Source organism: Rathayibacter sp. AY1D5 (assembly GCF_002932515.1).
Lineage (GTDB): Bacteria > Actinomycetota > Actinomycetes > Actinomycetales > Microbacteriaceae > Rathayibacter.
Genome location: NZ_PSVU01000003.1, coordinates 1 through 54,452, shown reverse-complemented (window position 1 = coordinate 54,452; position 54,452 = coordinate 1). Strand labels below are relative to the sequence as shown.

Below are 54,452 nucleotides of genomic sequence, written 5' to 3'. Positions count from 1 at the left end.
CCCGCCGCCACCCCGGGAGTCCGCGCCGGGCGTGATCGTCCGTGACCGCGGAGCGGGCCGCCCGACGAAGCGCGACCGGCGCGACATCGTGCGGCTCCGCGGATTCTGACCGCGCGACCCGGCAGCGGCCTCAGGGGGCGAGCGTGCGCAGGCGCTCCAGGAGCCCCTCCGCCGCCTCGTCGAGGAACCGCTGCTGCAGCTCGTCGCCGACCTGGACGAGGGCGATGTCGGTGAACCCCGCCTCGATGTAGGGCACGAAGCTCTGGGCGAGCTCGTCGAGGTCGGGGCCGCAGGCGATCTGCTCGGCGACGTCCTCCGGGCGCACGAACTGGCTCGCTCCGGCGAAGCCGGCGGGGGTCGGCAGATCGGAGTTGACCGCCCAGCCGCCGGCGAACCAGCGGAACTGCTCGTGGGCCAGCGCCACTCCCTGCTCCTTGTCCGGCGCCCAGCAGATCGGGATCTGGCCGATCGTGCGCGAGGGGGCGGCGTCCGCACCGCGGACCGCGGACCACTGCGAGATCAGCTCGGCGTCGGGCTCGGTCGTGATGAGGTGGTCGCCGATCGGCGCGAAGCGGGCGATCGACTTCTCCCCCGAGACCGCCAGGCCGATCTCGACCGGCGTGTCCGGCAGGTCCCAGATGCGGGCGGAGTCGACGCGGAAGTACTCGCCCTCCCAGGTCACCAGCTCGCCGGTGTGCAGCTCGCGGATGAGGTGGACGGCCTCCTCGAGCATGTCCTGGCGCACGGCGACCGAGGGCCAGCCCTCGCCGACGACGTGCTCGTTGAGGTTCTCGCCCGAGCCGAGGCCGAGCGTGAAGCGGTCGTCGGAGAGGATCGCGAGCGTCGCGGCCTTCTGCGCCACCACGGCCGGGTGGTAGCGGATGGTCGGCGCGGTGACGTAGGTCGTGAGGTCGATGGTCGACGTGGCCTGCGCGACCGCTCCGAGCAGCGTCCAGGCGTAGGAGGCGTGCCCCTGCTCGGTCAGCCACGGCGAGTAGTGGTCGCTCGAGACCGCGAACTCGAAGCCGAGCCTCTCGGCGTCGACCGCGTAGCCCACCAGCTGCTTGGGTCCGCTCTGCTCGGTCATCAGGGTGTATCCGAATCGCACCATGGTCCGTCCTCGTTCCGCTCGTCGTGGGATGCCCGGGGGCACGTCCCATGGTGGGCGGGGCGCCGGATGCGCGCTAACCCCTTGCCCCGGTCGCGAGCGGCGGCTAGCGCGGCGTCAGACGAAGCGGATGCGGTTCTGCACGCGGGTGCGGACCTCGAACGACTCGCCGTACCCGCCGAGCCGCGGGTCGTCCGTGCCGGAGCGCAGCAGCTGCGGCAGCAGCGAGCGGCGGATGACGACGGCGCCCTGGTGCCTGCCGCGCTCGACCTGCTCGAACGGCTGCTCCAGCGCCTCGTCCGGCACGACCACGACGCTCGTCGAGAAGCGGACGCCCAGCTCGCGGCCGAGACGGCGCGCGGCCTTCGCGAGCGAGGCGATCGGCTTCTCGTCCTCGGCGATCCCGGGGCCCTCGAGCTCGCCCTTCCTCAGGCGGACCGGGTCGCCCCAGTCGGCGGAGGTCAGCGCGAGCAGGCCGGCCGGCCCGAGCACGAGGTGGTCGATCTTGAGCCCGCCGTCGCCGACCGCGACGTCGTTCCAGATCGTGTAGGCGATGCCGAGCGCGCCGACGAGCGCGGCCGTCGCCTCCTCGGCCTGAGCCTTCGCGAGCCAGGAGCGGACCTCGCGAGGAGCGGAGCGGACGATCGCCGGGTCGAAGGGGTCCTCGGTCTCGACGCCGCGGCCGAGCCACTCGCGCACCAGGCGCAGGTAGTACTCGCGCGCCGCGCCTCCCGGGTGACCGTAGGAGCGGGCGCGCACGGCCGAGGCGGTCTGCGGGCGCGGTGAGCCGGTGTACGGCGACTGCGGGGAGGACCTCCCGGGGGCGGGAGCGCCTCGGTCGTAGTCGCCGCGGGCGGAGGCGCTGCCGATCCGCTCCCAGGCGAGCTGCACCGCGTGGAACGACGCGGCGTCGCCTCCCGTGTCCGGATGGGTCTCGCGGAGGCGGAGCCGGTACGCCCGGCGGAGCTCGTCGTCGGACGCGGTGGCGGCGACGCCCAGCACCTCGTAGGGGGTGCGGGCGGCGTGGCTGTCGGGCATGTGCTTCCGGGAGGGTCGGGGCGGGGGGTTCCGAGTGTATCGACGCGGGCCGGGCGCCCGGTGGGAGCGCGCACCGCGTCGGCTCGGAACGCGCCGAGCGCCCAGCGGGGGAACGGGCGCCCGGCGGGGGTCAGTGCGCGAGCAGCTCGCGCACCCGCGGGATGACCTGCGTGCCGTAGAGCTCGATGTTGCGCATGATCGCCGGGTGCGGCAGCGTCCCGGCGCTGTACTTGAGGTCGAAGCGGTCGATGCCCAGGGCCTCGACCGTTCGCGCGATCTTCCGGGCGACCGTCTCGGGCGAGCCGAGGTGGATGGCGCCGTCGGGGCCGGCCTCCTCCTCGAAGCGCTCGCGGGTCATCGGGGACCAGCCGCGCTCGCGGCCGATGGCGTCCATCATCGCCTTGTGGTGCGGGAAGTACAGCTCGCGCGCCTCCTCGTCGGTGTCGGCGACGAAGCCGGGCGAGTGCACGGCGACCGGGAGGCGGGGCTGCTCGAGCTGGTCGAGCGCGCGGCCGAAGAGGTCGACGTAGGGGCGGAAGCGGGCCGGCGAGCCGCCGATGATCGCCAGGACGAGCGGGAAGCCGTACCGGGCGGCGCGGACGACCGACTCGGGGCTGCCGCCGACGCCGATCCAGGTGCGGAGGGTGCCGTTGTCGAGGGTCGGGTAGACGCTCTGCTCGGTGAGCGCGGGGCGGGTCGTGCCCTGCCAGGTGACCGGGCCGCCCTGGATCAGGGCGTGGAAGAGGTCGAGCTTCTCCTCGAAGAGGACCTCGTACTGCGCGAGGTCGTAGCCGAAGAGCGGGAAGGACTCGGTGAAGGAGCCGCGGCCGAGGATGACCTCGGCCCGGCCGCCGGAGAGTCCGTCGAGGGTGGCGAAGCGCTGGTAGACGCGCACCGGGTCGTCCGAGGAGAGGACCGTCACGGCGGAGCCGAGGTGGATGCGCTCGGTGCGGGCCGCGATGGCGGCGAGCACGACATCCGGTGCGCTCACGGCGAAGTCGGCGCGGTGGTGCTCGCCGATCCCGAAGAAGTCGATGCCGACCCGGTCGGCCAGGACTCCCTCCTCGACCACGTCGCGGAGGACCTGGCCGTGCGGCAGCGGGGCGCCGTCGGGGCCGGCGGTGACGTCGCCGAACGTGTCGACGCCGAACTTGACTTCATGCATACTCATGGACTTCTGCAACCTCCGGGGGTCGACGGCTATTCCTGCGGGCGGGGTCCGACGTCCCCGGGCAGGAGCGCGTCGGAAGAGACGATCCCCGCCTCGAGCGCCGGCTCGCGGTAGGCGCGCCCGAGCGAGGCGACGGTGTCGTGCGCGTTCAGGCCGCTCGGGTTCGGCAGCACCCAGAGCGGCGCGCCCGCCACGTCCTCCTCCTGCCTGCCCTGCACCGCCCTGCGGCGTCCGAACGCGATCCGGTAGGCGGTGATGCCGACGACCGCGACGGCCCGGGGCCGCACCCGCTCCACGGTGGCGACCAGCCGCTGAGCGCCCTCGCGCAGCTCCTCCGCGGTCAGCTCGTCGGCGCGGGCGGTCGCCCGGGAGGCGAGATTGGTGATGCCGACGCCGCGGGAGACGAGCTCCGCGCGGTCCGCGGCGCTCATCCCCTCGGACACGCGCGGCGCGCGCTCGAGGATCCCGGCCGCGACGAGCGCCGGGTAGAAGCGGTTGCCGGGGTGGGCGAAGTGCGCGCCGGTGGCGGCGGTCCACAGTCCCGGGTTGATGCCGACGAAGAGGAGCCGGACGTCGTCACCCAGCAGGTCCTCGACGGTGCGGTCCTGGAACGCTGCGAGCTCGGCGCGGGTGAACGGCATGCGACCATCCTGCCGCGGCGCAAGTCCTCTCGGCACGGGGTCGCCGGTGCCAGCATGGAGGCATGACGAACGCATCCCAGGACCACCCGATCCAGCACGGCAGCGACGACGCGCAGCTCGACGAGAAGCTGCGCGGCGTGCTGCTGCAGGTCGCCGGCGACGCCGAGCTGCGACCGGAGGAGGACGTCGAGACCCTGCTGCGCCAGCGCCTGCGCGACACGCGGATCTCGATCTCGGACGAGGCGATCCCGGGGCTCGCCAAGCGCATCCCCGGCCTCATGCAGCGCGGGGGCGGCGACGTGAACCCCGGGGCGCACTAGCCCCGAGGGACGGACGCGGGCCGAGCGGCCGCTCGGACCCGCGCCTGCCCGCGCTACTCGGGGACCGCCGGGCCCTTGCGGTGGTGGTCGAACACCAGGCTCGTGCGCGTCGAGGCCACCGCCGGGTTCGCCGAGAGGTTCGAGACCACGAAGTCCCGCACGTCGCTGGAGTCGCGGACCGCGACGTGGATGATGAAGTCCTCCGAGCCGCCGAGGAAGAACACCTGCACCACCTCGGGCAGCGCGCGGATCTCCTCCGCGAAGCGCGTGATCGCCTGGCGCTGGCCGACGCGGATGCTGACGCTGATCAGCGCCTGCAGGGTCAGGCCGAGCGCCGCCGGGTCGAGCTCGGCGGTGAAGCCGGTGATGACGCCGCGCTCGACGAGGCCCCGGACGCGTGCGACGCAGGTCGACGGGGCGATGCCGGCGCGCTCGGCGAGCCGGCTGTTGGGCGTCCGCGCGTCGGCGCGGAGGAGGCGCACCAGGGTCCGATCGACCGGATCCAGGTCGTCGAGGTCGTGCAGATCCTTCGGTGGCATGCGCCCGCTCCCTCACTCCGCCGACGAACCTTCGGCCCGTGCGGTGACTTCCGACCGATCCTGCGGAGTTCCTCCGCTCCGGGCACGATCTTCGCACGATGGGGGCAGAGCCGGTGCAGGATCGGCGCCCACCGCCCGCCCCGCGGGCCGCAGCGAAGGAGCCGCCGTGCGCGTCGGGATCCCCACCGAGATCAAGAACAACGAGAACCGGGTCGCCGCCACTCCGGCCGGCGTCCACGAGCTGGTGCGCCGCGGCCACGAGGTCCTCGTCGAGGCCGGCGCGGGCCTGGGCTCGCGCGTGTCGGACGACGACTTCCGCCGCGCCGGCGCCCTCGTCGTCGACGGGCCCGACGAGGTCTGGGGCGAGTCCGAGCTGGTCCTCAAGGTCAAGGAGCCGATCGAGGCCGAGTACCCGCGGATGCACCGCGACCAGGTGCTCTTCACCTACCTCCACCTCGCCGCCTCCCGCCCGTGCACCGATGCGCTGCTCGCGGCGGGGACGACCTCCATCGCCTACGAGACGGTCCAGCTGGACGACCGGCGGCTGCCGCTGCTCTCGCCGATGAGCGAGGTCGCCGGGCGCCTGTCGATCACGGTCGGCGCCTACCACCTCATGAGTGCCGTCGGCGGACGGGGCACGCTGCTCGGCGGGGTCCCCGGCACTCCGAAGGCGAAGGTCGTCGTGATCGGCGGCGGCACGGCCGGCGAGCACGCCGCGGCGAACGCCCTCGGCATGGGGGCCGACGTCACGATCGTCGACCTCTCGCTCCCCCGCCTCGCGCAGCTCGAGAACCGCTTCCAGGGCGCGATCCAGACCCGCGCCTCCTCGGCCTACGAGATCGCCGCGCAGCTGGCCGACGCCGACCTCGTGATCGGATCCGTCCTCATCCCGGGCGCCAAGGCGCCCAAGCTGGTGACCGACGAGATGGTCGCCACGATGAAGCCGGGCTCGGTGCTGGTCGACATCGCGATCGACCAGGGCGGCTGCTTCGAGGGCTCGCGTCCGACCACGCACGACGACCCGGTGTTCCCCGTGCACCGGAGCGTCTACTACTGCGTCGCGAACATGCCCGGCGCCGTCCCCGAGACCTCGACCCGCGCGCTCACCAACGCGACGCTCCCCTACGCGCTCGCGCTGGCCGACCGCGGGTGGCGGGCCGCCCTGGCCGCCGACCCGGCGCTCGCCCGCGGCCTGAGCACCCACGACGGCCGGGTGACGAACACCGCCGTCGCCGCGGCCTTCGACCTCCCGGCCGTGCCGGTGGAGTCGCTGCTGCTCTAGGCGCCCGCGGGCGCGAGGCCGAGCCCCCCGAGGATCTCGGCGATCTCCTCCTCCGGAGCGCCGCCCACGTCGACCGTGACGTGGAGCTCGTCGTCACCGAGGGGCTCGAGCGCCTCGAACTGCGAGTCGAGCAGCGTGGTCGGCATGAAGTGGCCGACCCGCGAGGCGAGCCGCCCGGCGATCCGGTCCCTCGATCCCGCGAGGTGCGCGAAGACGAGGTCGTCGCGGCGGAGGACGTCGCGGTAGCGGCGGCGCAGGGCCGAGCAGGTCACGACGACCGAGCCGCCCGCGGCGATCCGCTGGTCCACCACGCGGGCGATCTCGGCCAGCCAGGGCGCCCGGTCCTCGTCGGTCAGCGGGATGCCGGCGTGCATCTTGTCGACATTCGCCTGCGGGTGCAGGTCGTCCCCCTCGAGGAACTCCCAGCCCAGTCGGCGCGCCAGGAGCGACGCGACGGTCGACTTGCCGCTGCCGGAGACGCCCATGACGACGACGGCGCGGACGGGGACGGTGGGAAGAGCGGTCATCAGATACCTCCTACGAAGAGACCGATCAGGAGGACCCCGGCGAGCCCGGTCACCGAGACCAGGCACTCCATCACGGTCCAGGTCTTGAGCGTCTGGCCGATGCTGAGCCCGAGGTACTCCTTCACCAGCCAGAACCCGGCGTCGTTGACGTGCGACAGGAACACCGAGCCGGCGCCGATCGCGAGCACCATGAGGGCGACCATCGGCCCGTCCATGGTCTCGGTCAGCGGCTGGAGGATCCCTGCGGCGGTCACGGTGGCGACGGTCGCGGAGCCGGTGGCGACGCGGATCACGACGGCCACGAGCCAGGCGAGCAGCAGCGCCGAGGCGCCGCTCCCCTCCGCGAGCTGGGCGACCACCCCGCCGATCCCGGTGTCGACGAGGACCTGCTTGAAACCGCCGCCCGCGCCGACGATGAGCAGGATGCCCGCGATCGGCGGCAGCGAGCTCGAGAGCGAGGCCTGCAGCTCGGTGCGGTTCATCCGGCCGCCGCGGCCGAGCAGGACCAGACCGGCCAGGAGCGCGGTCCCCAGCGCGATGGTCGGCGTGCCGAGGAAGTCGAGGGCGCCCTTCCAGGCGTCCGTGGAGCCCGGGGCCGCGATGTCGGCGATCGCCTTGCCCAGCATCAGCACGACCGGCAGCAGGATGCTCGCGACGGCGGCGGCGAAGCCCGGGCGGTGCTCGCGCGTCTCGCCCGCGCCCTCGCCGAAGAGCGGCGGCGTCTCCACCGGCGCCCAGCGGGCGGCGACCCGGCCGAAGAGCGGGCCGGCGACGACGACGGTGGGGATCGCGACCAGGACGCCGAACGCGAGGGTCACGCCGAGGTTCGCGCCGAGCGCGTCGATCGCGACCAGCGGTCCGGGGTGGGGCGGGACGAGGCCGTGCATCACCGAGAGGCCGGCGAGCGTCGGGATCGCCACCTTCATCAGCGGCAGACCGCTCCGGCGGGCGACCAGGATCACGACCGGGATCAGCAGCACGAGCCCGACCTCGAAGAACATCGGCAGCCCGATCAGCGCGCCGACGAAGCCCATCATCCACGGCAGCGCGCGAGTGCTCGAGCGGGCGATGAGGGTGTCCACGATGCGGTCCGCGCCGCCCGAGTCGGCGAGGAGCTTGCCGTACATCGCGCCGAGGCCGATGAGGATGCCGACGCCGCCCATGGTGTTGCCGAACCCCAGCGCGAAGCTGGCGACCGCGTCCGCCGCCGCCAGCCCCGCGATCAGGCCCGTCGTCAGCGCTCCGATCAGCAGGGAGACGAAGGGGTGCAGCTTCAGCCAGGTGATCAGCACGACGATCACGCCGATGCCGACGACGGCGGCGAGGATCAGCTGCCCCTGCCCGGCGGTGGTGGCGGGGGCGTCCCCGGCGGCGGCGCGGAGGGCGGGGAGGAGGGTCGGTGTCATGAGCGTCCTTGGTCGAGCCGACGGCCAGCGGCCGGCTTTTGTCCGACATAACCTGCGTGTGTCCCGATCATGCCCGAAGATCGGCCGGGGCGCGACTCCGGCGATGGCAGGATGACCGCATGCCCGCGCCGACGCCCTCGCTGCACCACTCGGTGCTGGACGAGCTCGGCTCGCAGATCGTGCGCGGCGAGCTCGCGCCGGGCACCACCTTCAGCGCCGACGAGCGTGCGGAGCGGCGCGGGGTCTCCCGCTCGGTGATGCGGGAGGCGGTGCGCGTCCTCGAGACGCTCGGGCTCGTGACGTCCCGCCGCCGCGCGGGGACGCGGGTCCAGCCTCCGGAGTGCTGGAACGCCCTGGACACGCGGGTCGTCGCATGGGGACTGGACGGCCCGGACCGGCGGCGCCAGCTGCACCAGCTCAGCGAGCTCCGCCTCGGGGTGGAGCCGCTCGCCGCCCGGCTCGCCGCGGCGAACGCGACCGAGGAGCAGCGGCGGGCGCTCACGGAGGCGGGCGACGCCCTCTCCACCCACTCCCGCGCAGCCGACCAGTCCGCCTACCTCGCCGCCGACACCGCCTTCCACCGCTCCCTCCTGGCCGCGTCCGGCAACCGGATGCTCGCGCAGCTGGGCGATCTGGTCGCCGAGGTCCTCGCCGGCCGCACCCGCAATGCGCTCATGCCGCGCGAGGCCGACTCCACCGCGGTGCGGCTGCACCGGGCGGTGGCCGCCGCCGTCGCCTCGGGCGACGCGGACGCTGCGGAGGCCGCGATGCGGGCGATCGTCGAGGAGTCGGACCGGGCGGTGCAGGAGAGCTGACGGGGTTGCACGCCCGCAGCGCCGCGCGCACAGTGGAGCGCATGGTCGAGGGATACACGTCCGCGCAGGTGCGGGCCGCCGAGGCTCCGCACCTGGCCCGGCGGGAGCCGCTGATGCAGCGCGCCGCCGACGGCCTCGCCCGCGAGCTGCGTCTCGTGCTCGCCGGGCGCTCCGACCGCTCCCGTCCGGCCTCGGTGCTCGTCCTGGTCGGTCCGGGCGACAACGGCGGTGACGCGCTCTACGCGGCCGCCGAGCTCTCCTCCTCCGGAACCGACGTCGTCCTCGTCCTCACGGCCGAGCGGGTGCACCGCCGGGGCCTCGCCGTGGCGCTCGACGAGGGCTGCGGGCAGGTGCCGGCCGACGACGCGCCCGGCCTCGCCGCGGCGGTGGCGCGGGCGAATGTCCTGGTCGACGGGATCCTCGGCATCGGAGCGACGGAGCCCGCGCTGCGGGGGCGGCCGCGCGTCGTCGTCGAGGCGGTGCTCGACGCGCTGGAGCGGCGGGCCGAGCGCCCGGTGGTCGTCGCGGTCGACCTGCCGAGCGGCATCCATCCCGACGACGGGTCGGTCCCCGATCCCACCGTGCTGCGCGCCGATGTGACGGTCGCCTTCGGCGCGATCAAGGCCGGTCTGCTGCTGCCTCCGGGCGACTCCTACGCGGGCCGTCTGCGCCTGGTCGACATCGGCCTCGGCCCGGACCTGGCCGGAGTGGAGCCCGCGGTCCGCGAGTGAGTGAGCGGCTCAGGAGGGAGCGAGGAGGTGCGCCTTCTCGGGGTGCTGCTCGAACCACTGCCCGACGTACCAGCACATCGGCACGACGCTCCGCCCGCCGGCGGCCTCGATGTCGTCGACGGCGAAGGAGACCAGCTCTCCTGCGAGCCCGCGGCCTCGGAAGGGCGGGGTCGTGAAGGAGCGGACGAGGGAGACGCTGCCGGGCGCCTCGCGGTAGTCGAGGACGCCCACCAAGGCGCCGTCGAGGTGGAGCTCGTAGCGCGACGCGTCGTCCGCCCGGCGGAAGTCCTTGGCCATGCCTCCAGAGTAGGACGGCCCGGACGGATCAGGCCTCGTCGCCGAGCATCTCGCCGTCGACGTAGAGCCAGCGACCGTCCTCGCGCAGGAAGCGGCTGCGCTCGTGCACGAGGCCTGGGCCGGCGGGCGAGCGGTAGGAGGCGCGGAACTCGACCAGGCCCTCCTCGTCGCCCTCCCCGCCGAACGAGGTGTCGACGATCTGGAGCCGGCGCCACTGGAGGTCGGGATCGAGGTCGATGCGGCGCGGCCGGGTCGAGGGGTGCCAGCTCGCGAGCAGGTAGGGAGCGCTGCCGAGGACGTTCGCGCTGTAGCGGCTGCGCATCAGGCGCTCCGCCGTCGGCGAGGGCTCCTCGCCGAGGTGGGCGGGGCGGCAGCAGTCGGCGTAGTGGCGGCGGCTTCCGCAGGGGCAGGAGTCGGCGGGGTGCATCCGGCCAGTGTGGCAGGCGATGCGGCGCCCCCGGCCCGGCGCGGCTCCGGCGAGCGCCGCGACTCCCCGGGCCGTCCAGGTGTGCATCCCCTCCACATCCGCTCCGCCGCCTTGAGGGTGCCGCCGGATCCCGGCAACGTGGCCCCCTCATCGACCACGGACGGAAGGAACGACCCGATGCTCACGCTCACCGACAACGCCAGCACCGTCGTCAAGACCATCACCGGGCAGACCGAGACCCCCGTCGAGGGAGGCCTGCGCATCAGCGGCACCGATCTCGACGCCCGCAACTTCGCTGTCGCGGTCGCCGCGGCCCCCGAGACGACGGACGCCGTCGTGGAGCAGGACGGAGCGCGCGTGTTCCTCGACGTCGCCGCCTCCGTCGCTCTCGGCGACAAGGTCCTCGACGCGCAGGTGGACGAGGGCGGCTCCGTCAGCTTCGGGATCGCTCCCCAGGACTGACCCCGTCGACATCGGAGGCCGCCTCCACCGCAGTGCGGGAGGGCGGCCTCCGTCGTCCCAGGATCAGGAGAGGATGTCGCGGGTGGTGAAGCGGCCGATCGCGAGGGACCCGAACACGGCGACGTAGGCGAGCTGGAGCAGCGCGTTCTCGCCGAAGGAGCTCCACGCGATCGGGTCGCGCAGGAGGTCGGCGAAGTCGAACCACCGGTCGGTCAGCAGGAACGGGTGGAGGGCGTCCAGCTGCGAGAGCGAGCCGACGATCTGCGCCGCGATGGAGACGACGACGGTGGCCGCCATGGCGCCGACCGGCACATCGGTCAGCGTCGAGATGAAGAGGCCGATCGCCGAGAGCCCGACCAGCGAGAGCGCCGCGTACACGGCGATCGCCAGGGCCCGGCCGATCGCGTCGGCGAGCGGGACGGTGCTGCCGGAGAGCAGCGTCACCGGTCCCGCCGGGAAGAGCGCCAGGCCGATCAGGATCCCGACCACCATGACGGTGAGTGCTGCGGCGAGGCAGAAGGCGAGGGAGGCGGCGAACTTCACCGCGAGCAGCCGCACGCGGCCGACGGGGCTGACCAGCAGGTAGCGCAGCGTCCCGAGCGAGGCCTCGCCCGCGATCGCGTCGCCGGCGACGACCCCGACCGTGAGCGGGAGGAACAGCGGGACGGCGACCGTGATGGCCGCGAAGCCGGTGAAGAGGCCGTTGCCGGCGATCGCGCCCACGAAGGAGGGCCCGCCTCCGTCGCCGCCCGAGAGCCGCACCGCGACGGCGAGCAGGATCGGGATGGCGGCCAGGGCCGCGAGCAGCGCCCAGGTGCGGCGCCGGCGGAAGAGCAGGGCGAGCTCGGAGGCGAGCAGGGACCCGATCCCTGCTCGGCGGACGGTCGCGTCAGCGCTCGACATCGAAGCCCTCCCCGGTCAGCTCGACGAAGCGCTCCTCGAGCGAGGGGCGGCGGACGGCGAACCCGCGGACGCGGACGTCGGCCCGCACGAGGTCGGCCACCAGCGTCTCGGCCGCGAGCCCGGGCGGCAGAGCGGCGACGACCAGCGGCGGATCGGCGGGGTGCGGGCCCGGCGCGGTGCGCGGCTCCAGACCCCGGGTGTGCAGGGCCACGATCGCGCGCTCGCGGTCGGGCGTCAGCAGCTCGACCGAGGCGGCGTCCCCGCGCAGCTCGTCGAGCCCGCCCTGGGCGACGAGGCGCCCGGTACGCATGACGGCGGCGTGGGTGCAGAGCTGCTCGATCTCGGCGAGGAGGTGGCTGGAGACGAGGACGGTCGTGCCGTCCTGGTTCAGTCCGCGCACGAGAGCGCGGACCTCGCGGGTGCCCTGCGGATCGAGGCCGTTCGTGGGCTCGTCCAGCACGATCAGGTCGCGCGGCGAGAGCAGGGCGACCGCGATGCCGAGCCGCTGCTTCATGCCCAGGGAGTAGGAGCCGACCTTCTTGCGCGCCGCGGCCGAGAGACCGACGCGGGCGAGGGCCTCCTTCGCACGGGTGTCGCGGGTGCGGGACGAGGTGCCCGCCTCCGCGGCGTCGAAGCGCCGGAGGTTGGCCGCTCCGGAGAGGAACGGGTAGAAGCCCGGCCCCTCGACCAGCGCCCCCACCCGGGGCAGGACCTCGGCCGCGCGCCGGGGCATGGCCTGCCCGAGGACGGTGATGCTGCCCGCGGTCGGCGCGGCGAGGGCGAGCAGCATCCGGATCGTCGTGGTCTTGCCCGAGCCGTTCGGGCCGAGGAAGCCGAAGACGGCGCCGCGGGGAACGGCGAGGTCGAGACCGGAGACCGCCTCCTGGCGCCCGAAGCGTTTGGTGAGGCCCCGCGTCTCGACTGCGAGCTCGCCCGCCGTCACCGAGCGGAGGCCGCGTCGCGGAGCGTCTCGGCCGGGACCGCTCCGGCGAGGACGCGTCCGTCGTCGGTGACGAGGACGGTCAGCAGGGCGGAGGAGAGGATGCGGCCGCCGTCGACCGGCGTGGTGACAGCGTCGAGCGAGGAGAGCGCGTCGGCGTCACCGGCGGGCAGCTCGACGACGCTCGTCCAGCCGGAGCCCGTGGTGACGACGTCGGAGTGCTCGGCCGTGCCCGCGGCGGGCGCGTCGGAGGAGTCCGCCGCGTCGTCGACCGGAGCGGCCTGCTCCGTCACCTCGGCGCCGGCCGGGGGCGTGAAGGAGAAGAGGGACGCGTCGGGCGTCGAGAAGTCGATGCTCGTGTACGCGACGCTGAACGCGGGCGCGGTGCCCCCGCGGGCGGTCACGGCTACCCCGAGCGGGAGGCCCGTCTCGCCGTCGACCGAGACGGTCACGGAGCCCACGAGGGTGCCGCCGTCGCGGGGCGTGAGCACGAGCTCGTACGCGTCGCGCCCGGCGACGCTGACGTCCGAGCCGACCGCGACCGTGGTCGTCGGGTCGATCGCGGCGAGCAGCTGCTCGGCGGCGGACGACGGCGTGACGACCTGATCGCCCGGCGAGGCCTCGGGGGCTCCGCCCGCGGGAGGCACGAGGTGGGTGGCGGTGTTCGCGCTCGAGTCGTAGATCCAGACTCCGTCGGTCGTCGAGGCGACGACGTCGCGCTCGGCCAGCCGGTCGAGCACCTGGAGGCGCGCGCCCTTCTCGGCGTCGACGTACACGCGCGCCTGGTGCGAGCCCGTGGCGAGCTCGACGAGGGAGTCGGCAGGGTCGGCGGACGCCGAGCCGGCCGAGCCGCCGAGCGCCGAGAGGTCGGGCAGGCCGAGGTCCGAGGTCTGCCGGATCTCGCCGGAGAACGCCGTGGTGTCGCTCTCGGCGACGAAGGCGAGGAGGTCGGCGGCGGACTTCTCGGGGAGGTCTCCCGCGGCGCTCGCCGAGAGGGGGAGGGCGACGGCCGCGGCGACGACGACCGCGGGGACGACGGCGACGGGCGTCCAGCGCTTCCAGTCAATGCTCATGCCGGGAACGCTACGCCTCGAACCTCCGCGGCGGGCCCGGAACGTCCCGGTCCACAGCCTTCCGGAAGGGGGTGCGGCCGGGGATCGCGGCCGGGATGATCAGGGCATGGACCTCCCGTTCGCGCTCCCCGTCGCCCCGATGCTCGCCAAGGCCGTTCCTGCGGTGCCGGAGCAGACCGCCATCGCGGGCGGATACTCCTACGAGCCGAAGTGGGACGGGTTCCGCGCGATCGTCTCGGTCTCCGGCGGCGAGTGCGAGATCGGGAGCCGCGGCTCCAAGCCGCTGACCCGGTACTTCCCCGAGCTCGTCGAGGCCTTCCTCCGGCTGCTCCCCGACGGCTGCGTGCTCGACGGCGAGATCGTCCTGGCGACCGGCGAGCCGGGTGCCCAGCGGCTCGACTGGGACCTGCTCTCGCAGCGCATCCATCCGGCCGCGAGCCGCGTGAGGATGCTGGCGGAGACCACCCCGGCGATGCTCGTCGCCTTCGACCTGCTCGCCGTGGACGGGCGCAGCATGCTCGAGGAGCCGTACTCGGCGCGGCGGGAGGCGCTCGCCGCGGTGATGGCCGGCGTCCCGCATCCGCTGCACCTCGGCCGCGCCACCGACGACGAGGCCCTGGCGCGCGACTGGCTGGAGCGCTTCGAGGGCGCAGGACTGGACGGCGTCGTGGCGAAGCCCCTGGCCGCGCCCTACTCCCCCGGGAAGCGCGCCGTGCTCAAGGTCAAGCACCACCGCACGGCCGACGTGATCGCGATCGGGTACCGCGAGCACGCCTCCAAGCCGGGCGTGGGCTCGATCCTGCTCGGCCTGCACGGCGACGACGGAGAGGTCCGCCAGGTCGGCGGGGCCTCGGCCTTCAGCGACGAGCGTCGCGTGCAGCTGCTGGAGGAGCTCGCACCCGCGGTCGAGCGCGACGCGGGGGGAGCGCCGGTGCGCGGCGAGGGCGAGCGGAGCCGGTTCTCGAGCGGCCGCGACACCTCCTTCGTGCGTCTGCGTCCCGAGCTCGTGCTCGAGGTCCGCTACGACCAGCGCGAGGGCGACCGCTTCCGGCACACCGTGCAGTTCGAGCGCTGGCGCCCGGACCGCGACGCCGCCTCCTGCACCATGGAGCAGCTGGAGCAGCCGACCGCGTACGACCTCGGCGACGTCCTCGGCTAGGCCTTCTTCGCGCGGCTGGGCTGCACGCGGGGCGGCTCGCCCGGCATCTTGGGGAAGTCGGGCGGGAACGGCAGCTCGCCGAGGCCGGCGGCGACATCGCGCTCCCACCAGCCGAGCAGGGCGTCGAGGTGACCGGGGGCGTCGTGCATCCGGGCCCACGGATCACCGCGCTCGGCGAGGCGCGCCGGGACCGTGCGGATCGTGAAGGCCCGCGGGTCGACGCCGTCGAGCTCGTCCCAGTCCAGCGGAGTGGAGACGGGAGCGTGCGCGAGCGGCCGCGGGCTGTAGGCACCGGCGATCGTCCGGTCGCGGTTGGCCTGGTTGAAGTCGACGAAGATCCGCTCGCCGCGCTCCTCCTTCCACCACGCCGTCGTGACCTTCTCGGGCATCCGCCGCTCCAGCTCGCGCGCCGCGGCGATCACCGCGTGGCGGACGTCGAGGAACTCGTGCTCGGCGACGATCGGCGCGAAGACGTGCAGGCCGCGGTTGCCGGACGTCTTCACGAACGGGTCGAGGCCGGCCTCCCGCAGGACCTCCCGCAGCGCGTGCGCGGCGACGACCGCGTCGGCGACGTCGGTGCCGGGCTGCGGGTCGAGGTCGATCCGGAGCTGGTCGGGCAGGTCGGGCGCATCGGCGCGGGACGCCCACGGGTGGAAGACGACGGTGTTCATCTGCGCCGCCCAGACGGCGGCCGCGGGCTCGTCGATCACGAGCTGCGGATGCACCCGCCCGCTCGGGTACGTCACCGGGACGGACCGGACGTACTCGGGCGCGCCCTTGGGCGGGTTCTTCGAGAAGAACTGCTCGCCCTCGATCCCGGAGGAGAACCGCTGCAGCGAGACGGGGCGGCCGCCGTTCGCCGCGACGAACGGCTCGCCGACGGCGATCAGGTACTCCGCGACCTCGCGCTTGGTGATGCCCGGCTCCGGGAAGAGCACGCGCTCGGGGCTCGAGATCCGCACCTCCCGGTCGCCGTGCGGTCCGGGGACGGTGAGGACGACGGCGTCGCTGCTGGGCATCTGCTGAGGCTAGCCCGCGGCGCCGCCCGGCGACAGGGGTCCGCCGGGGCGCCGCCGCAGCCGGATCGGGCCCTTCGCCCGCGAGGGGTCGACGACCTGTCCGCCCTGCACGATGTCGATCTCGCCCCGGTCGACCAGGCGGCGCGCGGCCCGGCGCACGGGCTCCATCAGCGGCCGCCACTCCTCGCCGCCGACCCGGCGCGCGACCTCGGATGGGCACGCCGTCGACGACGCCGCTCGCGCGAGCAGGACGGTGCGGATCTCCTCCTCGAGGCGCGCCTCCTCCGGTCCGACTCCGCGACGGCGGCAGGCGTCCGAGCAGTAGCGGACGTCCTCCCAGTCCCGTGCCCACTTCGCGCGCCACTCGATCTCGCGACCGCAGGAGGCGCAGGTCTTGCTCTCGGGGTGCGCGGTGGACGTGCGCTGACGGTGGGCCATGCCCTCGAGTCTGCGCGCAGACCGCGGCCGCGGCGACGGGTTGCGCTGAGGGCGAGCGACGGGTGCGCGGGCTCCGGCGCCGAGGACGGGCACCCGATGCGGCGTGATCGGGAACAGGGAGCGGCGGATCGGCGTTCCCCGAGGTGGCGGCGTCATACTCCGCAATAGGGCGGCCCTCCCCCGGTCGGTGCGCCAGTCTGGAGGAGCCGTGCTGCGGCGCGACGGCGGGCCACCACCCCGTGCCGCACCCTCGATCGATCAGGAGTCTCCGATGAGCCGCGAGAACCTCGCCACCACCCCGGACCGCGAGCCGGAGCACCGCGCCTTCGCCGGACTATCCCCGGAGGACTTCAAGCTCGCGTTCCGCAACCACGCCGCCGGAGTCGCGCTGATCACCGCCGACCCGGGCACCGGCCCGGTCGCCCTGACCGCGACCTCCGTCTTCTCGGTGAGCGCCGAGCCGCCGCTGTTCGTCTTCTCGCTCTCGTCCGCCTCGTCCAGCTCTCCGGCCATCCAGGCGTCCGAGACGCTGGTCGTGCACCTGCTCGGGGCGGAGCAGCTCGACCTGGCGCGTCTGGGCTCGACCAGCGGCATCGACCGCTTCGCCGACACGTCGCTCTGGTCGCGGCTGCCCACGGGCGAGCCGTTCTTCCCGGGCGCCGCCGCCTGGATCCGCGGCACGGTGATCAACCGCATGGAGGCGGGATCGTCCACGATCGTCGCCGTGCACGCCCTCGAGGCCCACGTGCCCGAGGACTCCGAGACCACGGCGCCGCTCGTCTACCACAACCGCACCTGGCACCACCTCGGCGAGCACTCGCGCCTGAGCTGAGCTCCGCGCGCGATCCGAAGAAGGCGCTTCAGTCCTCCGACCCGGTCGCCACCGTCCGGCCCGGCGTGCTCGACCACTGCGACCAGGAGCCCGGGTAGAGCGCCGGCGCGAAGCCCGCGAGAGTGAGCGCGACGACGTCGACCGCGGCCGAGACGCCGCTGCCGCAGTACACGCCGACGGGGGCGTGCTCCCGCACGCCGAGCGCCTCGAATCCGGCGCGCAGGTCGGAGGCGGGCCGGAACCGCCCCTCGGAGTCGAGCGCCGCGGACGCGGGAGCGTTCCGAGCGCCGGGGATGTGGCCCGCCCGCGGGTCGATCGGCTCGACCTCGCCGCGGTACCGCTCAGGGGCGCGGGCGTCGAGCAGGACGCCCGCCGAGGGCAGCGCCGCCGCCTCGTCGATGTCCAGCACCGGGAGCCGACCATAGGCCAGCTCGACGTCGCCCCGCTCGCGCGGGACGTCGCCCGTCTCGAGCTCCCGCCCCGAGCGGATCCAGCCGGCGAGCGACCCGTCGAGCAGGCGGACGTCCTCCACTCCCGTCGCCCGCAGCAGCCACCAGGCCCGTGCGGCCGGGACGCTCTGCGCGTCGTCGTACACGACGACGGACCGGCCCCGGCGGAGCCCCCAGCCGCGCGCCGCCTCCTGCAGCACCTCGATCGGAGGCAGCGGGTGGCGCCCCTCCTCCGGCTCGCCGTGGGCGGCCAGCTCGTGATCGAGGTCGACGTGCACCGCGCCGGGCAGGTGGCCCGCGAGGTACTCCGGGCGGCCGTCGGGCCGGTCGAGGCGCCAGCGCACGTCGAGGACGAGCGGCGGCTCAGTGGAGGCCATCAGCTCGGCGAGCTCGTCAGGGGTGACCAGCAGGCTCTCGCGGCTGGAGGGGGTCGTCGGGGTCATGGCGTCCTTCCGATCCGCGTCGTCGGCGGAGTCCTGCCCCAGCATGCCGGGTCGCCCGGCGGCGCGGGAGCTCGCGCGGCAGCGGAGCATCAGTGCGCAAGGCGCCTTGTCGATGGTCGTCCGCCGGAGAGCCCCTCGCGCAGGCGGGTCGTGTTCACCACTCGAGACCCGCGGGCGCGGCCCGGAGGCCTGCAGGGGACCGCTCGGGCCTGAGAGAGGAGGGCGAGGCTCTCGACGTCGGAGGACCGCCGAAGGCCCGCCCCTCCGGCAGGGGCGGACCTTCGCTGCCTTCAGTTGGACTCGCAGGCGAACCCGTCGTCGTCCCTGTCGAGCTCTGCGACATCGCCGTAGTACGGGTAGTACAGGTCGAAGTACCGCTGAGCTGAGGCCTGGTCCGGGAAGTCGTCGCAGTTCACAGCGTCGCCGGGATAAGCAGGTCGTCCCGGGCCGGGCGCCGGCGCCGGCGCCGCGGCCTGCGTGCTCGCCCAGAGTGCGCGGCCCTGCGGCGAGTAGATCACCAGGTTGCCGTCGTTCTGCATGACCATCCGGGAGCCCGGGCTGCCCGCTGTGCCGGACTGCCAGCGCGCTCCGCCGGAGCCCGCGTAGACCACGGCGTTGCCGTCGGACTGCATCTCGAGCCGGTTGCCGCCTCCGGACGTGCCGGCCGCCCAGCGGGCCGAGCCGCGCGAGTACACGACGAGGTTGCCGTCGCCCTGCATGACCGCCTCGCTCCCTCCGTCTGAGGAGCGCAGCAGCTGTCCGGACGTGAGCCGGCTCCCGGAGGAGAGGGTGTCCCGGACGGCGGGCGCGGGCGGCGCCGGAGGGGTGTCGCTCGCCCACAGCGCGCGGCCCGAGGCGGAGTAGACGACCAGGTTGCCGTCGTTCTGCATCTGCAGGCGGGATCCCGGGTTGCCCGCCGTACCCGAGGCCCAGAGGGGTCGGCCCGAGGCGGAGGTGACCACGGCGTTGCCGTCGGACTGCATCGAGAGCGTCTCGCCCTCGCCCTGGGTGCCGGCGCCCCAGCGGACGTCCCCCCGCGAGTAGACCGCGAGATTGCCGTCGCCCTGCAGGGAGGCGCGCGACCGGCCGTCCGGCGAGGTGAGCTGCTGTCCCCGGCTGAGCCGCGAGCCGGAGGAGAGGACGTCGCGGATCTCGGGCGCGCGCGAGGTCGAGCTCGCCCAGAGCGGCCGTCCGGAGGCGGCGGTGATCACCAGGTTGCCGTCGTTCTGCATCCGCATCCGCGCGCCCGGGTTCCCGGGCGTTCCCGCCTGCCAGCGCACGCCGGACCCGGGGGCCGAGACCACCGCGTTCCCGTCGGTCTGCATCGCGAGGCGGTTGCCCGCTCCGGAGGTGACGGAGCTCCAGCGCGGCGATCCGTCCACGTAGACGACGAGATTGCCGTCGCTCTGCATCACGGCGCGCGAGCGGCCGTCCGAGGCGGTCAGCTGCTGTCCCGGAGAGAGCTCGCGCCCGCTGTCGAGGACGTCGGCGATCGGCTCCGGCTCGGGCTCCTGCTCGTCGGCCGAGGACCAGGCCGTGTCCCCGTTCGGGCGGACGAGCACGAGCTGCCCGTCGTCCTGGATGAGGGCGAGCGCGCCGGTCTCTCCCGCGGTTCCGGACGCCCAGACGGGCGTGCCGGAGCCGGTCACGACGACGAGGTTGCCGTCCTCCTGCATCCGCACCGTGGTCGCACCGGTGCCCTGGGTCCTGGTGCTCCAGACGGGGCGGCGCCCGGCGTCGTAGATCACGGCGTTGCCGTCCGCCTGCATCTCGAAGCTCGCGGAGTCTCCGTTCGAGAAGATGCGCTCTCCCGCGTCGAGCGAGTCGCCGCCGAGGAGGGCGTTCGTGTAGGTCTGCGATCCGCGCGCCTCTGCGGGCGGAGTCTCCCCCGGGACGAAGGCGGTCGGAGTCTCGGCGACGGCCTGCGTCGCGAGGGCGGACGGCGCCAGAGCGGCGGAACCGCCCGCGGCGAGCAGGCAGGCGAGGGTCATCGCCGCGAGGCGATGAGGAGGTCGTGGCACGGAGAGCCCTTTCGGAGTCGGCGGCGGCGGAAGCCGGGGTCGAGCGGAGCCTGGCACGCGCTCGCCACGGCCGTCCATCGGGGCCGCGCGGAACTACTCAGCCGGAGCGGGCGATCCGCGCCGGCTGCGCGGGCGCCGCCTCCGGACCACGGAGCCTCCGGCCGGCTCGCGCGCCCCGGTCGGGGTTGTCGGCGATCGACGCGGATCGACGGAGGACGTGCTCCCACGGCCGGAGCGCACCCCGCGCCGGCGCCCCGGGAGGCGGCTCGGACCTCCCGCGGCACGGAGGAGGTCCCCGTTCCTCCTAAAATCGGAGTCATGTCGAAAGTGTTGAGCAGTCTGCCCGTGGGCGAGCGTGTCGGAATCGCATTCTCGGGAGGCCTCGACACATCCGTCGCCGTCGCCTGGATGCGCGAGAAGGGCGCGGTGCCCTGCACGTACACGGCCGACATCGGCCAGTACGACGAGCCCGACATCGAGAGCGTCCCGTCCCGCGCGGCCCAGTACGGCGCCGAGATCTCGCGCCTCGTCGACGCGAAGAGCGCGCTGGTCGAGGAGGGGCTCGTCGCCCTGCAGTGCGGCGCCTTCCACATCCGCTCCGGCGGCAAGACCTACTTCAACACCACCCCCCTCGGCCGCGCCGTGACCGGCACCCTCCTCGTCCGCGCCATGCGCGAGGACGGCGTCGACATCTGGGGCGACGGCTCGACCTACAAGGGCAACGACATCGAGCGGTTCTACCGCTACGGCCTGCTCGCCAACCCCCGCCTGCGCATCTACAAGCCCTGGCTCGACGTGCAGTTCGTCAACGAGCTCGGCGGCCGCACCGAGATGTCGGAGTGGCTGGTCGCCCGCGGCTTCCCCTACCGCGACGCCACCGAGAAGGCCTACTCGACCGACGCCAACATCTGGGGCGCCACCCACGAGGCCAAGCGCCTCGAGGAGCTCTCCAGCGGCCTCGAGCTCGTCGAGCCGATCATGGGTGTCGCGTCGTGGCGCGACGAGGTCGAGATCGCCTCCGAGGTCGTCTCGGTGCGCTTCGAGGCCGGCCGCCCCGTCGCGCTGAACGGCGTCGAGTTCTCGGACGCCGTCGCGCTCGTGCTCGAGGCGAACGCGATCGGCGGACGCCACGGGCTCGGCGTCTCGGACCAGATCGAGAACCGGATCATCGAGGCCAAGAGCCGCGGCATCTACGAGGCCCCCGGCATGGCGCTGCTGCACATCGCCTACGAGCGCCTGCTGAACGCGATCCACAACGAGGACACCGTCGCCCAGTACCACTCGGAGGGCCGCCGTCTCGGCCGCCTGATGTACGAGGGCCGCTGGCTCGACCCGCAGTCGCTGATGCTGCGCGAGTCCATCCAGCGCTGGGTCGGCTCGGCCGTCTCCGGGGAGGTCACCCTGCGCCTGCGCCGCGGCGACGACTACACGATCCTCGACACGACCGGCCCCGCGCTGAGCTACCACCCCGACAAGCTCTCGATGGAGCGGGTCGGCGACGCCGCCTTCGGCCCCGAGGACCGCATCGGGCAGCTCACGATGCGCAACCTCGACATCGCCGACTCCCGCTCGCGGCTCGAGCAGTACGCGGCCGCCGGCCTCGTCGGCGGTCCGACCGCCGAGCTCGTCGGCGAGCTCGAGATCGGCGAGGCCGATGCGATCACCGAGGGCGGCGGGTCCGCAGCGGCCGACGCGCTGGGACGCGCCACCGACCTGGCCTCGGAGGGTGCGGCGTTCGACGCCGGAACCGACTGACCCCGCCCGTCCGACGCCCCCGCGCGTCCGTCCCACCGGGACGCGAGGCGCACGGGGGCGTCGTGCTGTGCGGGCCGACCCGGCGCGCCGGCTGCGAGGGCGGGCCCGGCGCGAGAGCGGTGCTCCCGCGTTCGTCGCGCCGGCCGTCAGGGCGCGGAGGATCGGACGAGCGCGAGCGCGGCGTCCACGGTGGCGAGCGACTGCGCCGGATCGACGCGGGCCAGCACGAGCGCGGCCACCAGGAGCGACACGAGGACGTCCGCCTGAGCCGACGCCCACGCCTGCGCGTCGGGCCAGCGGGCCAGCGCTCCGGCGCGCAGTGCGCCCAGCAGCTCGGCCCGGTAGTCGGCGATCACCTCGCGCACGGCGTCGTCGCGCGCGATCGGCGCGCCCGCGGCGTTGAGCAGCAGGCAGCCGCTCCTCGCGGAGAGCGTGCGGGAGTCGGCGAGCGCCGCCCGCAGCCCGGTGAAGTACTCCTCGAGCGCCGTCGGCGACGCCCCTCCCGGATCGACGAGCGGGGCGAGCCGGGGCCGCACCACCTCGTCGAGGTAGCTCTGCACGGCAGCGTCGAAGAGCCCGCGCTTGCTGCCGAAGGCGTGGTAGAGGCTGGAGCGGCGCAGTCCGGTCGCGGACTCCAGGTCCGGGAGCGACGCCTCCTCGAAGCCGCTCTCCCAGAAGACGGCGCGGGCGGCGCGGACGACCTGCTCGGTGTCGAAGCCCTGCGTGCGACCCACGGTGCTCCTCCTGATGCGTGACAGCTGCGGCGCCGCACTGGCGCGGACCGCTCGCTCCAGTATATTGTGGACTGGTCGTTACACAATCGGTGCGGAGCCCTCCGCATCACGACCATCGCCTGGAGGCCCGCCTTGATCGTTCTCGGACTGGTGCTCGCCGCTCTCGCCGCGGCGCTGCACGTCTACATCTTCGTGCTCGAGTCGGTCCTCTGGACGACCTCGCGCGCCCGATCGACGTTCGGCACGACCGCCGGCGAGGCGGAGGCGACGAAGGAAATGGCCTACAACCAGGGCTTCTACAACCTCTTCCTCGCCGTCGTCACCGTGGCGGGCATCGTCGCCGTCGCGATCGGCGCCACCGCCGTCGGCGCGGCCCTCGTGTTCGCCGGCGCCGGATCGATGGTCGCCGCAGCACTCGTCCTGCTCCTCTCCGCTCCGACCAAGCGCCGCGCCGCGCTGACCCAGATGACCCCGGGTCTGCTCGCGGTGATCGCTCTCGCCGTCGGCCTCGCACTCTGATCCCCTCCGCTCCACCACCACGAAAGGTCCTATGAGCACCGTCACCAGCACCCAGATCCAGCTCGTCCGCCGCCCCGACGGCTGGCCCGTCGCCGAGGACTTCCGGACCGCGACCGTCGAGTACGGCGATCCGGCCGCGGGCGAGATCCGCGTCGAGAACGCCTTCCTCTCGGTCGACCCCTACATGCGCGGCCGCATGAACGACGTGAAGAGCTACACCCCGCCCTTCGCCCTCGGCGAGACCATGACCGGCGGTGCCGTCGGCCGGGTGACCGTCTCCGACGACCCCGCGTTCCCCGTCGGCAGCGCGGTCCTGCACCAGCTCGGCTGGCGCGACGTCGTGCAGGCCGAATCGTCGCAGTTCCGCGTCGTCCCCGAGATCCCCGGAGTGCCGCTCTCGCTCCGCCTCGGCATCCTCGGGATGACCGGACTCACCGCGTACGTCGGGCTTACCGCCATCGCGGGCATGAAGGAGGGCGACACCGTCTTCGTCTCGGGCGCCGCGGGAGCCGTCGGCTCGGCCGCCGGCCAGATCGCGCGCCTCCTCGGAGCCGAGCGGGTCGTCGGATCCGCGGGTTCGGCCGAGAAGGTCGCCCTGCTGACCGAGAAGTACGGCTACGACGCCGCCTTCGACTACCACTCCGGCCCGGTCCGCGAGCAGCTGGCCGAGGCCGCGCCCGACGGGATCGACGTGTACTTCGACAACGTCGGCGGCGACCACCTCGAGGCGGCCCTCGACGCCTTCCGCGACGGCGGCCGCGCGGCGCTCTGCGGAGCGATCGCCGGCTACAACAGCACCGAGAAGACGCCCGGCCCCGACAACATGGCGAACATCATCACCCGAGGTCTCACGCTGCGCGGATTCACGCTGTCCGGCTACCTCGACCACGCGCCGGAGTTCAACCGGCTGATGGCCGGCTGGTTCGCCGACGGAGAGATCGCCTACGACGAGACCGTCGTCGACGGCATCGACCACGCCGTGGACGCGTTCCTCTCGATGATGCGCGGCGGCAACACCGGGAAGATGGTCGTCCGCGTCTAGCGCCGACCCCGGTGCGGCGGGCGCGAGGAGGGGGCACCTCCGGACGCCCGCCGCACCCGTCCTGCGCCTCCCTGTCCGGGATCTCCGAGCATGCTCGCGGATCCGCGGGGCCGTTCGGTCCGGGCGGTGGCAGACTGCGGACATGAGCACGTTCTCGCACCGGACCGGCGCCTCCGCGCTGGCAGCAGCAGCACTCGTCCTCGTCCTCTCCGGCTGCGCGGGCAGCGGCGGAGCCCCGTCCGCGCGGACGTCGCTGCCGACGCCGACCAGGACCCCGACGTCTTCGCCGACTCCCGCTCCGACGCCGACTCCCACCGTGACCGTGACGGTCACGGCGACCCCCGAGCCCTCGTCGACCGGTTCTCCCGCCGCGGATCCGGCGGCGGCGCGCTGCACGGGCTCCGACCTGACGATGGAGTACCGCCCCGACCCCGACGCGTCGGGTGCCGGGAACAGCGCCTTCGACCTCGTGCTCACCAGCACCTCCTCCTCGGACTGCGCTCTCGCGGGCATCCCCGGCGTCTACGCGACCGACGCCGACGGGAACCGGATCAGCGCGGTCGCTGACGCGTCCGGCCCGAACCCCGATGCTCCCGTGATCCTCGTCCCCGGCGCCCGGGCGGACGTCCGGGTCGCCTGGCACTCCCCCGGCGCCTACGGCTGCGCGGTCGGGACCTCCGCGTACCTCGTCGCCGAGGTCCTCGACGCCCCGGACGGCGCGGTCCGCGCCCCCGCCGAGCTCCAGGTGTGCACCGACGGCACCGTGATGATGGACGCGTCCGCCTACACGCTGCTCTGAGCCCTCGCCGAGCGCGCACGCCTCCTGCGCGGCCCGCTCACCGGGCGCGACCCCTTGACCGGGCGCGGCGCAGCCGGGACCCTCGCACTACACGTCCCCACCCCACCCCGGAGGTCACCATGAAGGTCGGCTCACTCGTTCTCCGTCTCGCCGTCGGCGGGCTCTTCGTCGGACACGGTCTGCAGAAGCTGCGGGGCTCGTTCGACGGCCCCGGCCTCGACGGCACCGAGCAGATGATGTCGAGCCTGGAGATGCACCCGGCCCGGCGCAACGCCGTCGCCGCAGCGGTGACCGAGACGGCCGGAGGCGCCGCTCTCGCCCTCGGCGCCGCGACTCCGCTCGCCGCCGCCGGACTCGTCGCCACGATGGTCACCGCCGTGCGCAAGGTGCACTGGAGCAACGGCCTGTGGAACGCGGGCGGCGGGTGGGAGTACAACGCCGTCCTCGTCGCGGCGACGGCCGCGATCGTCGCGGACGGCCCCGGCGCGCTCTCGTTCGACGCCCTGATCGGCAAGCGCAAGTGGGGAGCCGGCTGGGCGCTGTTCGCCCTGATCGGCGGAGCGGCTGCGTCGACCGCCCTGATCGAGGCCGGCCGACGCGCCTCGCCGGTCGGAGCGGGCACCTCCGGCTCCGACGACGGCGGGTCGGACGACGACGGCGCCGACTCGACCGCCTCGTAGCCCCGCTCCCCGCACTGTGCGGGCGCGGTAGCGTCGGAGGCGTGATCGAGACACGCGCCTCCGACCCCGACCGCCCCGAGACCGACGCGCTCGCCCTCTGGCTCGCGGCGGTCGAGCGCCTCGACGCTCAGGACGACCCGGACGGCGTCGTCGAGCGGATGCGCGTCCTCGCAGCCCGCTACCCGGGACACGACGGAGTCGCCGCTTTCGAGCTGGGCGGCGCCCTCGACAGCGCGGGACACGAGGCGGAGGCGGCGGTCGAGTACGAGCGCGCCCTCGCAGCCGGCCTGGATGACGAGCGGCGGGCGCGGTTGACGATCCAGTACGCCTCGACCCTCCGGAACCTCGGCCGCACCGATGAGGCGATCGACCTCCTCGCCGGCGCCGCTGCGCACCCCGCGGTGGGCTCCGCGCGGGAGGTGTTCCTCGCGCTCGCCCTGCACAGCGCGGGGCGCGTCGACGAGGCCCTGCGGATCGCGCTGGAGGCGCTGGCTCCGGTGCTCCCCCGGTACCAGCGCTCCGTCCGCGCCTACGCCGCCGCCCTCACCGACCCCGAGCAGTAGCGCGGACGGCTCCTCCGCCCGGAGGCTCGGCGCGGCGAGCGCCGAGGCCTCCGGGGCGACGGCGCCGACTCAGTCCTCGAGCAGGATCGCGTCGATCTGCCCCATCGCCTGGCGGAGTCCCTCCTCCATGCCCATCTGGACCATCTGCTCGAGCTGCTCGACCGACTCGAAACGGCTGCTGAGGACCATCCGCGTGCGCCCCGGCTCGATCTCGTCGAGGGTGACCGTGGCCCGGGTGATCCCCAGCGCGTCGACCGGGTCGCTGCGCTCGTCGGCGAAGCCGTCCTCGAACTCGAACCGCGTCGGCTCCTCCACCCGGGTCACGCGCCACCAGCCGCGCGCCTGCTCGCCGTCCGGTCCCGTCATGACGTAGGCGCTCCGTCCGCCCTCGACCGGCTCGTGCCGCTCGAAGGTCGCCGGCCAGGTCGGCGGCCCCCACCAGCGCTCGAGGCGGCGCGGATCCGTCCAGAGGAGCCAGACGCGCTCGATCCCCGCGTCGAACTCGGCGGTCACCGTCAGGGTCAGTTCCTCGATGTCCTTCACGGACTGCAGCACGCTCATCGCGCCTCTCCCTCCAGCAGATCCCGCGCGCCGGTCGGCTCGCGGGTGTCACTCCTCGTCGAGGAGGTCCGACATGCGGTCGATCCTCCCCGCCCACAGCTGCTCGTAGGCGTCGAGCAGGCGCGACGCCCGCCGCACTGCGGCGACCTCGCCCTGCACCAGCTGCTCCCGCCCCCTCCTCCGCTTGCGGACGAGTGCCGCCCGCTCGAGGACGGCCACGTGCTTCTGCACCGCCGCGAACGACATCTCGTAGCGCGCCGCGAGTGCGGAGACGGACTGCTCGCCGACCAGCACCCGGGCGACGATGTCGCGGCGGGTGCTGTCGGCCAGCGCCCGGAAGAGCAGGTCGATGTCGGCGTCCATTCGTACAACCATGTGGTTGCACATTAGGGCCGTCCCCTCCCCCGCGCAAGAGCATCCGTCTCCGGGGCGAGCGCACCGACCGGCGCCCGACCTCAGGCGCTCGCGGCATCGAGGGCCTCGGCAGCGGCCGCGAGCACCCAGTCCGGCAGGGGGCGGGCCGCGAACAGCGAGGCGTAGAGCCGGGCCATCGAGTCGTCGGGGTCGAGCCGCAGCGCCTCGTCGAGGTGGAGCCCCGCGAGGCTCGAGACTCCCCTCGCCCACCAGCACCACGCGAGAACGGTGAGCACGGAGGAGCGCGCCTCCTCCGGCGCCAGCGCGGCGGCGCGGGCGAGGAGCCCGGTCGCCCGCGCCAGACGGCCGCGCTCCGGAGCACGCCCGCTACCGAGCAGCAGGGCCGACAGCTCGAGGTCGTGGTCGTCGTCCGTTCCGGCGCGGGCGTCGCCCACCGCGCCGGGCGGCACTCCCACTCCTGCCTGCGGGCTCCGCGCGATCTGCACGGTCACCCGGTCGCGGAGGGGCGGCGACTGCAGGGTCCGCACGATCAGTCCTTCGCGGCGGACGTCCCGCGGTCCGCTGAGCCAGCGCTCGACGAGCCGTTTTGTGTCGCCGACCAGGGGCGGCCGGCGGAGCACCTCCGCGACGAGCGCGCGATCCTCCTCGGCGACCGGCGGCAGCACGGAGAGCGCGTCGATGTCCAGTGGCTCGTCGGCCACCGCTCGGGCGAGGACGCCGGTCTCGCTCCGCTCGATCTCGAGGAGCGGACGTGGCCTGCGGCACTCCTCGGCGTCCGTGTAGCGCCCCCATCCGTCGGCGGCGATGCAGGCCACGGCGATGATGTCCAGGCGCGTGCGCTCCAGGCGCCGGAGCACCGCGTGGCCGAGGTCGAGATGCGGGATCCCCCGCTCCTCGGCGTAGCCCGCACGGGTGCAGACCACCACCAGCACACCGGTGGCCCGCGGCGTCGTCTCCATCATGGCCGCGCAGCCGCCCGCCAGCGCCTCCGCCTCCATCCCGCGCAGCGTCTCCGGGAGCGGGATCCGGAAGCCTCCCCCGGCGCGCGTGCCGAGGAACGGCACCACCACGACGGACTCCTCCGGTCGGATGCCGATGATGGAGGGGACGGCCGCCAGGAGGTCCTGGATCGCGCTCGCCCGCAGGACTTCGGGATCGCGGCGGCGGGACGGAGGAGCAGGGGTTCGCTGTGTGGATGTCATGTCCGACACCCTGCTCGCGTCGCCGGCGGCGCGAGATCCCGCCGGCCCGGACCGGGGAGAACCGGAGCGGATCGGCGCCTGTGGAGGAGCGCCCGGGTCCGGCGGCTCAGCCGGCCGCGGGAGCCCGCAGCACCTTCGCCATCGGCCGTCCCTTCGCGATCTCGTCGATCAGCTTGTCGAGGTACCGGATGCGCTGCATCAGCGGATCCTCGATCGTCTCGACCCGCACGCCGCAGATCACCCCCGTGATCGCCGAGGCCTCCGGAGGCAGGCGCACCGCCGCGAAGAACTCCTCGAAGGTCGTCCTGCTCTCGAGGTGCCGGGCCAGCTCCTCGTCCGAGAAGCCGGTGAGCCAGCGGACCGCCTCGTCGACCTCCTCCCTCGTCCGGCCCTTGCGCTCCGCCTTCGCCACGTAGAGGGGGTGCACGTCGGCGAACGCCACGGAGAAGATCCTGCTCATGGCCGGGAAGCGTACTCGCGCGACGCCCGGCGCGGCAGAGGCGCCCGCCCCGCTATCCTCCCCAGTGGCCCTCGCGCCTCCACCCCGCAGCCCACAGAGAGAACCACCGTGAGCCTCCTCCGCACCAAGTCCGTCGAGCAGTCGATCGCCGACACCGATGAGCCCGAGTACAAGCTCAAGAAGTCGCTGACCGCGCTCGATCTCACGGTCTTCGGCGTCGGAGTCGTCATCGGCGCCGGCATCTTCACCCTCACCGGCCGCGCCGCCCACGACATCGCCGGACCGGCGATCGTCCTGAGCTTCGTCGTCGCCGCCTTCGCCTGCGCCCTCGCGGCCATGTGCTACGCCGAGTTCGCCTCCACGGTCCCGGTGTCGGGCTCCGCCTACACCTTCTCCTACGCCTCCCTCGGCGAGCTCTTCGCCTGGATCATCGGCTGGGACCTGATCCTCGAGCTGTTCCTCGGAGCGAGCGTGGTCGCGCAGGGGTGGAGCGCGTACCTCGGGTCGCTGCTGCAGCAGCTGGGAGTGACCCTCCCGCCGGCGCTCACCTACGGCGGCGTGGTCGACGTGCCGGCGATCCTGCTCGTCCTCGTGCTCGGCGCGCTGATGACCTTCGGGATCAAGGAATCGCTGCGCGTCAACCTGGTGCTCGTCGCGATCAAGCTGTTCATCGTCCTGTTCGTCATCATCGCGGGCCTGCAGTTCGTGAACACCGCCAATTACACCCCGTTCGTCCCCGCCGCCGAGCCCTCGCCGTCCGCGTCCGGTCTGACCCAGCCGCTGCTCCAGTTCCTCTCGGGCATCGAGCCGGCCACGTTCGGGGTCGGCGGCATCATCGCCGGCGCCTCCCTGGTGTTCTTCGCCTACATCGGGTTCGACGTCGTCGCGACGACCGCGGAGGAGACCCGCCGCCCCCAGCGCGACCTGCCCATCGGCATCATCGCCTCGCTGATCATCTGCACGGTCCTGTACTGCGCCGTCGCCCTCGTCGTGACCGGCATGGTCCCCTACCGCGAGCTCGACCCGTCGGCCGCGCTCGCCAACGCGTTCGCCTACCACGGGCAGACCTGGATGGCGACGGTCATCTCGGCCGGCGCCGTCGCCGGTCTGACCACCGTCGTGCTGACGCTGCTGATCGGAGCGACGCGCATCATCTTCGCGATGGCGCGCGACGGACTCCTCCCCCGGCGCCTGGCCACCGTCCACCCGCGCCTGCGCACGCCGTGGTTCACCTCCGTGGTCGTGACCATCGTCGTCGCGCTGCTCGCCGGGCTCACTCCGATCGGCGTGCTCGAGGAGATGGTCAACATCGGCACGCTCTCGGCGTTCGTGCTGGTCTCGGTCGGCGTCGTGGTGCTGCGCCGCAAGCGGCCCGACCTGAAGCGCGGCTTCCGGGTCCCGCTGAACCCGTGGCTCCCGCTGCTCTCGGCCCTGATCTGCACCTACCTGATGCTCAACCTCTCGATCGAGACCTGGCTGCGCTTCCTGATCTGGCTGGCCGTGGGCTTCGCGATCTACTTCGCCTACTCGCGCAGCCACGCGAAGATCGGCACGCAGCCCTAGGGGGCCAGGCCCACCTTCGGCCTGGCCCAGGAGCGTCCGCGCGTGTCCTTGAGGATGTCGTACTCCACCTCGACGTGCGGCTCGATCGCGCTGTACTTGTCGTTCGGGGCGCCGATCACGAGCTGGAAGCCGAGACCGCGCCACGCACCGATCGCCCGCTTGGTGAAGTGGGCGTCGGCCTTGATCAGCGCCTCGTCCATGAAGACCGGGGCGTACCGGGGGCGGTCTGCTCCCGCGTCGCCGAGCTGGTAGCGCAGCGCCGCGCCGACGATGAAGGCGATCAGCTCCTGCGACTCCCCGCCGGACTTCTCGCCGATGTGGTCGTACAGCGCCACATGCGCTCGGGTGACGGCGTCCACGCGCTCGGCGCTGACCCGGACGTGGTTGCGGACGTCGACGAGGTCGCCGAAGTCGGGCGCGGTGCGCCGCAGCCGCTGGATGAGCCGGGACATCCGCCGGTAGACCTGCTCGCGCTCCTCCTCCGCGGACACGGCCTGGATCTGCGCGCGCACCTCGCGGAGCTCGCGGCGGAAGCGACGGCGCACCTCCGACTGGTTCTCGCGCGTCGTGATCTGCAGGCGGTGGCCGTCGTCGTAGAACGGCAGATCCTGCATGATCACGTTGATCGGCTCGATCCGCTCGCGGATCTCCCGCAGCGAGCGGCCGAGCGTGGAGTCGAAGCTCGTGAGGTCGTTGCCGGAGAGCGTGAGCAGGCTGTCGCGCCACTCGGTCTCGAGCCGGTGCAGGCCGCTGGTCTCGAGGGCGTCGAGCAGCCGCTCGAAGTCGCCCGCGGACGCCTCGGGGTCCGCGAGCAGGTTGGGGTTCGGCCAGCGGTCGAGGAAGCCGGTCATGATCCGGCCGGCGCTCTCGCGCTGCTGCTCGTGCGACTCGGCCGCGGAGCGGCGGTCCTCCGCCAGTCGCTGCGCTGCCGTGGCGAGCGCTGCGTCGAAGCGGACCAGGACGTCCGAGGCGCTGCCGGACGCCGCGGCCTCGGTCAGCGTGAACCGAGCGTCCAGGAAGGCGCGCTGGTCGTCGTCGAGCTCGCGTCCTGCGCGCTCCGCCGCATCGAGAACCGCCTGGCTCGCGTCGACGTCGTCGACCACGACGGCCCACTCCGCCTCGATCCGCTCGCGTTCCACACCGGCGCGCGCGATCTCCTGGCGGAGGCGCTCGAGGCGGCCGCGCAGCCCGTCGATCTGCTCCTGCAGGCCGGCGAGCTCGGGGTTCGCCTCCGCCGCCTCGGCGCCGACCGCCTCCCAGCGCTCCTGCTCGGCGAGCAGCGACTCGACGTCGACCGTCTCCCAGCTCACCAGCGCGAGGCGGGCGTGGCGCGTCATCCGGTCGTCGAGCGCATCGAGGGCCTCCTCCGCCGCCGACGCCGCCGAGACGGCCGCCGCGCTGCGGGCCCGGGCCGCCTCGACCAGGGCGTTCAGCTCGCGGAGACGACCGGTGTTGGAGAAGCCGAGGACGTTCGCGGCGCCGTGGCCGCCGTGCGCACCGCGCTGCCCCTGCGAGAGCTGACCGGCGAGGGTCAGGGCGAGCCGGTGGCGTCCGAGCTCCGCAGCGCTGTCGACGCACACGTAGCCGAAGCGGTCCTCGAGCCGGTCCTGCAGCCAGCCGGTGAAGGCGGTGGCGCGGTAGTCGAGGCGCCCGGGGAGCGTCTGCGGGTCGAGGCCCCGCACCTCCTCGAGCCCGGTCTCCACGCCCTCGTAGCGGAGCCGGACCGGGAGCCGGAGGGAGTCGATGGCGCGGCGGAAGCGGTCGAGGTGGGCGGAGTCGATCATCAGCGTCGTCGCGAAGCCGCCGAGGGCGAGCGTGAACGCCTCGCGCCAGGGCTCGAACTCGGCACGCACCTCGACCAGCTCGCCGACGAAGGGCAGGTCGTCGGCGGTGAGGCCGGCTGCCTCCGCGATCCGCTCCCGCGCCTCGTGCAGAGGCCGGGGGATGCTGTCCCGACGGTCCGAGGCCGAGCGCTGCTCCGCCTCGAGCTCGGCGAGCTCGCGCGCCGCGGCCTTCCGCTCGGCGACCGCGTCCGACCAGGCCGCACGGGTGCTGCGCTTGGCGTCGGCCGCGCTCGCCGCCCGGGCGAGCACCGCCTCGAACCGCTCGCGGGTGGTCTCCGGCTCGCCGAGAGCGCGCAGGTCCTCCTCGAGCCGGGCGCGGTTCTCGCGCGCCGCGCCCAGCCGCCGCTCCACCTCGCGGAGCTCGCGCTGGGCCGTCTCGAGGCGGTCGCCGCCGGAGGCCCGCAGCACCTCGGCGAGCCCGTCCCGCTCCGACTCCGCCGCCTCGGCGAGGGCCCGCTTCTCGCGGAGCACGGCGTCGACGGCGCGGGTGCGCTCGCGCAGCTCGGCCTCGACGTCGCGCAGCAGGCCGAGGCGCTGCTCAGCGCGCCACAGGGCCGCCGGCGACACCGGGGCGTCGAACTCCCCGAGCGCGTCGATGAGGCGCACGCGCTCCGCGGACGCGGCGATGCGCAGACGCAGGCCCCGCAACGGCTCGAGTGCCGCGACCTGCTGGCGCGCGGTGAGCATCCGCTGCCGGGTGCTCTCGAGCTCGTCGAAGTGGGCGACGACCGCGTCGGCGGAGGCCAGGGTCTCGGGCTCCTCGAGCACGAGCCGCTTGTAGAGGTCGTCGACGGTCGTGATCTGCTGACCGGCCTGGATGCGGGCGAGCAGGCTCATCGCCTTCGATCCGGCTCCCGCCGCTCCGATGCCGAGCACCGCGTGCAGACGCGCCGAGAACTCGCGATCGGTGCCGAGCGGATCCAGGCCCGCCGCGCGCAGCGACGCGTCGGAGAAGCGGTGCGCCGCCGCCCGGTCGAGCGCGGCGACGTCGACCGGGCCCTCGGCGCTCGCGCGGATCCGCACGGTCTCCTCGAGCACCCGGGAGCCGGCCGGGACGTACCAGGCGCGGACCGCGCTGAAGCGCGAGCCGTCGTGGTCGACCCAGGTCATCGCGACGGCGGTCCAGGTGTCGACTCCGTCGCCGCGCAGGACGCGCATGGTCGTGCCCTCGTCCGTGCGCGACTCGTCGAGCTTGCCGCGCGCGTAGGAGAGGATGTTGCGCTGGTCCTCGCCGCGCGGACGGCCCGTCACTCCGCCGTTCGAGGCGCCGTTGAACGGCGTGGTGTGCGGCATCATCAGGGCGATGTAGGCGTCCATCAGCGTGGACTTGCCGGAGCCGGAGCCGCCGCAGAGCAGTGTGGCCCCCGGCGAGAAGCGGACCCGGTGCGCGCCGTCGTAGCCGCCCCAGTTGACCAGCTGCAGGTCCTCGGCGAGCCACTGCTGACCGCGGGAGGCGGCGGGGATCAGGCCGAAGAGGGTGTCGAGCATCGTCATCGGGGGTCGTCCTCCGGGTCGGGGGTGTCGTCGTCGGTCGGCTCGTCGTCCAGCGGCTCGTCGTCCGCGACATCGGCTCCGGGCAGGACGCCGTCCGTGGGCGGGTCCGCGTCCTCGTCGAGGCCGTCGCCCTCGAGCGCGTCGTCGTCCGCCTGCTCCGCGTCGTCCGAGCCGGGCTCCTCGGCGAGCGCCGCGTCTGCGACCACCGAGGAAGCGGCCTCGCCCGCCCGCCCGCGCAGCCAGTCGCTCAGCTCCCGCAGCTTCGGCGCGCTCAGCACGATCTCCACGATCGGGCTGATCCGGTACCGCCCTGCGGACTCCTCGTCGACGATGCCGTCGCGGCCGAGCCGCTCCAGCGCCTTGCGGACCATGCGCTGCCGGCGGGCGGTGTCGCGCTCGGCGTCGGCGAAGTAGCTGAGCACCGTCTGCTCGACCTCCTCGACGTCCACGCGCGCCGACGCCTCGCCGGCCGCCGACTCCCGCTGATGGACCGTGCGCAGGTGCACCAGCACCAGCGTCTCGGCGCGGGTGTAGGGGAGGTCGCGCAGCAGCACCGGCATCTCCACCTCGTCGGAGCGCACCTGCTGCTTGTAGGCGACCCCGCGCTCGTGGTCGACGACGAGCCGCACGAACAGGTCGTTCAGCCGCGACTCGATCAGCTGCCGGTGCTCCTGGAGCACGGCCCACTGCTCGCGGTGGCGGTCGGCGAGGAGGAAGCGGCGCTGCAGCACGTGCACGAGCACCCGGCGCACCTCGGTGTCGAGGACGCCGCGGTCGCCGGGGAAGAGCTCGTCGGGGTCCTCCTCCATCGACACGGGCGCGATGAACGGATCGGCGGCGGGCCCGTCGGTCGCCAGGGTGTCACTCATCGTCGGTCTCCTCCTCGGTGCGGGCGGTCACGGATCCGAAGGCGAAGCGGCGCACGGTCCCGTCGGGTCGGCGCGTGCTCACGACGGAGTAGCCCTCGCGGTCGACGAGGCCCGTCCGGTGCGCGATCTCGAGCAGCCCGAGCAGGTCGACGGGCCGTCGCGTGTCCTCCGGAGCCGCGCTGAACGCGTCCGCCAGATCGAACTCGTCGCCGAGCTCCGCCACGTAGGCCTCCAGCTCCGCGTAGCGGGGACCGCCCCAGGCCCGGCTGTCGTCGCCGACGAACTCGGCGTCGCCGTCGTCTCCGGCCAGGGGCGCCGGCCCGCCGGCCGGGCGCACGTCTCCCAGGGTCTGGCGCAGGTGGCCGATCCCGGCGACGGGCAGGTGCCGCAGCGGCGTGACCGGCGCGTCCGGCGAGATCCCGCCCGTCCACTCCTGGAGCCCCGCCATCACGTCGCGCAGCAGCTCGTCCACCTGGCGGTCGCGAGCGGGGTCGTGGGTGCGGACCTGGCCCGTGATGACGTGGGACGCGCGACGCTGGGCGATCAGGACCTCCTGCACGCCCAGCTCCACCCGGCGGCCGATCGCGGCCAGCTCCCCGCGCTGGGCCGGGTCCATCAGGCGGGAGAACGGCTGCACGAGCACCGTGTGGAGCTGGTCGGCGAGCGCGTCGATCCGCTCGGGGTCGCCCAGGAGGCGGAGGGCTCCGGCGAACGCACGGCCCTCGCTGGTCGCCTGCATCACGTGCTGCCCGCGCTCGAGGTACTCCCGCAGCACCTCGCCGGTCGGGCGGACGTCGCGGCGCAGATCCGCGACCACGTCGCGCTGCATCGCCTTGATCGACTCCGCCACCCGCGCGAAGTCGGCCGGCAGCTCGCGGGCGAGGTGCACCACGTTCTCGGCCTCCTCCAGGAGCTGCTCGTCGTCGGCCGGCTCGAGACCGGCGCCCTCCTCGAGGGCGGCGATCTCGATGTCCAGGCGCGCCCGCTCCTCGCGGAGCCGCGAGAGCCGGGCCTCCGGGTCGGGCTCGACGTCCGCGGCCAGCCGCTCGACCGCCTCCAGCAGAGTGCGCACCCGCGAGTTCGAGACGCGCGTGCGTCCGCCTCCGGTGCGCCCGGTGATCTCGAGGGCGCTCACGGCGTGGGCGCTCAGCCGGTAGACCTCGGCCTCGCCCTCGATCTGCGGCACGAGCCAGCCGACGCGGACCCAGTAGCGGCACACCTCGCGCGCCGTGCCGCTCGGCAGAGCGCGCTCGCCCTCGTCGTACCCGGCCGAGCGGAGCTCTTCGAGCAGCTCCCCCACCTCGGCGTGCGCGTCGGCGACCGCCACGGCCTGCCGGTCGACCGTGAACACGAGCGACAGGGCGGCGACGACGAACGGCGCGTAGCGGCCGTGGAGGAGATCGAGTGTCGGCGTCCGGAAAGCGCCGAGGGAGCGCAGGTAGGCGGCCTCGGCGCGGGAGTTCGACATCGCCCTCAAGGATAGGCGGCGGGCCGGCATCGCGCGGACGGGGCGCCAGGGGCCGTCCCGCTCGCGGACCCGACCTCCTCGGCCCGCCCCGATCCTGCGAGCGGCAGGACGACGGCAGCCGCTCCTCGCCGTTCCGCCGGGGTCGCGATCGCATCGACGCGAGATTCGCCCGACGCCGTCACCGGCCGACAGCCGCCACCCCGCCCGCCGAGCTCTGCGGCACCGGTCCGCACCTCCATAAGGAGAACCCGGTGACCGCGGAGTCGTGCTCCCCCGACTCCGTCGCCGCCGGCCCCCACTCCTGCAGCTCGGTGCACCTGTCCGCCACTGCGGCCTTCCGCACCGACTCGGTCGGCGGAGCGGAGTTCTTCAGCACCAGCAGAGGCGTGCGTCCTGCCGCGATCATCCGGGTGACGTCCTGCTCGGTGAAGACCCGCGCCTGGCCGGAGTAGCCGCCGTCGGTGAGCACGCTCGCGCCGGTCGCCGTGATGATCGGCGCCGAGATCGCCCAGGAGTCGGTGAGGAACAGGGGCGCCCCGTCCACCCCGCCGCCGGCGGCACGAGCGGCGGCGACCAGGCCGGTCTCGTCGGCGGTCATCGAGTCGTGCCCGCCGACCGCGTCCGGCGACGAGACCGCGAACGGAGCCGAGGTCTCGGCCCGCTGCGGGAAGCGCAGGCCGACGAGCGCGTCCCCGCCCGACCCGTCGAGGGACGCATCGAGCACCTGCAGGCTGAACGCGACCGGCCCGGCCAGGATCACGACCGCTGCCGCGAGCGCGACGGGACGACGCCGGGCCACTTCCCTCCGGCTCCCGACCGCTCGCTCCACCGCACCGCCCCTCCGTCGCCGCGCCGCCGCCGCGACCACGACGAGCCCTGCTCCGGCGAGCGCCGCGAACGGCAGGCCCAGCACCGCGGGCAGCTGCCCGCCCACGGCGAGCACCGCGCTCCACGCCGTCTGCGCGACGAGGAGGAGCGGCAGCACCAGCCGCGCGACGACCCGGGTCGACGCGAGCAGCCGCACCGCTTCCGCCCAGCCCAGCGCCGCGAGGAGCGCCAGCTGCACTCCGATCGCCGCGACGTAGGCGGTGTGCGGCACCGTCGCCACCGAGAGCACCGCCGCCGCCGTCGCCAGCCACACCGCGGTCAGGACCAGGAGGGCGAACGGACCGCGGGTGCTTCCCCGCCGCGGCCGCCAGCGCACCGCCCCCAGGATCAGCCCCGCGAGCGCCGCGGGGTACAGCCAGCCCACCTGGGTCGCGTATTGCGCGAGCAGAAGCTTCACCGGCGACGATCCCGCCGCTCCGCCCATCGCCGCGACGTGGGCGGACGCGACGACGGAGCCGGGCACCGCGCCCGAGATCAGCCGGTCGAGCCCGTTGAATCCGAACACCATCGCGAACACGTCGTTCCCCGTCGACCCGTCGATGTACGGCCGGTCGCCCGCGGGCACCGCCTGGATCGCGACCGTCCACGCCACGGAGGCGCCCACCGCGACGGCCAGGAGCCCGCCCGCCCAGGCGAGGGCTCGGCGCCACCCGTGCACCCCGACGAGAGTCGCCACCACGAGCGCCGGCAGGACGAACCAGGCCTGCATCATCTTCGCCTGGAAGCCGATCCCGATGGACAGCCCGGTCATCAGGAGCGGCCACCACCGCCCGGTCAGCACCGCGCGCTGCCACCACACCAGCGCCACGGCGAGTGCCGCCGTGAGCAGCCCGTCCTCCATCGGGTGCCCGAACATCGACACGAAGATCGGCGTGCTCGCCGCCGCTGCCGCCGCGACCAGCCCGAGCCCCCGGCCGCCCCACCGGAGCCCGACGACCGAGCACGCCGCGACCGTGATCAGCCCCTCGATCAGCTGCGGCAGCGCGATCGACGACGTCGACATGCCGAACAGCCGGATGCTCAGCGCCTGCGGCACCGCGAACCCCGCCAGCTTGTCCAGCGTCACCGTGGCGGCGGGATCGAAGGCTCCGAACGCCAGCGCGTGCCACGACTCCGACATCGACCGTGCCGCCGCCTCGTAGAAGACGGCGTCTCCGCCCCGGGCGAGATTCCAGCCGGTGAGGACCGTCGATCCGCACAGGATCGCGAGGAGGGTGAGCCGCGCCCACCAGGGTTCGCGCCACCAGCGGGCGAGCGGAGCGGAGTGGGTCACGTCCACCGACGCTAGGGAGCCGGCCTGCCGCCGCCCTTGCGGGCGGTCGGGGAGACGCCGTGCATGCCGCTCCGGCTTCTCAGTCCGGACGCCGCCGGCACGGCCGACGACCAGGAAGGGTGCCGCGCCGCCCCGGTCACCCTCTAGGGTGCGGACATGCCCCGCTCCATGGCCGACCTCTCCTTCCGCCGCGCCCAGTGGGAGCAGCGCTACGCACCGCACGTGGCTCCCGTGAACTGCTGGGTCGACGAGCTGCGGAACCCCTACGGACGCGGCTGGCTGCCCGACGTCGCGCCCCTGCACGGCGGAGTGGAGGCGCGCGCCCTCAGCGTCCTCCGCGATCCCGGCCCCGCCACTCAGGACGGCATCGGAAGCGGCTTCCTCTGCACCGAGAACGACGACCCGACGGCGGAGCTCATGGCCGGGCTGATGGACGAGGTGGGCCTCGCCCCCGTCGACCTGCTGCCGTGGAACGCCTACCCCTGGTACATCAACCAGGCGCCGAACGCCGACCAGCTCGACGCCGGCGTCGAGGCCGTCCTGCATCTGCTCGCGCTCGCCCCCGACGTCGAGGTGGTCCTCCTGCAGGGCGGCGACGCCGATCACGGCTGGCGGCGCCTCCTCAGGCGGCACCCGGCGATCGAGCGCGAGCGCGGCCTCACGGTGATCCGCACCTTCCACCCGTCGCGACAGGCGCTCTGGACACGGGATCCCGCCGAGCGGGAGGCGCGCTCCGCCCGACGTCGCGAGGCCTTCGCCGAGGTCGCCGCAGCGCTCCGGTGAGCGGCCCGCAGCCTCACGACGAGGCCCGGAAACGACGGAAGCCCTGACGACGACCAGTGGTCTCATCAGGGCTTTCCGTCGGGCTGACAGGATTTGAACCTGCGACCCCTTGACCCCCAGTCAAGTGCGCTACCAAGCTGCGCCACAGCCCGTGGCAGACCGGGCCGAGGCCCGGGCAACTCGACTACCTTAGCGGATGCCGACGCCGGAAGTGAAAACGAGCGGGCCCCGTAGACTCGCTGCGCGGAACGCGTCGGCACGGGTCGACGCGCCGTCGGCAGCTCGGGAGGCGTCAGCAGTGGATGCGCGGCAGAAGCGATCACAGGTGGCCCTGCACCGGGCCATCATCGAACTCGCGACCGGCCGCGACGTCGCCACCCTCACCGTCTCCGAGATCACGGATCTCGCCGGCGTGAACCGCTCCACCTTCTACGCCCACGCCTCCTCCGCCGCAGAACTGCTCTGCGCAGCCCTGCAGGACGAGCTCGACGCGATCCGCGAGGGCTACCTCCAGCAGCTCCGGAGCGGCGCCACGACCGACGCGAGCATCCGCGAGGGCACCTCCCGCGTCCTCGGCCACCTGGACGGCCACCGCGACCTCTACCTCCGCGCCTTCGACGCCCCCGGCGGCGACTCGGGCCTCCGTTCGATGCTCGCGGGGCACTTCCGCACCGCCGTCTCCGCGACGCTCGACACCGGGATCCTCGACGTGCCGGCCGCGGAAGCACCGCTCGGGTTCCTCGAGGACGCGACGGCCTCGTTCCTCGCGGCGGGCTCCGTCGGCCTGATGGAGCAGTGGCTCCGCCTGCCCGCGCCCCGCGACCCCGGCAGCTACCTCGCCGCCTACCGACGGCTCCTGCCGCCGTGGTGGCCCTTCGCCACCGGCGACTGACCGGCCTCCCGGCCCTGCCGACGCCCGATCGGAGAGACGACCGCCCGGTTCGAGGGAGGCCGCTGGGCCTTCGGCAGCACCGCGCCGCCCGTCACTCCCGCTCGCGACGAGGCCGACCCGCTCGATCGAGCCGCATCGGAGCGGCATCCGCCCCTCGACTCGACGACCGCTCCTCCCGGAGACGCGGACGGCCCGCGGGAGGAGCTCCCACGGGCCGGACACGGTGCGGCTGCGCTCAGCGCGCGCGCTTCTCGCGGACGCGCATGTTGACGTTCACCGGCGACCCCTGGAAGCCGTAGATCTCGCGCAGGCGGCGCGCGATGTAGCGGCGGTAGCCCGGGTCGAGGAACCCCGTCGTGAAGAGGACGAATGTCGGCGGGCGGGACGAGGCCTGCGTGCCGAAGAGCACGCGGGGCTGCTTGCCTCCGCGGAGGGGGTGCGGGTGCGCCGCGGTGAGCTCGGCGAGGAACGCGTTGAACTTGCCCGTCGGGATGCGCGTGTCCCACGACTCGAGGGCGAGCTCGAGCGCCGGCACGAGCTTCTCGAGGTGGCGGCCGGTGCGGGCCGAGATGTTGACGCGGGGCGCCCACGCCACGTGGGCGAGGTCGGTCTCGATCTCGCGCTCGAGGTAGCGGCGGCGCTCGTCGTCGAGGAGGTCCCACTTGTTGAAGGCGAGCACGAGCGCCCGGCCCGACTCCAGCACCAGGTCGATGATGCGGACGTCCTGCTCCGAGATCGGCTGCGAGACGTCGAGGACGACGACGGCGACCTCGGCCTTCTCGAGCGCGGTCGAGGTGCGCAGCGACGCGTAGAAGTCGGCGCCCTGCTGGAGGTGCACGCGGCGGCGGATGCCCGCGGTGTCGACGAAGCGCCAGACCTTGCCGGCGATCTCGACCTGCTCGTCGACCGGGTCGCGCGTGGTGCCGGCGAGCTCGTTGACGACGACCCGCTCCTCCCCCGCCGCCTTGTTGAGCAGGCTGGACTTGCCGACGTTCGGGCGGCCGAGGATCGCGACGCGGCGCGGTCCGCCGACCTCGCGCTTGGCGACGGCCGACTCCAGAGGGAGCTTCTCGAGCACCGCGTCGAGAAGGTCGGCGACGCCGCGGCCGTGGACGGCCGAGACGGGGCGGGGCTCGCCCAGGCCGAGCGACCACAGCGAGGCGGCGTTCGGCTCCTGGCGGGCGTCGTCCACCTTGTTCGCGGCGAGGAAGACCGGCTTCTTCGTCTTGCGCAGCAGCTTCACGACGTGCTCGTCGGTCGCGGTCGCGCCGACGTTCGCGTCGACGACGAAGATGACGGCGTCGGCGAGGTCGATGGCGATCTCGGCCTGCATGGCGACGGAGGCGTCGATGCCGCGGGCGTCGGGCTCCCAGCCGCCGGTGTCGACGATGGTGAACGCCCGGTCGATCCACTCCGCCTTGTAGGACACGCGGTCGCGCGTGACGCCCGGGGTGTCCTCGACGACGGCCTCGCGGCGGCCGAGGATGCGGTTCACCAGCGCGGACTTGCCGACGTTGGGGCGGCCCACGATCGCCACGACCGGGAGGGCGGGGAGGTAGCGGACCTCGTCCGAGTCCTCCCCAGCGAACTCGAGGAGGTCGAGGTCCTCCTCGTCGAGGTCGTAGTCCTCGAGTCCGCTGCGGAGCGCCTGCGCGCGTGAGGAGGCGAGCTGCTCGTCGAGGTCGCCGAGGCGCTCGACGAGGTCGTCGTCTCCGAAGTTCAGCTCGTCGTCACCGACGTGCGTGTCCTGTGCCATGACCGGCCCTTGCTCTCGAAGTTCGGACCTCGGCGACGACCGCGTCGACGGTCTGCTCGAAGTCGAGATGAGTGGAGTCGAGAAGAGTGACTCCTTCTGCGGCGTTCATGAAGTCGACCACCTGCGAGTCGGCGCGGTCCCTCGACCGCAGCGCCTGACCCGTCGCCTCGGCGGATTCCGTGGTGACCTCGCGCGAACGCCTGGCCATTCTAGCCTCTTCGCTCGCCGTCAGCAGGATCCGGACCGGAGCGGTCGGTGCGACGACCGTCGTGATGTCGCGGCCCTCGACGATGATGCCCTCCCGACGCGTCTCGCCGATGATCCTCCGGAACAGCAGTGTGATCCTCCGACGGACCTCGGGGACCTTCGCCACGGCCGAGACGCGCGCGGTCACCCGGGGCTCGCGGATGGCGGTGGTCACCTCGGTCGGACCGACCCACACCGAGTACGACTCGGGGTCGGTGCCGATGGAGTAGTCGAAGCCGTCGAGCGCGTCGACGATCGCGTCCTGGTCCTCGAAGTCGAGGCCGCGGTCGAGCCCGTGCCAGGCGAGCGCGCGGTAGGCCGCTCCCGTGTCGAGGAACTCGAAGTCCAGGCGACGGGCGGCAGCCCTCGACACGCTGGACTTGCCGCTGCCGGCCGGGCCGTCGATGGCGACCACGACGGCCTCGCCGAAGTCGCCCTGCTCGGCGGCCTCGGAGCGCGCCTCGCGCTCGGGAGCCGCGCCCCCGTCCTCCGGGATGCTCTGCTGTGCCCGGCGGGCGGGCGTCATCCTGTTCAGGCCGCCCTCCTGCCTGTTCTGCTCGGTGCTCATCCGGCGATCCTCCAGCCGCGTATGGTCAGTTCTTCGGTCAGCGGCGCGACCGCTTCGGGCACCACCGAGATCTCGGCGAGACCCACTCGGCGCCCCTGCGCGTGCTCGAGGCGCACGTCCTCGAGATTGACGCCCGCCTCGCCGATCTCCACCAGGAGCCGCGCGAGGGTTCCGGGAGAGTCGTCGACGAGGACGATCAGGGTCGAGAAGCGCTGGTCCTGGCCGTGCTTGCCGGGCAGGCGCGCCACTCCGGCGTTGCCCGCGGCCAGGTGCTCGGCGAGCACGCGGCGCGAGCCGGGCGCCTCGAGGTCGCGGAGAGCGTCGGCGACCGCGGCGACGTCGTCGCGGAAGGCGTCGAGCACCGCGACGACGTGCTCGCGGTTCGCGGCCAGGATCTGCATCCAGAGCTCGGGGGCCGAGGCCGCCAGGCGCGAGACGTCGCGGACGCCCTGCCCGGCGAGGCGGAGCGCCGCGTTCGGGGCGTCGAGGAGGCGCTGGCCGAGCAGTGACGAGATCACCTGCGGGGCGTGCGAGACGAGGCCGACCGAGAGGTCGTGCTCCTCCGGGTCCATCTCGACGATGGTGCCGCCGAGGTCGAGAGCGAGGCCCTCCACCCTTGCGAGCGCGTCGGGCGCGGTCTCGCCGTCGCGGCAGATCACCCAGGGCCGGCCGACGAAGAGGTCTCCCCGCGCGGCAACCGGTCCGCCGCGCTCGCGGCCGGCCATCGGGTGCGAGCCGATGTAGCGGGCGAGGTCGACGCCGCGGGAGCGCAGCTCGCGCAGCGGCTGGGTCTTGACGCTCGCCACGTCGGTGACGACGGCTCCGGGGTGCGCCGCGAGCTCGCGCTCGACGACGCTCGCGGTGACGTCAGGGGGGACGCAGACGACGACGACGGAGGGCCGGTCGTCGGCGGAGGCGGCGCGGCCGGCCCCGTAGTCGATGGCGAGGGAGAGGCTCGCGGGCGAGGCGTCGTCGAGGACGACGTCGATCCCGCGGGAGGCGAGGCCGAGGCCGATGGAGGCGCCGAGCAGTCCGGAGCCGACCACCCGCACCGTCCCGGTCGTCCGCATCGCGGGCGGCGCGGGGTGCAGGAGCTCGTTCACCCCGACAGCCTAGCGATCGGCGCGGCGCTGCTTGTCGGCGCCGGACCGGCGCGGAGGACCGTCGCTCCGCCCGCCGCCGGCGGAGGAGCCGCCGCGATCGGACGACCGTCCCGCCGAGCCGCCGCGGTCGGACGACCGTCCCGCCGAGCCGCTGCGGTCGGACGACCGTCCGGACGATCCGCCGCGATCCGAGGATCGCCCGGCCGAGCCGCGTTCCGCCGGGGCGACGCGCTTGCCGCTGTCAGGCCGGGGCCGCCGCGCACCCGCGCTCGCCTTCTTCGAGGGGACCGCGGGAGCGGCCGCCACCGCCTCGCCGCCCTGCCGCGCGATCGTGAGCAGCGCGCCCAGCTCCTCCCGGGTCAGGTCGCGCAGATCGCCCGAGCGCAGGGTGCCCAGGTGCAGCGGCCCGAACTGGCGCCGGACGAGCTCGATCACCGGGTGGCCGACCGCCGCCATCATCCGGCGGACGACCCGGTTGCGACCGGAGTGCAGGGTGATCTCGACGAGCGAGGCGTTCGAGCGGCCCTCCGGCCGGCCGAGGAGACGCGCCTTGTCGGCGGCCACCGGTCCGTCGTCGAGCTCGATCCCGGAGGTCAGCGTCGCGATCGTCTGCGGGAGGACCTGCCCGTGCACCTTCGCGATGTAGGTCTTCGTCACTCCGAACGACGGGTGCGCGAGGACGTGGGCGAGCTCGCCGTCGTTGGTCAGCACCAGAAGTCCCGAGGTCTCGGCGTCGAGGCGCCCGACGTTGAACAGCCGCTCCTCGAAGTTCTTCGTGTAGAGGCTGAGGTCGGTGCGTCCGTTCTCGTCCGCCAGCGAGCTGACGACGCCGATCGGCTTGTTGAGCATGACGTAGCGGCGCGAGGTGTCCAGCTGCACCGCGACCCCGTCGACCTCGATCCGGTCGGTCGCCGGATCGATGCGGCGGCCGAGCTCGTCCGCCACCTCGCCGTTGACGCGGATCCGCCGCGCCACGATCATCTCCTCGACCACTCGTCGGGAGGCGACCCCCGCTGCCGCGAGGACCTTCTGCAGTCGTTCGCCGTCGGGGCCGCTGTCAGGCGCGCTCATCGAATCCGTCTCTTCCGTCGCTCAGTAGGGGGGAGATCTTCGGCAGCTCGTCGAGCGAGGTGAGGCCGAGGTGCACGAGCAGCTGCTCGGTGGTGCCGTAGAGGACCGCGCCCGTCTCGGGGTCGTGGCCGACCTCCGCGATGAGGCCGCGGCCGAGGAGGGTGCGCGCGACGGAGTCGACGTTGACCGCGCGGATCTGCGCGACCTGACCGCGCGAGACCGGCTGCTTGTAGGCGATCACGGCGAGCGTCTCGAGCGCCGCCTGCGAGAGCCGCGTCGGGTTCTGCGTCAGGACGAAGTCCTTGACCACCGGGTCGTACTCGCGGCGCACGTAGATCCGCCAGCCGGCACCGACCTCGCGCAGCTCGAAGCCCCGGCGGATCGCCCCGTCGGCGCCGTCGTAGTCGGCGACCAGGCGCTCGATCGACTGGCGGACCACGGCGATCGGCCTCGACAGCGCGGTCGCGAGGGAGGCGAGCGGCTGCGGCTCGTCCGCGACCATCAGGATCGCCTCGATCGCCCGGTCGATCTCGAACGCGACGGTCCCGGGGCCGGCGTCAGGAGTCATAGTCGGCTCCGAGCGCGGCGAGGCTCGCATCGCTCCACTGCTCGGCGACCCAGCGCAGCGTGAGCTCGCCGAGCGGCTCCGGCTGGTCGAACGAGATCGCGGCGTGCCGGTAGAGCTCGAGCACGGCCAGGAAGCGCGCGACGATCACGCCCTTCTCGTCGGCGTCCGCGATCAGCTCGCCGAAGGTGGCCCTCCCGCGGGCGCACAGCATCGCCACGACGTGCGCGGCCTGCTCCCGGATGCTGATCTGCGGGGCGTGCAGGTGGTCCAGGCCCACCGTCGGCAGCTCGCGCGGAGCGAGGGCGACGGTCGCGAGGGCGGCGAAGTCGGCGGGCGACAGGGTCCAGACGAGCTCCGGCTTCGCGGACCGGTACTCATCCTCCAGAGGCACGTCCCGCACGTGGCGGGCGGTCTCGATCGCGATCCGCTCGGCGAACCACGACGACACCTGCTTGAAGGCGCGATACTGCAGGAGCCTGGCGAACAGCAGGTCTCGCGCCTCCAGCAGCGCCGCGTCCTCGGCGTCGACGAGCTCGCCCTGGGGCAGGAGTCCGGCGATCTTCAGGTCGAGGAGCGTCGCGGCGACGACGAGGAACTCCGACGCGCGATCCAGCCCCTCGAGCGAGTCGATCCCGTGCAGGTACGAGAGGAACTCGTCCGTCACGGCGCTCAGCGCGATCTCGGTGATGTCGACCTGCTGCTTCGCGATGAGGCTCAGCAGGAGGTCGAACGGACCCTCGAAGTTGGTCAGCGCGAGGTGGAACCCGGGGGGAGCGGCGCGCTCCTCGAGGAGGACCTCAGGCGACCGCGCCACGCGAGATCAGCTCCCTGGCGAGCTTGCGGTACGCCTTCGCGGCGTTGTGCTCGGGCGCGAACTGGGTGATCGGGACGCCGGACACGCTGGCGTCCGGGAACTTCACCGTGCGGCCGATCACCGTCTCGAGCACGCTGTCGCCGAAGGCGTCGACCACCCGGTCGAGCACCTCCCGCGAGTGCAGGGTGCGGGAGTCGTACATCGTGGGCAGGATGCCGTCGAGCTCGATCACCGGGTTGAGCCGGTCGCGGACCTTGTCGATCGTCTCGATCAGCAGGGCGACGCCGCGCAGCGCGAAGAACTCGCACTCGAGCGGGATGAGGACGCCGTGGCTCGCGGTGAGCGCGTTGACCGTGAGCAGGCCCAGCGAGGGCTGGCAGTCGATCAGGATGACGTCGTAGTCCGCGCTCACCTTGCGGAGCACCCGGGCGAGGATCTGCTCGCGCGCGACCTCGTTGACGAGGTGGACCTCGGCGGCGGAGAGGTCGATGTTGGCCGGGATGACGTCCAGGCCCGGCACGCGGGTCCTCCGGATCGCCTCGGCCGGGTCCTTCACGGTGCCGAGGAGCAGGTCGTAGATCGTGATGGCGTCGTAGGTGGTGACCCCGAGGCCGGCCGAGAGGGCGCCCTGCGGGTCGAAGTCGATGGCCAGCACGCGGCGGCCGTACTCGGCGAGGGTCGCGCCCAGGTTGATGGTCGTCGTCGTCTTGCCGACGCCGCCCTTCTGGTTGCAGAGCGAGATGATCCGGGCGGGGCCGTGACCGGTGAGCTCCACCGGCAGCGGGAAGTCGCGCAGGGGGCGGCCGGTCGGGCCGAGCGTCGGGGCTTCGAGACCGGTGAGCTCGGCCTTGTCGTCCGTCTTGCGTGTCACCTGCGTCGTCCTCGCTTCCGTGGCGGCGTGCGCTCCCGCGCGGCCTCCGACGAGTGTACCGGCGCCCCGCTCCCCGGCCGCCGCGCCCCGCCGCGCGGGTCCGCGGCTCTAGCGCCGCGCTCGCGGGTGCGCGGACGTGTAGACGTCCCGGAGCGTGTCCGCCGTCACCAGCGTGTAGATCTGCGTCGTCGCCACCGAGGCGTGCCCGAGGAGCTCCTGCACCACGCGGACGTCGGCGCCGCCCGCGAGCAGGTGGGTCGCGAAGGAGTGCCGGAAGGTGTGCGGCGAGATCTCCCGGTCCAGCCCAGCCTTCTCGGCGACGGCGCGGATGACCAGCCAGGCGCTCTGCCGCGACAGGCGGCTCCCGCGGACCCCCAGGAAGAGCGCCGGCGTCGCGCGCCCCCTCCGCGAGAGCTCGGGCCGCGCACGCACGAGGTACTCGTCGACCGCCTCGCGGGCGAAGCGGCCGAGCGGCACCATCCGCTGCTTGGACCCCTTGCCCGTCAGCCGCACCACCTCCGCGGCGACCACGTCGTCGACGTTCAGGTCCACCGCCTCCGAGATGCGCGCGCCCGTCGCGTAGAGCAGCTCCAGCAGGGCCCGGTCCCGCAGGTCCGCGAGCTCCTCGCCGCGCGCAGCGTCGAGCAGCGCCGCCATCTGCTCGACCGTGACCGCCTTCGGCAGGGTCATCGGGATCTTCGGCGGCAGCACGTCCCGGGCCACGTCGTCCGCGACGACCCCCTCCTCGAGGGCGAAGCGGTGCAGCCCTCGGACGCTCGAGAGGATCCGTGCGCGCGAGCTCGCCGCGAGCGGCCGCTCCGGGCGTGCGGCCAGCCAGGAGGAGAACTCCCCCACGTCGACGCGTCCGAGCTGCGCCAGATCGACGGTCCCGCGCTCCTCGAGCCAGCCGAGGTAGAGCTCCAGGTCGCGCCGGTAGGCCGCGAGCGTGTGCGCCGAGAGCCCGCGCTCCACGCTCGCCTGCCGGAGGTACGCCTCGGCGCAGGCGCGGGGGCTCACCCCCGGGGGTGGCGGACCCGCGGGTGGCGCGTCCACGGCGAGGACGCGTCGCCCAGCCCGTCCCAGTCGCGCGAGCGGAACGCGTGCGCCGCGAGCACCGCGATCGTCAGCGAGGGGTTCTGCACCCGGCGGGCGAGGACCGCCTCGACCGCCTCGTCCAGCGGCACCCACCGCAGCTCCATGTCGGCCTCCTCCGCCTCGCGGTCGAAGGCGGAGCCGGTGGACGAGAGCCCGCGGGCCAGGTAGATCCGGATGACCTCGTCGCTGCCGCCCGGCGAGGTGGCGAACTCCGAGAGCAGGTCCCAGCGCTCGGCCTGCAGGTCCGTCTCCTCGCCCAGCTCCCGCTGAGCGGCGACCAGCGGATCCTCGCCCTCGACGTCGAGCAGGCCGGCCGGGATCTCCCACTCGCGGGTGCGGACCGGGTGCCGGTACTGCTTGATCAGGGCGACGCGGCCCTCGTCGTCGAGGGCCAGCACCGCGACGGCTCCCGTGTGATCGAGGAACTCCCGGCGCAGCTCGCCGCCGCCATAGCGGAACGTCTCCGCGCGGACGCCCCAGACCATCCCGTCGAAGACGCGCTCACTGGTCAGGACCTCCGGCTCGACGAGCTCGTCCGACAGCGGCTCACTCATCGGCGCCCGCCTCCGATGCCGGGAAGAGGCGCGAGGCCTCCTGGCGCTCGAGGGCGGCGGTCACGAGGCCGCGGAAGAGCGGGTGCGCGGCGTTCGGGCGCGAGCGGAGCTCCGGGTGCGCCTGCGTGCCCACGTAGTAGGGGTGCTTCTCGCGGGGCAGCTCGACGTACTCCACGAGGTGGCCGTCGGGCGAGAGGCCCGAGAACCAGAGCCCCGCCTCGGCGATCCGGTCGCGGTAGCGGTTGTTGACCTCGTAGCGGTGACGGTGGCGCTCGGCAGCCTCAGGTGCGCCGTACACCTCGGCGACGATCGAGCCCTCGGCGAGCTCGGCCGTGTAGAGGCCGAGGCGCATCGTGCCGCCCATGTCCCCGGACGCGAGGATCTCGACCTGCTCGGCCATCGTCGCGATGACGGGGAACTCCGTCTCCGGATCGAACTCCGACGACGAGGCCCCCTCGAGGCCGGCCTCGTTGCGGGCGTACTCGATGACCATGCACTGCAGGCCGAGGCAGAGCCCGAGCGTCGGGATCCCGTTCTCCCGCGCGAAGCGCAGCGCGCCGAGCTTGCCCTCGATGCCGCGGATGCCGAAGCCGCCGGGCACGCAGATGCCGTCGAGCTCGGAGAGCGCCTTGGCCGCAGCCTCGGGGTCCTCGAGCCCGTCGGAGGCGATCCAGCGGATGGCGACCTTCGTCTGCTGCGCGAAGCCCCCGGCTCGCAGAGCCTCCGTCACGGAGAGGTAGGCGTCGGGCAGGTCGATGTACTTCCCGACCAGACCGATGGTGACCTCGTGCTTGGGCTCGTGCACGGCCTCGAGCAGTCGCGACCAGCCGTCCCAGACGACCTCGCCGGCCGGGAGGCCCAGCTGGTCGATGATGTAGGCGTCGAGGCCCTGCTCGTTGAGCATCTGCGGGATCTCGTAGATCGACGCGACGTCCTTGGCGTTGACTACGGCCTGCTCGTCGACGTCGCACATCAGCGCGATCTTGCGCTTGTTCGACTCCGAGACGGGCCGGTCGCTCCGCAGCACCAGGGCGTCCGGCTGGATGCCGATCGAGCGCAGCGCCGCGACGGAGTGCTGGGTGGGCTTGGTCTTCTGCTCGCCGGAGGCGCCCATGAAGGGCACCAGCGAGACGTGCACGAAGAAGACGTTGCGGCGGCCGAGCTCGTGGCGGACCTGGCGGGCCGACTCGATGAACGGCTGGCTCTCGATGTCGCCGACGGTGCCGCCGATCTCGGTGATGATGACGTCCGGCTGCGGGTCGTCCTCCGACTGGAGGCGCATGCGCCGCTTGATCTCGTCCGTGATGTGCGGGATGACCTGGACCGTGTCGCCGAGGTACTCGCCGGCGCGCTCGCGCGCGATGACCCTCGAGTAGATCTGGCCGGTCGTGACGTTCGCGGCCTGGTTCAGGTTGATGTCGAGGAAGCGCTCGTAGTGGCCGATGTCGAGGTCGGTCTCTGCGCCGTCGTCGGTCACGAAGACCTCGCCGTGCTGGAACGGGTTCATCGTCCCCGGGTCCACGTTGAGGTACGGGTCGAGCTTCTGCATGACGACGCGCAGCCCGCGCGCGGTCAGCAGGTTGCCCAGGCTCGCGGCCGTGAGTCCCTTGCCGAGCGAGGAGACGACACCGCCGGTGACGAAGATGTGCTTCGTGATCTTCGAGGGGGCGTCCTGCCCGGCCGTCGAAGCGTTCCGGGTCGAGGACCCGGAGGAGCCCTCGGGATCCGAGGGAGAAGAAGAGGAAAGGCCCGCGTTCGTAAAGTCCACCACGGGGTTCCACCGTAACAGCAGAACGGCGGCGGCGGACCGCCCGGGACGGATCGATGTCGTCCCGGGCCGCTCGCGATCAGCCCCGTCGGCTCGATTCGAGGAGCTCCCGCGCATGAGCGAGAGCGTTGGCGGAGTCGGTGAGCCCCGAGAGCAGGCGCGCCATCTCGGACACCCGCTCCTCGGAGTCGAGCTGCGTCACGGCGCTCGAGGTCACCGCGCCGTCCGAGCCCTTCTCGACGCGGAGGTGGTTCGTGGCGAATGCGGCGACCTGCGCGAGGTGGGTCACCACGATGACCTGCGACGTCTCGGCGAGCCGCGCGAGCCGTCGGCCGATCTCGATCGCCGCTGCTCCGCCGACCCCCGCGTCGACCTCGTCGAAGACGAACGTCGGCACCGGGTCGTTGGCGGCGACCACGACCTCGATCGCGAGCATCACCCTCGAGAGCTCGCCGCCCGAGGCTCCGCGGGCGAGGGGCCGGGGTGCGGCCCCGGTGTGCGGCTGGAGCAGCATCTCGACGGAGTCGCGCCCGTGGACGCTCGGCTCCCCCGCGGCCGTCACCTTCACGTGCAGGCGCGCATCCGCCATGGCCAGCGCGGTGAGCTCGTCGCTGACCCGCTCCCCCAGCTCGGCGGCCGCCGCGGTCCGCAGCTCGGTCAGCCGGGTCGCGAGGCGGTCGACGAGGTCCGCGTCGGCCGCGGTGTCGGCCTCGAGAGCCGCGATCCTCTCGTCGTCGCCGTCGAGCTCGAGCAGGCGGAGTCCGGAGGAGTCCACCAGGTCGAGCACGTCGTCCAGCGTCGGTCCGTAGGTGCGGGCGAGCAGGGACAGCTCCGCCCGCCGGTTCTCGATCAGCTCCAGGTCGTGCGCGCCGTCGAGGTCGAGCTCCGCCAGGTAGGAGGAGAGCCCGCCGGCGGCGTCGACGAGGAGCACCGCCGCCTCGCCGAGCGTCTGGACCGTCGGCTGCAGGGCGGCGTCGTGCTCGGCCGCCCGCTCCAGCACGCGCCGCGCCGTCTCGAGGAGCCCGAGCGCGTCCCGCCCGTCCAGCTCCTCGGACGAGATCGCCTCGCGGGCCTCGCCGGCGGCGAGCCGGAGCTGCTCGATGCTCCCGAGCCGGGCGGACTGCGCCGCGAGCTCGACGTCCTCCCCGCGCTGGGGGGCGACCACCTCGATCTCGGCGAGGGCCGAGCGGAGCCGTTCGGCTTCGCGGGCGCGCGTCTCCCGGGCCTCGGTGAGCGAGTCGAGCTCCTCCCGGTTGGCCCGCCAGCGCTCGAAGGCGCTCGCGTAGTCGCAGAGGGCGTCGGCGAGACCGGGTCCCCCGAACCGGTCGAGCGCCTCGCGCTGCGCCGCGGCGGAGCGGAGGCGGATCTGGTCCGACTGCCCGTGCACGACGACCAGCTGATCGGCGAGCTCGCTCAGCACGCTGACAGGTGCGCTCCGGCCGCCGACGACGGCTCGCCCGCGTCCCTCCGCCGAGACCGACCGCGCGAGGAGCAGCTCCGGGCCGTCGAGATCACCGCCGGCGTCATGGACGCGCTCGGCGACCGGGCCCTCCTCGGGGACCAGCCAGCGCCCCGACACCCAGGCCTGCTTCGCTCCCGAGCGCACCGCGGACGCGTCCGAGCGCGCGCCCAGCACGAGGCCGAGCGCCGTGACCACCATCGTCTTGCCGGCGCCGGTCTCGCCGGTGACCGCGGTGAAGCCCGGTCCGAGCGGGAGCGTCGCCTCGGCGATCACTCCGAGGTCGCGGATCTGCAGCTCTTCGAGCATCGGGCCTTACTCCGTCTCCGCCGACCCCCGCCATCCGCGGATGGGGAGACCGAACTTGTGCACGAGTCGATCGGTGAAGGGGGCGTCGTGCAGGCGCGCGAAGCGCACGGGCACGGGCGAGCGACGGTAGACGACGCGCGCTCCCGGCGGCAGCTCGTAGGCGCGCCGGCCGTCGGCCCAGAGGACGCCGACGCCGTCGGTCCTCTCCTTGACCTCGACGGCGAGGCTCGACGACGGACCCACGACGAGGGGCCGCGCGAAGAGCGCATGGGCACTGAGCGGAACGAGGAGCATCGCCTCGACGGTCGGCCACACGACGGGGCCGCCTCCGGAGAAGGCGTAAGCGGTGGAACCGGTCGGAGTGGACACGACGATGCCGTCGCAGCCGAAGCTCGACAGCGGCCGTCCGTCGACGCCCACCATGACCTCGAGCATCCGCTCGCGGCTGCCCTTCTCGACGGTGGCCTCGTTGAGCGCCCAGGTCTCGTAGACGACGGCCTCGTCGATCTTGACGCGCACCTGCAGGGTCATCCGCTCCTCGACCGCGTAGTCGCCGTCGAGCGCACGGGCGACGGCGTCGTCGAGATCGTCCCGCTCGCTCTCGGCGAGGAACCCGACGTGACCGAGGTTCACGCCGAGCAGAGGGGCCGTCCCGGACCGGACGATCTCCGCCGCGCGGAGGATAGTCCCGTCCCCGCCGAGCACGAACACGAGCTCGATGGACTCGAGCGGCACGTCGGACCCGAGCACGGCGACGTCGCTCAGATCCGGAGCGACCGCGACGATGTCGCCCTTGTCGTCGGCGCAGAGGACGGGGTGGGCGCCGGAGTTCCGGAGACGCTCGACGACGAGGACCGCCGCATCGAGGGAGTCCGTCCGTCCGGTGTGGGCGACGACGAGGATGTTGCGCTCGTCACGAGGGGACTGCATCGAGGGTGTGTCCTTCTGGTCGGTCGACAGCGGCGGACACGATCGCGTCACCCGGTGGTGAGCGCGGTGACCGCGTCCCTCCATTCTGTCGGAATCGTTCCGCGGTCGCGGTGGAGGTGCGCCAGATACTCGCGATTCCCAGCGCCCCCCGGGAGTGGCGACTCGGCCAGCCCGACGACGCCGAGCCCCAGGTCCCACGCCGACCACAGGACGTCCGAGAGGGCCTCGCGACGCAGCTCCGGATCCCGGACGATCCCCTCCCGCACCCCCAAGCGGCCGACCTCGAACTGCGGCTTCACCAGCACCACGAAGTCAGCGAGCGGATCCACAGAGGCGGCGACCGGAGGCAGAACCATCCGCAGGGAGATGAAGGACACGTCGGACACGACCAGGTCCGGAACGATCTCGGTCCTGGCGGCTTCGGCGAGCCGGGCGGCGGTGAGATCCCGCGCATTGAACCCCTCCACCACGTGGACGCGATCGTCGGACCGGATCCGGGGAGCGAGCTGCGCGTGCCCGACGTCGAGGGCGATCACCGAGGCGGCGCCGCGCTCGAGCAGGACCTGCGAGAACCCGCCCGTCGACGCCCCGACGTCGAGAGCGTTCCGGCCGGCGACTCGCACCGTCGCGAAGGTGTCGAGGGCGGCGAGCAGCTTGTGGGCGGCCCGGCTGACGTAGTGGTCGAGGCCGGCGACCGCGACGTCCTGATCGTCGCGGACGCGGATCGAGGGCTTCAGTGCAGGGACGCCGTCCACCGTCACCAGACCGTCGGCGATCATCCGAGCGGCATGGGTGCGGGACCGGGCGATGCCCCGTTCCGCGAGAGCCGAGTCGAGTCGCGAGTCGTCGGTCATCGGTCGCGGTCCGCGTTCTCGAGACGGATGCGCAGCTGCTCCTGCAGCTGGACGTATCCGGCTGCCCTCTTGTCGAGCGGAGTCTGCTCGATCCGGAGGAGCTCGTCTGACAGGACGTGCTCCTCCACGGGGTCGAAGCCGTTCTGGAGCGGCCTCGATTCCGGGGAGGGCGTCGGGTCGTGCTGAGACATCGCTGCTCCTCGTTACGGAGTCGGGCGACGACGGTCATCGTCGCTCCGGCCGCTCCTGTTCGTCCTCGAACAGAGACCGACCGGTTAAACAGCGATGGCCACCCATTTCTGGGTGGCCATCGTGAATGGTGTCCGGCGGTGTCCTACTCTCCCACAGGGTCCCCCCTGCAGTACCATCGGCGCTGAGAGTCTTAGCTTCCGGGTTCGGAATGTGACCGGGCGTTTCCCTCTCGCTATGGCCGCCGTAACCCTGGCGACACACGCACCCGAGGGCACATGGTCAAATCTGGGTTACACGCCGTGCGTGTATTCAATTGTTCCGCACCTCCCGAAGGAGGATGCGGGGTGCCCGTCTTCTGGGAACCACAAAGTGGACGCGAGCAATCTCTGACCACTCCTACCAGCCTTTACAACGGTATGAGTGTAGTGATTATCAAGTTATCGGCTTATTAGTACCGGTCAGCTCCGACAGTCTTTAGTCCTGTCTTCC

General features: G+C 73.4%; 55 protein-coding genes, 1 tRNA gene, 1 rRNA gene and 1 pseudogene (1 of these 58 running past the window's edge). 17 read left to right on the top strand and 41 right to left on the bottom strand.

Annotated features, from left to right (window positions below; all coding sequences use genetic code 11):
- Positions 1-109, top strand: the final stretch of a protein-coding gene (locus C5C82_RS01720) for an RNA-binding S4 domain-containing protein (protein WP_181072827.1). It extends 269 nt beyond the left edge of the window; 109 of the gene's 378 nt are visible here — the last part of the coding sequence; its start codon lies off the left edge, out of view; it ends in the stop codon at positions 107-109.
- 21 nt (positions 110-130) lie between these two features.
- On the opposite strand, the gene C5C82_RS01715 is transcribed toward C5C82_RS01720, so the two are convergent.
- The 4 genes from C5C82_RS01715 to C5C82_RS01700 all read right to left on the bottom strand — a co-directional run bounded on the left by C5C82_RS01715 (position 131) and on the right by C5C82_RS01700 (position 3,958).
- A complete protein-coding gene (locus C5C82_RS01715; protein WP_104295632.1) occupies positions 131-1,111 on the bottom strand; it encodes a TIGR03557 family F420-dependent LLM class oxidoreductase in 981 nt (326 codons plus the stop codon).
- A 114-nt stretch (positions 1,112-1,225) separates the two neighbouring features.
- Positions 1,226-2,146, bottom strand: a complete 921-nt coding sequence (locus C5C82_RS01710) for a J domain-containing protein (protein WP_104292455.1) — start codon at positions 2,144-2,146, stop codon at positions 1,226-1,228.
- Positions 2,147-2,276: 130 nt separating this feature from the next.
- Entirely contained in the window at positions 2,277-3,311 is a 1,035-nt protein-coding gene (locus C5C82_RS01705; RefSeq protein ID WP_104225389.1) for an LLM class flavin-dependent oxidoreductase, read from the bottom strand.
- 35 nt (positions 3,312-3,346) lie between these two features.
- On the bottom strand, positions 3,347-3,958 hold the full coding sequence (locus C5C82_RS01700) for a mismatch-specific DNA-glycosylase (RefSeq protein WP_104222562.1): 612 nt from the start codon (positions 3,956-3,958) through the stop codon (positions 3,347-3,349).
- A gap of 62 nt (positions 3,959-4,020) precedes the next feature.
- Here C5C82_RS01700 and C5C82_RS01695 point away from each other — a divergent pair, with 62 nt between their 5' ends.
- Positions 4,021-4,278 carry a hypothetical protein gene (locus C5C82_RS01695; RefSeq protein WP_104222561.1) on the top strand — a complete coding sequence of 86 codons (258 nt, stop codon included), beginning with the start codon at positions 4,021-4,023 and terminating at the stop codon, positions 4,276-4,278.
- 53 nt (positions 4,279-4,331) lie between these two features.
- Here C5C82_RS01695 and C5C82_RS01690 read toward each other — a convergent pair whose 3' ends face one another.
- Complete coding sequence (locus C5C82_RS01690) at positions 4,332-4,817, bottom strand: Lrp/AsnC family transcriptional regulator (RefSeq protein WP_104222560.1); 486 nt, start codon at positions 4,815-4,817, stop codon at positions 4,332-4,334.
- 166 nt (positions 4,818-4,983) lie between these two features.
- Between C5C82_RS01690 and ald the strand changes: the two genes are divergently transcribed.
- Positions 4,984-6,099 carry an alanine dehydrogenase gene (ald, locus tag C5C82_RS01685; RefSeq protein ID WP_104292453.1) on the top strand — a complete coding sequence of 372 codons (1,116 nt, stop codon included), beginning with the start codon at positions 4,984-4,986 and terminating at the stop codon, positions 6,097-6,099.
- On the opposite strand, the gene C5C82_RS01680 is transcribed toward ald, so the two are convergent.
- Together C5C82_RS01680 and C5C82_RS01675 are read right to left on the bottom strand one after the other, a co-directional pair.
- A complete protein-coding gene (locus tag C5C82_RS01680) occupies positions 6,096-6,626 on the bottom strand; it encodes a gluconokinase (protein WP_104225392.1) in 531 nt (176 codons plus the stop codon). The two genes, ald and C5C82_RS01680, sit on opposite strands and share 4 nt — an antisense overlap.
- On the bottom strand, positions 6,626-8,032 hold the full coding sequence (locus C5C82_RS01675; protein ID WP_104354517.1) for a GntP family permease: 1,407 nt from the start codon (positions 8,030-8,032) through the stop codon (positions 6,626-6,628). The genes C5C82_RS01680 and C5C82_RS01675 overlap by 1 nt, the downstream gene beginning before the upstream one ends.
- Before the next feature lie 119 nt (positions 8,033-8,151).
- Between C5C82_RS01675 and C5C82_RS01670 the strand changes: the two genes are divergently transcribed.
- A complete protein-coding gene (locus C5C82_RS01670) occupies positions 8,152-8,847 on the top strand; it encodes a FadR/GntR family transcriptional regulator (protein ID WP_104225394.1) in 696 nt (231 codons plus the stop codon).
- 41 nt (positions 8,848-8,888) lie between these two features.
- On the top strand, positions 8,889-9,578 hold the full coding sequence (locus C5C82_RS01665; protein WP_104354516.1) for an NAD(P)H-hydrate epimerase: 690 nt from the start codon (positions 8,889-8,891) through the stop codon (positions 9,576-9,578).
- 9 nt (positions 9,579-9,587) lie between these two features.
- On the opposite strand, the gene C5C82_RS01660 is transcribed toward C5C82_RS01665, so the two are convergent.
- Positions 9,588-9,875, bottom strand: a complete 288-nt coding sequence (locus C5C82_RS01660; RefSeq protein ID WP_104222554.1) for a GNAT family N-acetyltransferase — start codon at positions 9,873-9,875, stop codon at positions 9,588-9,590.
- 28 nt (positions 9,876-9,903) lie between these two features.
- Positions 9,904-10,389: a YchJ family protein gene (locus tag C5C82_RS01655; protein WP_258063454.1), complete on the bottom strand. Its 486-nt coding sequence runs from the start codon at positions 10,387-10,389 to the stop codon at positions 9,904-9,906.
- Between the two features lie 90 nt (positions 10,390-10,479).
- Between C5C82_RS01655 and C5C82_RS01650 the strand changes: the two genes are divergently transcribed.
- Positions 10,480-10,764, top strand: coding sequence for a hypothetical protein (locus tag C5C82_RS01650; protein WP_104222553.1), 285 nt, complete (start codon positions 10,480-10,482; stop codon positions 10,762-10,764).
- A 63-nt stretch (positions 10,765-10,827) separates the two neighbouring features.
- Here the strand turns inward: C5C82_RS01650 and C5C82_RS01645 are convergent, their stop codons facing one another.
- The 3 genes from C5C82_RS01645 to C5C82_RS01635 are packed head-to-tail and all read right to left on the bottom strand — an operon-like array spanning position 10,828 to position 13,680.
- Entirely contained in the window at positions 10,828-11,667 is an 840-nt protein-coding gene (locus C5C82_RS01645; protein ID WP_104255477.1) for an ABC transporter permease, read from the bottom strand.
- Positions 11,654-12,610, bottom strand: a complete 957-nt coding sequence (locus C5C82_RS01640) for an ABC transporter ATP-binding protein (protein WP_104225399.1) — start codon at positions 12,608-12,610, stop codon at positions 11,654-11,656. Before C5C82_RS01640 ends, C5C82_RS01645 begins: the two co-directional genes overlap by 14 nt.
- Positions 12,607-13,680, bottom strand: a complete 1,074-nt coding sequence (locus C5C82_RS01635) for a DUF2092 domain-containing protein (protein ID WP_104273305.1) — start codon at positions 13,678-13,680, stop codon at positions 12,607-12,609. Before C5C82_RS01635 ends, C5C82_RS01640 begins: the two co-directional genes overlap by 4 nt.
- A 106-nt stretch (positions 13,681-13,786) precedes the next feature.
- Here C5C82_RS01635 and C5C82_RS01630 point away from each other — a divergent pair, with 106 nt between their 5' ends.
- Positions 13,787-14,839 (top strand): ATP-dependent DNA ligase, encoded by a 1,053-nt coding sequence (locus C5C82_RS01630; protein ID WP_104354515.1) that lies wholly within the window; start codon positions 13,787-13,789, stop codon positions 14,837-14,839.
- Here the strand turns inward: C5C82_RS01630 and ligD are convergent.
- Together ligD and C5C82_RS01620 are read right to left on the bottom strand one after the other, a co-directional pair.
- Complete coding sequence (gene ligD, locus C5C82_RS01625; RefSeq protein ID WP_181134391.1) at positions 14,836-15,858, bottom strand: non-homologous end-joining DNA ligase; 1,023 nt, start codon at positions 15,856-15,858, stop codon at positions 14,836-14,838. The two genes, C5C82_RS01630 and ligD, sit on opposite strands and share 4 nt — an antisense overlap.
- Before the next feature lie 9 nt (positions 15,859-15,867).
- The gene (locus C5C82_RS01620) at positions 15,868-16,296 is read right to left on the bottom strand and encodes a DUF2256 and DUF3253 domain-containing protein (protein WP_104233370.1); all 429 of its coding nucleotides are present in this window, start codon (positions 16,294-16,296) and stop codon (positions 15,868-15,870) included.
- A gap of 271 nt (positions 16,297-16,567) precedes the next feature.
- Here C5C82_RS01620 and C5C82_RS01615 point away from each other — a divergent pair, with 271 nt between their 5' ends.
- Positions 16,568-17,128: a flavin reductase family protein gene (locus C5C82_RS01615; protein WP_104222547.1), complete on the top strand. Its 561-nt coding sequence runs from the start codon at positions 16,568-16,570 to the stop codon at positions 17,126-17,128.
- A 28-nt stretch (positions 17,129-17,156) separates the two neighbouring features.
- Here the strand turns inward: C5C82_RS01615 and C5C82_RS01610 are convergent, their stop codons facing one another.
- On the bottom strand, positions 17,157-18,020 hold the full coding sequence (locus C5C82_RS01610) for a sulfurtransferase (protein ID WP_104354523.1): 864 nt from the start codon (positions 18,018-18,020) through the stop codon (positions 17,157-17,159).
- A gap of 290 nt (positions 18,021-18,310) precedes the next feature.
- Complete coding sequence (locus C5C82_RS17920; RefSeq protein WP_181134390.1) at positions 18,311-20,011, bottom strand: excalibur calcium-binding domain-containing protein; 1,701 nt, start codon at positions 20,009-20,011, stop codon at positions 18,311-18,313.
- Positions 20,012-20,359: 348 nt separating this feature from the next.
- Here C5C82_RS17920 and argG point away from each other — a divergent pair, with 348 nt between their 5' ends.
- Positions 20,360-21,796: an argininosuccinate synthase gene (argG, locus tag C5C82_RS01600; protein WP_104222545.1), complete on the top strand. Its 1,437-nt coding sequence runs from the start codon at positions 20,360-20,362 to the stop codon at positions 21,794-21,796.
- 146 nt (positions 21,797-21,942) lie between these two features.
- Here the strand turns inward: argG and C5C82_RS01595 are convergent, their stop codons facing one another.
- A complete protein-coding gene (locus tag C5C82_RS01595; protein ID WP_104354513.1) occupies positions 21,943-22,530 on the bottom strand; it encodes a TetR/AcrR family transcriptional regulator in 588 nt (195 codons plus the stop codon).
- Positions 22,531-22,662: 132 nt separating this feature from the next.
- Between C5C82_RS01595 and C5C82_RS01590 the strand changes: the two genes are divergently transcribed.
- The 5 genes from C5C82_RS01590 to C5C82_RS01570 all read left to right on the top strand — a co-directional run bounded on the left by C5C82_RS01590 (position 22,663) and on the right by C5C82_RS01570 (position 26,133).
- Positions 22,663-23,049: a DUF1304 domain-containing protein gene (locus C5C82_RS01590; RefSeq protein WP_104325469.1), complete on the top strand. Its 387-nt coding sequence runs from the start codon at positions 22,663-22,665 to the stop codon at positions 23,047-23,049.
- Between the two features lie 31 nt (positions 23,050-23,080).
- Positions 23,081-24,091: an NADP-dependent oxidoreductase gene (locus C5C82_RS01585; RefSeq protein WP_104222542.1), complete on the top strand. Its 1,011-nt coding sequence runs from the start codon at positions 23,081-23,083 to the stop codon at positions 24,089-24,091.
- Between the two features lie 142 nt (positions 24,092-24,233).
- Positions 24,234-24,890, top strand: a complete 657-nt coding sequence (locus C5C82_RS01580; protein ID WP_104295623.1) for a DUF4232 domain-containing protein — start codon at positions 24,234-24,236, stop codon at positions 24,888-24,890.
- 119 nt (positions 24,891-25,009) lie between these two features.
- Positions 25,010-25,570, top strand: coding sequence for a DoxX family protein (locus tag C5C82_RS01575; RefSeq protein ID WP_104295622.1), 561 nt, complete (start codon positions 25,010-25,012; stop codon positions 25,568-25,570).
- 41 nt (positions 25,571-25,611) lie between these two features.
- Positions 25,612-26,133, top strand: coding sequence for a tetratricopeptide repeat protein (locus tag C5C82_RS01570; protein ID WP_258062897.1), 522 nt, complete (start codon positions 25,612-25,614; stop codon positions 26,131-26,133).
- Positions 26,134-26,202: 69 nt separating this feature from the next.
- On the opposite strand, the gene C5C82_RS01565 is transcribed toward C5C82_RS01570, so the two are convergent.
- From C5C82_RS01565 to C5C82_RS01550, 4 genes are all read right to left on the bottom strand, one after another.
- On the bottom strand, positions 26,203-26,694 hold the full coding sequence (locus tag C5C82_RS01565) for an SRPBCC domain-containing protein (RefSeq protein WP_104295621.1): 492 nt from the start codon (positions 26,692-26,694) through the stop codon (positions 26,203-26,205).
- A gap of 48 nt (positions 26,695-26,742) precedes the next feature.
- Positions 26,743-27,069 carry a metalloregulator ArsR/SmtB family transcription factor gene (locus tag C5C82_RS01560; RefSeq protein WP_104222609.1) on the bottom strand — a complete coding sequence of 109 codons (327 nt, stop codon included), beginning with the start codon at positions 27,067-27,069 and terminating at the stop codon, positions 26,743-26,745.
- A gap of 80 nt (positions 27,070-27,149) precedes the next feature.
- On the bottom strand, positions 27,150-28,271 hold the full coding sequence (locus C5C82_RS01555; RefSeq protein ID WP_104354512.1) for a DUF4192 family protein: 1,122 nt from the start codon (positions 28,269-28,271) through the stop codon (positions 27,150-27,152).
- 106 nt (positions 28,272-28,377) lie between these two features.
- Positions 28,378-28,731 carry a DUF2200 domain-containing protein gene (locus C5C82_RS01550; protein WP_104354511.1) on the bottom strand — a complete coding sequence of 118 codons (354 nt, stop codon included), beginning with the start codon at positions 28,729-28,731 and terminating at the stop codon, positions 28,378-28,380.
- Positions 28,732-28,839: 108 nt separating this feature from the next.
- On the opposite strand from C5C82_RS01550, the gene C5C82_RS01545 reads away from it, so the two are divergent.
- A complete protein-coding gene (locus tag C5C82_RS01545; protein WP_104233381.1) occupies positions 28,840-30,294 on the top strand; it encodes an amino acid permease in 1,455 nt (484 codons plus the stop codon).
- On the opposite strand, the gene C5C82_RS01540 is transcribed toward C5C82_RS01545, so the two are convergent.
- The 4 genes from C5C82_RS01540 to C5C82_RS01525 all read right to left on the bottom strand — a co-directional run bounded on the left by C5C82_RS01540 (position 30,291) and on the right by C5C82_RS01525 (position 38,130).
- Positions 30,291-33,632: an ATP-binding protein gene (locus C5C82_RS01540; protein ID WP_104354510.1), complete on the bottom strand. Its 3,342-nt coding sequence runs from the start codon at positions 33,630-33,632 to the stop codon at positions 30,291-30,293. The genes C5C82_RS01545 and C5C82_RS01540 overlap by 4 nt on opposite strands.
- Entirely contained in the window at positions 33,629-34,501 is an 873-nt protein-coding gene (locus tag C5C82_RS01535) for a DUF4194 domain-containing protein (RefSeq protein ID WP_104292437.1), read from the bottom strand. The genes C5C82_RS01540 and C5C82_RS01535 overlap by 4 nt, the downstream gene beginning before the upstream one ends.
- On the bottom strand, positions 34,494-35,969 hold the full coding sequence (locus C5C82_RS01530) for a DUF3375 domain-containing protein (RefSeq protein ID WP_104354509.1): 1,476 nt from the start codon (positions 35,967-35,969) through the stop codon (positions 34,494-34,496). Before C5C82_RS01530 ends, C5C82_RS01535 begins: the two co-directional genes overlap by 8 nt.
- Positions 35,970-36,147: 178 nt before the next feature.
- Entirely contained in the window at positions 36,148-38,130 is a 1,983-nt protein-coding gene (locus C5C82_RS01525; RefSeq protein WP_104354522.1) for a glycosyltransferase family 39 protein, read from the bottom strand.
- Positions 38,131-38,286: 156 nt separating this feature from the next.
- Here C5C82_RS01525 and C5C82_RS17915 point away from each other — a divergent pair, with 156 nt between their 5' ends.
- Complete coding sequence (locus C5C82_RS17915; RefSeq protein WP_104354508.1) at positions 38,287-38,913, top strand: uracil-DNA glycosylase; 627 nt, start codon at positions 38,287-38,289, stop codon at positions 38,911-38,913.
- Positions 38,914-38,991: 78 nt separating this feature from the next.
- On the opposite strand, the gene C5C82_RS01515 is transcribed toward C5C82_RS17915, so the two are convergent.
- A tRNA-Pro gene (locus C5C82_RS01515) sits at positions 38,992-39,065 on the bottom strand.
- Between the two features lie 173 nt (positions 39,066-39,238).
- Between C5C82_RS01515 and C5C82_RS01510 the strand changes: the two genes are divergently transcribed.
- On the top strand, positions 39,239-39,805 hold the full coding sequence (locus C5C82_RS01510) for a TetR/AcrR family transcriptional regulator (RefSeq protein ID WP_104267427.1): 567 nt from the start codon (positions 39,239-39,241) through the stop codon (positions 39,803-39,805).
- Between the two features lie 235 nt (positions 39,806-40,040).
- Here the strand turns inward: C5C82_RS01510 and der are convergent, their stop codons facing one another.
- The 15 genes and pseudogenes from der to rrf all read right to left on the bottom strand — a co-directional run bounded on the left by der (position 40,041) and on the right by rrf (position 54,209).
- On the bottom strand, positions 40,041-41,561 hold the full coding sequence (der, locus tag C5C82_RS01505) for a ribosome biogenesis GTPase Der (RefSeq protein ID WP_104222506.1): 1,521 nt from the start codon (positions 41,559-41,561) through the stop codon (positions 40,041-40,043).
- Positions 41,536-42,375, bottom strand: coding sequence for a (d)CMP kinase (gene cmk, locus C5C82_RS01500; RefSeq protein WP_244230649.1), 840 nt, complete (start codon positions 42,373-42,375; stop codon positions 41,536-41,538). The genes der and cmk overlap by 26 nt, the downstream gene beginning before the upstream one ends.
- On the bottom strand, positions 42,372-43,445 hold the full coding sequence (locus C5C82_RS01495) for a prephenate dehydrogenase (RefSeq protein WP_104222605.1): 1,074 nt from the start codon (positions 43,443-43,445) through the stop codon (positions 42,372-42,374). The genes cmk and C5C82_RS01495 overlap by 4 nt, the downstream gene beginning before the upstream one ends.
- A gap of 345 nt (positions 43,446-43,790) precedes the next feature.
- Positions 43,791-44,549 (bottom strand): annotated as a pseudogene (locus C5C82_RS01490) (pseudouridine synthase); the annotation flags it as partial.
- On the bottom strand, positions 44,536-45,117 hold the full coding sequence (gene scpB / locus C5C82_RS01485) for an SMC-Scp complex subunit ScpB (RefSeq protein ID WP_104238575.1): 582 nt from the start codon (positions 45,115-45,117) through the stop codon (positions 44,536-44,538). The pseudogene C5C82_RS01490 and the gene scpB, both read right to left, overlap by 14 nt.
- The gene (locus tag C5C82_RS01480; RefSeq protein WP_104354507.1) at positions 45,107-45,931 is read right to left on the bottom strand and encodes a ScpA family protein; all 825 of its coding nucleotides are present in this window, start codon (positions 45,929-45,931) and stop codon (positions 45,107-45,109) included. The genes scpB and C5C82_RS01480 overlap by 11 nt, the downstream gene beginning before the upstream one ends.
- Complete coding sequence (locus C5C82_RS01475) at positions 45,915-46,802, bottom strand: ParA family protein (RefSeq protein ID WP_104222502.1); 888 nt, start codon at positions 46,800-46,802, stop codon at positions 45,915-45,917. Before C5C82_RS01475 ends, C5C82_RS01480 begins: the two co-directional genes overlap by 17 nt.
- 108 nt (positions 46,803-46,910) lie before the next feature.
- Complete coding sequence (gene xerD / locus C5C82_RS01470; RefSeq protein ID WP_104292433.1) at positions 46,911-47,819, bottom strand: site-specific tyrosine recombinase XerD; 909 nt, start codon at positions 47,817-47,819, stop codon at positions 46,911-46,913.
- On the bottom strand, positions 47,816-48,451 hold the full coding sequence (locus C5C82_RS01465) for an NUDIX hydrolase (RefSeq protein WP_104354506.1): 636 nt from the start codon (positions 48,449-48,451) through the stop codon (positions 47,816-47,818). The genes xerD and C5C82_RS01465 overlap by 4 nt, the downstream gene beginning before the upstream one ends.
- Positions 48,444-50,108 (bottom strand): CTP synthase, encoded by a 1,665-nt coding sequence (locus C5C82_RS01460; RefSeq protein WP_104222604.1) that lies wholly within the window; start codon positions 50,106-50,108, stop codon positions 48,444-48,446. The genes C5C82_RS01465 and C5C82_RS01460 overlap by 8 nt, the downstream gene beginning before the upstream one ends.
- 190 nt (positions 50,109-50,298) lie before the next feature.
- Positions 50,299-51,987 (bottom strand): DNA repair protein RecN, encoded by a 1,689-nt coding sequence (gene recN / locus C5C82_RS01455; RefSeq protein WP_104295618.1) that lies wholly within the window; start codon positions 51,985-51,987, stop codon positions 50,299-50,301.
- A gap of 6 nt (positions 51,988-51,993) precedes the next feature.
- Entirely contained in the window at positions 51,994-52,917 is a 924-nt protein-coding gene (locus tag C5C82_RS01450) for an NAD kinase (RefSeq protein ID WP_104222498.1), read from the bottom strand.
- Positions 52,918-52,964: 47 nt separating this feature from the next.
- On the bottom strand, positions 52,965-53,771 hold the full coding sequence (locus C5C82_RS01445; RefSeq protein ID WP_104250717.1) for a TlyA family RNA methyltransferase: 807 nt from the start codon (positions 53,769-53,771) through the stop codon (positions 52,965-52,967).
- Positions 53,768-53,962: a hypothetical protein gene (locus tag C5C82_RS01440; RefSeq protein WP_104295617.1), complete on the bottom strand. Its 195-nt coding sequence runs from the start codon at positions 53,960-53,962 to the stop codon at positions 53,768-53,770. Before C5C82_RS01440 ends, C5C82_RS01445 begins: the two co-directional genes overlap by 4 nt.
- 130 nt (positions 53,963-54,092) lie before the next feature.
- Positions 54,093-54,209 (bottom strand): 5S ribosomal RNA (gene rrf, locus C5C82_RS01435).
- Positions 54,210-54,452 lie beyond the last annotated feature (243 nt).

Bases quoted from the DNA above. Each gene is read 5' to 3' on its own strand.
- C5C82_RS01550 (WP_104354511.1), bottom strand. From the start codon at position 28,731: ATGAGCAGGATCTTCTCCGTGGCGTTCGCCGACGTGCACCCCCTCTAC.
- C5C82_RS01675 (WP_104354517.1), bottom strand. From the start codon at position 8,032: ATGACACCGACCCTCCTCCCCGCCCTCCGCGCCGCCGCCGGGGACGCC.
- C5C82_RS01535 (WP_104292437.1), bottom strand. From the start codon at position 34,501: ATGAGTGACACCCTGGCGACCGACGGGCCCGCCGCCGATCCGTTCATC.
- C5C82_RS01715 (WP_104295632.1), bottom strand. From the start codon at position 1,111: ATGGTGCGATTCGGATACACCCTGATGACCGAGCAGAGCGGACCCAAG.
- der (WP_104222506.1), bottom strand. From the start codon at position 41,561: ATGGCACAGGACACGCACGTCGGTGACGACGAGCTGAACTTCGGAGAC.
- C5C82_RS01620 (WP_104233370.1), bottom strand. From the start codon at position 16,296: ATGGCCCACCGTCAGCGCACGTCCACCGCGCACCCCGAGAGCAAGACC.
- C5C82_RS01580 (WP_104295623.1), top strand. From the start codon at position 24,234: ATGAGCACGTTCTCGCACCGGACCGGCGCCTCCGCGCTGGCAGCAGCA.
- argG (WP_104222545.1), top strand. From the start codon at position 20,360: ATGTCGAAAGTGTTGAGCAGTCTGCCCGTGGGCGAGCGTGTCGGAATC.
- C5C82_RS01555 (WP_104354512.1), bottom strand. From the start codon at position 28,271: ATGACATCCACACAGCGAACCCCTGCTCCTCCGTCCCGCCGCCGCGAT.
- C5C82_RS01710 (WP_104292455.1), bottom strand. From the start codon at position 2,146: ATGCCCGACAGCCACGCCGCCCGCACCCCCTACGAGGTGCTGGGCGTC.
- C5C82_RS01585 (WP_104222542.1), top strand. From the start codon at position 23,081: ATGAGCACCGTCACCAGCACCCAGATCCAGCTCGTCCGCCGCCCCGAC.
- ligD (WP_181134391.1), bottom strand. From the start codon at position 15,858: ATGCCCAGCAGCGACGCCGTCGTCCTCACCGTCCCCGGACCGCACGGC.
- C5C82_RS01670 (WP_104225394.1), top strand. From the start codon at position 8,152: ATGCCCGCGCCGACGCCCTCGCTGCACCACTCGGTGCTGGACGAGCTC.
- C5C82_RS01495 (WP_104222605.1), bottom strand. From the start codon at position 43,445: ATGCGGACGACCGGGACGGTGCGGGTGGTCGGCTCCGGACTGCTCGGC.
- C5C82_RS01705 (WP_104225389.1), bottom strand. From the start codon at position 3,311: ATGCATGAAGTCAAGTTCGGCGTCGACACGTTCGGCGACGTCACCGCC.
- C5C82_RS01615 (WP_104222547.1), top strand. From the start codon at position 16,568: ATGAGCCGCGAGAACCTCGCCACCACCCCGGACCGCGAGCCGGAGCAC.
- C5C82_RS01450 (WP_104222498.1), bottom strand. From the start codon at position 52,917: ATGCAGTCCCCTCGTGACGAGCGCAACATCCTCGTCGTCGCCCACACC.
- C5C82_RS01445 (WP_104250717.1), bottom strand. From the start codon at position 53,771: ATGACCGACGACTCGCGACTCGACTCGGCTCTCGCGGAACGGGGCATC.
- cmk (WP_244230649.1), bottom strand. From the start codon at position 42,375: ATGAGCACCGAGCAGAACAGGCAGGAGGGCGGCCTGAACAGGATGACG.
- C5C82_RS01680 (WP_104225392.1), bottom strand. From the start codon at position 6,626: ATGACCGCTCTTCCCACCGTCCCCGTCCGCGCCGTCGTCGTCATGGGC.
- C5C82_RS01440 (WP_104295617.1), bottom strand. From the start codon at position 53,962: ATGTCTCAGCACGACCCGACGCCCTCCCCGGAATCGAGGCCGCTCCAG.
- C5C82_RS01665 (WP_104354516.1), top strand. From the start codon at position 8,889: ATGGTCGAGGGATACACGTCCGCGCAGGTGCGGGCCGCCGAGGCTCCG.
- C5C82_RS01650 (WP_104222553.1), top strand. From the start codon at position 10,480: ATGCTCACGCTCACCGACAACGCCAGCACCGTCGTCAAGACCATCACC.
- C5C82_RS01530 (WP_104354509.1), bottom strand. From the start codon at position 35,969: ATGTCGAACTCCCGCGCCGAGGCCGCCTACCTGCGCTCCCTCGGCGCT.
- C5C82_RS01560 (WP_104222609.1), bottom strand. From the start codon at position 27,069: ATGGTTGTACGAATGGACGCCGACATCGACCTGCTCTTCCGGGCGCTG.
- C5C82_RS01660 (WP_104222554.1), bottom strand. From the start codon at position 9,875: ATGGCCAAGGACTTCCGCCGGGCGGACGACGCGTCGCGCTACGAGCTC.
- C5C82_RS01700 (WP_104222562.1), bottom strand. From the start codon at position 3,958: ATGCCGTTCACCCGCGCCGAGCTCGCAGCGTTCCAGGACCGCACCGTC.
- C5C82_RS01465 (WP_104354506.1), bottom strand. From the start codon at position 48,451: ATGAGTGAGCCGCTGTCGGACGAGCTCGTCGAGCCGGAGGTCCTGACC.
- C5C82_RS01695 (WP_104222561.1), top strand. From the start codon at position 4,021: ATGACGAACGCATCCCAGGACCACCCGATCCAGCACGGCAGCGACGAC.
- C5C82_RS01645 (WP_104255477.1), bottom strand. From the start codon at position 11,667: ATGTCGAGCGCTGACGCGACCGTCCGCCGAGCAGGGATCGGGTCCCTG.
- C5C82_RS01635 (WP_104273305.1), bottom strand. From the start codon at position 13,680: ATGAGCATTGACTGGAAGCGCTGGACGCCCGTCGCCGTCGTCCCCGCG.
- recN (WP_104295618.1), bottom strand. From the start codon at position 51,987: ATGCTCGAAGAGCTGCAGATCCGCGACCTCGGAGTGATCGCCGAGGCG.
- scpB (WP_104238575.1), bottom strand. From the start codon at position 45,117: ATGACTCCTGACGCCGGCCCCGGGACCGTCGCGTTCGAGATCGACCGG.
- C5C82_RS01610 (WP_104354523.1), bottom strand. From the start codon at position 18,020: ATGACCCCGACGACCCCCTCCAGCCGCGAGAGCCTGCTGGTCACCCCT.
- C5C82_RS17915 (WP_104354508.1), top strand. From the start codon at position 38,287: ATGCCCCGCTCCATGGCCGACCTCTCCTTCCGCCGCGCCCAGTGGGAG.
- C5C82_RS17920 (WP_181134390.1), bottom strand. From the start codon at position 20,011: ATGACCCTCGCCTGCCTGCTCGCCGCGGGCGGTTCCGCCGCTCTGGCG.
- C5C82_RS01565 (WP_104295621.1), bottom strand. From the start codon at position 26,694: ATGAGCGTGCTGCAGTCCGTGAAGGACATCGAGGAACTGACCCTGACG.
- C5C82_RS01690 (WP_104222560.1), bottom strand. From the start codon at position 4,817: ATGCCACCGAAGGATCTGCACGACCTCGACGACCTGGATCCGGTCGAT.
- C5C82_RS01630 (WP_104354515.1), top strand. From the start codon at position 13,787: ATGGACCTCCCGTTCGCGCTCCCCGTCGCCCCGATGCTCGCCAAGGCC.
- C5C82_RS01540 (WP_104354510.1), bottom strand. From the start codon at position 33,632: ATGACGATGCTCGACACCCTCTTCGGCCTGATCCCCGCCGCCTCCCGC.
- C5C82_RS01655 (WP_258063454.1), bottom strand. From the start codon at position 10,389: ATGCACACCTGGACGGCCCGGGGAGTCGCGGCGCTCGCCGGAGCCGCG.
- C5C82_RS01575 (WP_104295622.1), top strand. From the start codon at position 25,010: ATGAAGGTCGGCTCACTCGTTCTCCGTCTCGCCGTCGGCGGGCTCTTC.